Source organism: Microbacterium capsulatum, from assembly GCF_030865425.1.
GTDB classification, from domain to species: domain Bacteria; phylum Actinomycetota; class Actinomycetes; order Actinomycetales; family Microbacteriaceae; genus Microbacterium; species Microbacterium capsulatum.
The window spans coordinates 114,138-171,092 of record NZ_JAVFCB010000002.1; the positions used below are offsets into that span (position 1 = coordinate 114,138).

General features: G+C 70.5%; 55 protein-coding genes (2 of these 55 running past the window's edge). 44 read left to right on the plus strand and 11 right to left on the minus strand.

What is annotated here, in order from left to right; genetic code table 11:
• From murD to RBR11_RS03485, 12 genes are all read left to right on the plus strand, one after another.
• A protein-coding gene (murD, locus tag RBR11_RS03430) for a UDP-N-acetylmuramoyl-L-alanine--D-glutamate ligase (RefSeq protein ID WP_308487905.1) crosses the window boundary here: on the plus strand, positions 1–1,112 show its 3' portion. The gene continues 451 nt to the left of window position 1, outside the view; 1,112 of the gene's 1,563 nt are visible here — the last part of the coding sequence; its start codon lies beyond the left edge, outside the window; the stop codon is at positions 1,110–1,112.
• The gene (locus RBR11_RS03435; RefSeq protein ID WP_308487906.1) at positions 1,069–2,310 is read left to right on the plus strand and encodes an FtsW/RodA/SpoVE family cell cycle protein; all 1,242 of its coding nucleotides are present in this window, start codon (positions 1,069–1,071) and stop codon (positions 2,308–2,310) included. The genes murD and RBR11_RS03435 overlap by 44 nt, the downstream gene beginning before the upstream one ends.
• Entirely contained in the window at positions 2,307–3,380 is a 1,074-nt protein-coding gene (gene murG, locus RBR11_RS03440) for an undecaprenyldiphospho-muramoylpentapeptide beta-N-acetylglucosaminyltransferase (protein WP_308487907.1), read from the plus strand. Before RBR11_RS03435 ends, murG begins: the two co-directional genes overlap by 4 nt.
• Before the next feature lie 99 nt (positions 3,381–3,479).
• Positions 3,480–4,880: a UDP-N-acetylmuramate--L-alanine ligase gene (gene murC, locus RBR11_RS03445; protein WP_308487908.1), complete on the plus strand. Its 1,401-nt coding sequence runs from the start codon at positions 3,480–3,482 to the stop codon at positions 4,878–4,880.
• A gap of 2 nt (positions 4,881–4,882) precedes the next feature.
• Positions 4,883–5,875 (plus strand): cell division protein FtsQ/DivIB, encoded by a 993-nt coding sequence (locus RBR11_RS03450; RefSeq protein ID WP_308487909.1) that lies wholly within the window; start codon positions 4,883–4,885, stop codon positions 5,873–5,875.
• A gap of 210 nt (positions 5,876–6,085) precedes the next feature.
• A complete protein-coding gene (gene ftsZ, locus RBR11_RS03455) occupies positions 6,086–7,252 on the plus strand; it encodes a cell division protein FtsZ (RefSeq protein ID WP_308487910.1) in 1,167 nt (388 codons plus the stop codon).
• Positions 7,249–7,932, plus strand: a complete 684-nt coding sequence (locus tag RBR11_RS03460) for a YggS family pyridoxal phosphate-dependent enzyme (protein WP_308487911.1) — start codon at positions 7,249–7,251, stop codon at positions 7,930–7,932. Before ftsZ ends, RBR11_RS03460 begins: the two co-directional genes overlap by 4 nt.
• A gap of 41 nt (positions 7,933–7,973) precedes the next feature.
• Positions 7,974–8,468: a cell division protein SepF gene (locus tag RBR11_RS03465; protein WP_308488291.1), complete on the plus strand. Its 495-nt coding sequence runs from the start codon at positions 7,974–7,976 to the stop codon at positions 8,466–8,468.
• Positions 8,469–8,480: 12 nt separating this feature from the next.
• Entirely contained in the window at positions 8,481–8,777 is a 297-nt protein-coding gene (locus RBR11_RS03470; protein WP_308488292.1) for a YggT family protein, read from the plus strand.
• 135 nt (positions 8,778–8,912) lie between these two features.
• Positions 8,913–9,476: a DivIVA domain-containing protein gene (locus RBR11_RS03475; protein WP_308487912.1), complete on the plus strand. Its 564-nt coding sequence runs from the start codon at positions 8,913–8,915 to the stop codon at positions 9,474–9,476.
• A 9-nt stretch (positions 9,477–9,485) separates the two neighbouring features.
• Positions 9,486–10,076, plus strand: a complete 591-nt coding sequence (gene lspA, locus RBR11_RS03480; protein ID WP_308487913.1) for a signal peptidase II — start codon at positions 9,486–9,488, stop codon at positions 10,074–10,076.
• 2 nt (positions 10,077–10,078) lie between these two features.
• Positions 10,079–11,002 (plus strand): RluA family pseudouridine synthase, encoded by a 924-nt coding sequence (locus RBR11_RS03485; RefSeq protein WP_308487914.1) that lies wholly within the window; start codon positions 10,079–10,081, stop codon positions 11,000–11,002.
• Between the two features lie 13 nt (positions 11,003–11,015).
• Here the strand turns inward: RBR11_RS03485 and RBR11_RS03490 are convergent, their stop codons facing one another.
• Positions 11,016–11,615, minus strand: a complete 600-nt coding sequence (locus RBR11_RS03490; RefSeq protein ID WP_308487915.1) for a TetR/AcrR family transcriptional regulator — start codon at positions 11,613–11,615, stop codon at positions 11,016–11,018.
• Positions 11,616–11,736: 121 nt separating this feature from the next.
• Between RBR11_RS03490 and RBR11_RS03495 the strand changes: the two genes are divergently transcribed.
• From RBR11_RS03495 to RBR11_RS03505, 3 genes are read left to right on the plus strand one after another with little or no spacing between them, the layout of a single operon-like run.
• Positions 11,737–12,351 carry a DUF6230 family protein gene (locus RBR11_RS03495; protein ID WP_308487916.1) on the plus strand — a complete coding sequence of 205 codons (615 nt, stop codon included), beginning with the start codon at positions 11,737–11,739 and terminating at the stop codon, positions 12,349–12,351.
• Entirely contained in the window at positions 12,342–12,890 is a 549-nt protein-coding gene (locus RBR11_RS03500) for a DUF6114 domain-containing protein (RefSeq protein ID WP_308487917.1), read from the plus strand. Before RBR11_RS03495 ends, RBR11_RS03500 begins: the two co-directional genes overlap by 10 nt.
• Positions 12,887–13,594 carry a hypothetical protein gene (locus tag RBR11_RS03505; protein WP_308487918.1) on the plus strand — a complete coding sequence of 236 codons (708 nt, stop codon included), beginning with the start codon at positions 12,887–12,889 and terminating at the stop codon, positions 13,592–13,594. The genes RBR11_RS03500 and RBR11_RS03505 overlap by 4 nt, the downstream gene beginning before the upstream one ends.
• 77 nt (positions 13,595–13,671) lie before the next feature.
• Here RBR11_RS03505 and RBR11_RS03510 read toward each other — a convergent pair whose 3' ends face one another.
• Positions 13,672–14,157: an NUDIX hydrolase gene (locus tag RBR11_RS03510; protein ID WP_308487919.1), complete on the minus strand. Its 486-nt coding sequence runs from the start codon at positions 14,155–14,157 to the stop codon at positions 13,672–13,674.
• A 90-nt stretch (positions 14,158–14,247) separates the two neighbouring features.
• Between RBR11_RS03510 and dnaE the strand changes: the two genes are divergently transcribed.
• The 5 genes from dnaE to RBR11_RS03535 all read left to right on the plus strand — a co-directional run bounded on the left by dnaE (position 14,248) and on the right by RBR11_RS03535 (position 22,171).
• Positions 14,248–17,766 (plus strand): DNA polymerase III subunit alpha, encoded by a 3,519-nt coding sequence (gene dnaE / locus RBR11_RS03515; RefSeq protein ID WP_308487920.1) that lies wholly within the window; start codon positions 14,248–14,250, stop codon positions 17,764–17,766.
• A gap of 135 nt (positions 17,767–17,901) precedes the next feature.
• The gene (locus tag RBR11_RS03520; RefSeq protein ID WP_308487921.1) at positions 17,902–19,290 is read left to right on the plus strand and encodes a hypothetical protein; all 1,389 of its coding nucleotides are present in this window, start codon (positions 17,902–17,904) and stop codon (positions 19,288–19,290) included.
• A gap of 6 nt (positions 19,291–19,296) precedes the next feature.
• Positions 19,297–20,631 (plus strand): histidinol dehydrogenase, encoded by a 1,335-nt coding sequence (hisD, locus tag RBR11_RS03525; RefSeq protein ID WP_308487922.1) that lies wholly within the window; start codon positions 19,297–19,299, stop codon positions 20,629–20,631.
• A 9-nt stretch (positions 20,632–20,640) separates the two neighbouring features.
• Positions 20,641–21,138 carry a transcriptional regulator NrdR gene (gene nrdR, locus RBR11_RS03530; protein WP_308487923.1) on the plus strand — a complete coding sequence of 166 codons (498 nt, stop codon included), beginning with the start codon at positions 20,641–20,643 and terminating at the stop codon, positions 21,136–21,138.
• Positions 21,139–21,148: 10 nt separating this feature from the next.
• Positions 21,149–22,171 carry a quinone-dependent dihydroorotate dehydrogenase gene (locus RBR11_RS03535; RefSeq protein WP_308487924.1) on the plus strand — a complete coding sequence of 341 codons (1,023 nt, stop codon included), beginning with the start codon at positions 21,149–21,151 and terminating at the stop codon, positions 22,169–22,171.
• An 84-nt stretch (positions 22,172–22,255) separates the two neighbouring features.
• On the opposite strand, the gene RBR11_RS03540 is transcribed toward RBR11_RS03535, so the two are convergent.
• Positions 22,256–22,819 carry a DUF3043 domain-containing protein gene (locus tag RBR11_RS03540; RefSeq protein ID WP_308487925.1) on the minus strand — a complete coding sequence of 188 codons (564 nt, stop codon included), beginning with the start codon at positions 22,817–22,819 and terminating at the stop codon, positions 22,256–22,258.
• A 55-nt stretch (positions 22,820–22,874) separates the two neighbouring features.
• Here RBR11_RS03540 and RBR11_RS03545 point away from each other — a divergent pair, with 55 nt between their 5' ends.
• The 5 genes from RBR11_RS03545 to RBR11_RS03565 all read left to right on the plus strand — a co-directional run bounded on the left by RBR11_RS03545 (position 22,875) and on the right by RBR11_RS03565 (position 27,986).
• Entirely contained in the window at positions 22,875–24,290 is a 1,416-nt protein-coding gene (locus RBR11_RS03545; RefSeq protein ID WP_308487926.1) for a dipeptidase, read from the plus strand.
• Between the two features lie 131 nt (positions 24,291–24,421).
• A complete protein-coding gene (gene erpA, locus RBR11_RS03550) occupies positions 24,422–24,784 on the plus strand; it encodes an iron-sulfur cluster insertion protein ErpA (protein ID WP_308487927.1) in 363 nt (120 codons plus the stop codon).
• 122 nt (positions 24,785–24,906) lie between these two features.
• The gene (ctaC, locus tag RBR11_RS03555) at positions 24,907–25,815 is read left to right on the plus strand and encodes an aa3-type cytochrome oxidase subunit II (protein ID WP_308487928.1); all 909 of its coding nucleotides are present in this window, start codon (positions 24,907–24,909) and stop codon (positions 25,813–25,815) included.
• Positions 25,816–25,820: 5 nt separating this feature from the next.
• Entirely contained in the window at positions 25,821–27,548 is a 1,728-nt protein-coding gene (gene ctaD, locus RBR11_RS03560; protein ID WP_308487929.1) for an aa3-type cytochrome oxidase subunit I, read from the plus strand.
• Between the two features lie 3 nt (positions 27,549–27,551).
• Entirely contained in the window at positions 27,552–27,986 is a 435-nt protein-coding gene (locus RBR11_RS03565; protein ID WP_308487930.1) for a cytochrome c oxidase subunit 4, read from the plus strand.
• Positions 27,987–28,036: 50 nt separating this feature from the next.
• Here the strand turns inward: RBR11_RS03565 and RBR11_RS03570 are convergent, their stop codons facing one another.
• The 6 genes from RBR11_RS03570 to ctaE all read right to left on the minus strand — a co-directional run bounded on the left by RBR11_RS03570 (position 28,037) and on the right by ctaE (position 34,574).
• Positions 28,037–29,545: an outer membrane protein assembly factor BamB family protein gene (locus RBR11_RS03570; RefSeq protein ID WP_308487931.1), complete on the minus strand. Its 1,509-nt coding sequence runs from the start codon at positions 29,543–29,545 to the stop codon at positions 28,037–28,039.
• Between the two features lie 165 nt (positions 29,546–29,710).
• A complete protein-coding gene (locus RBR11_RS03575; RefSeq protein WP_308487932.1) occupies positions 29,711–30,130 on the minus strand; it encodes a rhodanese-like domain-containing protein in 420 nt (139 codons plus the stop codon).
• Between the two features lie 83 nt (positions 30,131–30,213).
• Entirely contained in the window at positions 30,214–32,016 is a 1,803-nt protein-coding gene (qcrB, locus tag RBR11_RS03580) for a cytochrome bc1 complex cytochrome b subunit (RefSeq protein ID WP_308487933.1), read from the minus strand.
• Entirely contained in the window at positions 32,013–33,086 is a 1,074-nt protein-coding gene (qcrA, locus tag RBR11_RS03585; protein ID WP_308487934.1) for a cytochrome bc1 complex Rieske iron-sulfur subunit, read from the minus strand. The genes qcrB and qcrA overlap by 4 nt, the downstream gene beginning before the upstream one ends.
• A 33-nt stretch (positions 33,087–33,119) precedes the next feature.
• A complete protein-coding gene (gene qcrC / locus RBR11_RS03590) occupies positions 33,120–33,917 on the minus strand; it encodes a cytochrome bc1 complex diheme cytochrome c subunit (protein WP_308487935.1) in 798 nt (265 codons plus the stop codon).
• Positions 33,918–33,938: 21 nt separating this feature from the next.
• Positions 33,939–34,574: an aa3-type cytochrome oxidase subunit III gene (ctaE, locus tag RBR11_RS03595; protein WP_308487936.1), complete on the minus strand. Its 636-nt coding sequence runs from the start codon at positions 34,572–34,574 to the stop codon at positions 33,939–33,941.
• A gap of 169 nt (positions 34,575–34,743) precedes the next feature.
• Here ctaE and trpD point away from each other — a divergent pair, with 169 nt between their 5' ends.
• Entirely contained in the window at positions 34,744–35,808 is a 1,065-nt protein-coding gene (trpD, locus tag RBR11_RS03600) for an anthranilate phosphoribosyltransferase (protein ID WP_308487937.1), read from the plus strand.
• 3 nt (positions 35,809–35,811) lie between these two features.
• Positions 35,812–36,798 carry a PHP domain-containing protein gene (locus tag RBR11_RS03605; RefSeq protein ID WP_308487938.1) on the plus strand — a complete coding sequence of 329 codons (987 nt, stop codon included), beginning with the start codon at positions 35,812–35,814 and terminating at the stop codon, positions 36,796–36,798.
• A gap of 5 nt (positions 36,799–36,803) precedes the next feature.
• Here the strand turns inward: RBR11_RS03605 and RBR11_RS03610 are convergent, their stop codons facing one another.
• Positions 36,804–37,739, minus strand: coding sequence for a 5'-3' exonuclease (locus tag RBR11_RS03610; RefSeq protein WP_308487939.1), 936 nt, complete (start codon positions 37,737–37,739; stop codon positions 36,804–36,806).
• Positions 37,740–37,992: 253 nt separating this feature from the next.
• Here RBR11_RS03610 and rpsA point away from each other — a divergent pair, with 253 nt between their 5' ends.
• The 6 genes from rpsA to RBR11_RS03640 all read left to right on the plus strand — a co-directional run bounded on the left by rpsA (position 37,993) and on the right by RBR11_RS03640 (position 44,705).
• Positions 37,993–39,450, plus strand: coding sequence for a 30S ribosomal protein S1 (gene rpsA, locus RBR11_RS03615; protein ID WP_308487940.1), 1,458 nt, complete (start codon positions 37,993–37,995; stop codon positions 39,448–39,450).
• Positions 39,451–39,583: 133 nt separating this feature from the next.
• The gene (locus RBR11_RS03620; RefSeq protein ID WP_308487941.1) at positions 39,584–40,843 is read left to right on the plus strand and encodes an MFS transporter; all 1,260 of its coding nucleotides are present in this window, start codon (positions 39,584–39,586) and stop codon (positions 40,841–40,843) included.
• A 4-nt stretch (positions 40,844–40,847) separates the two neighbouring features.
• Positions 40,848–41,450 carry a dephospho-CoA kinase gene (gene coaE, locus RBR11_RS03625; protein WP_308487942.1) on the plus strand — a complete coding sequence of 201 codons (603 nt, stop codon included), beginning with the start codon at positions 40,848–40,850 and terminating at the stop codon, positions 41,448–41,450.
• Positions 41,447–42,232 carry a GNAT family N-acetyltransferase gene (locus RBR11_RS03630; protein ID WP_308487943.1) on the plus strand — a complete coding sequence of 262 codons (786 nt, stop codon included), beginning with the start codon at positions 41,447–41,449 and terminating at the stop codon, positions 42,230–42,232. The genes coaE and RBR11_RS03630 overlap by 4 nt, the downstream gene beginning before the upstream one ends.
• Positions 42,233–42,273: 41 nt before the next feature.
• Positions 42,274–44,343, plus strand: coding sequence for an excinuclease ABC subunit UvrB (gene uvrB, locus RBR11_RS03635; protein ID WP_308487944.1), 2,070 nt, complete (start codon positions 42,274–42,276; stop codon positions 44,341–44,343).
• A 29-nt stretch (positions 44,344–44,372) separates the two neighbouring features.
• The gene (locus RBR11_RS03640) at positions 44,373–44,705 is read left to right on the plus strand and encodes a TfoX/Sxy family protein (RefSeq protein ID WP_308487945.1); all 333 of its coding nucleotides are present in this window, start codon (positions 44,373–44,375) and stop codon (positions 44,703–44,705) included.
• Positions 44,706–44,738: 33 nt separating this feature from the next.
• On the opposite strand, the gene RBR11_RS03645 is transcribed toward RBR11_RS03640, so the two are convergent.
• Positions 44,739–44,990, minus strand: coding sequence for a hypothetical protein (locus RBR11_RS03645; protein ID WP_308487946.1), 252 nt, complete (start codon positions 44,988–44,990; stop codon positions 44,739–44,741).
• 45 nt (positions 44,991–45,035) lie between these two features.
• Here RBR11_RS03645 and RBR11_RS03650 point away from each other — a divergent pair, with 45 nt between their 5' ends.
• The 11 genes from RBR11_RS03650 to RBR11_RS03700 form a co-directional block, all read left to right on the plus strand.
• Complete coding sequence (locus RBR11_RS03650) at positions 45,036–45,479, plus strand: MarR family winged helix-turn-helix transcriptional regulator (protein ID WP_308487947.1); 444 nt, start codon at positions 45,036–45,038, stop codon at positions 45,477–45,479.
• 63 nt (positions 45,480–45,542) lie between these two features.
• Positions 45,543–46,259, plus strand: coding sequence for a DUF4129 domain-containing protein (locus RBR11_RS03655; RefSeq protein WP_308487948.1), 717 nt, complete (start codon positions 45,543–45,545; stop codon positions 46,257–46,259).
• Positions 46,250–46,768: a hypothetical protein gene (locus RBR11_RS03660; RefSeq protein WP_308487949.1), complete on the plus strand. Its 519-nt coding sequence runs from the start codon at positions 46,250–46,252 to the stop codon at positions 46,766–46,768. The genes RBR11_RS03655 and RBR11_RS03660 overlap by 10 nt, the downstream gene beginning before the upstream one ends.
• A complete protein-coding gene (locus RBR11_RS03665; protein ID WP_308487950.1) occupies positions 46,765–47,760 on the plus strand; it encodes an AAA family ATPase in 996 nt (331 codons plus the stop codon). Before RBR11_RS03660 ends, RBR11_RS03665 begins: the two co-directional genes overlap by 4 nt.
• Before the next feature lie 12 nt (positions 47,761–47,772).
• Positions 47,773–49,080: a DUF58 domain-containing protein gene (locus tag RBR11_RS03670; protein WP_308487951.1), complete on the plus strand. Its 1,308-nt coding sequence runs from the start codon at positions 47,773–47,775 to the stop codon at positions 49,078–49,080.
• Entirely contained in the window at positions 49,077–49,586 is a 510-nt protein-coding gene (locus tag RBR11_RS03675; RefSeq protein WP_308487952.1) for a hypothetical protein, read from the plus strand. Before RBR11_RS03670 ends, RBR11_RS03675 begins: the two co-directional genes overlap by 4 nt.
• A 46-nt stretch (positions 49,587–49,632) precedes the next feature.
• Positions 49,633–52,551 carry an excinuclease ABC subunit UvrA gene (uvrA, locus tag RBR11_RS03680; RefSeq protein WP_308487953.1) on the plus strand — a complete coding sequence of 973 codons (2,919 nt, stop codon included), beginning with the start codon at positions 49,633–49,635 and terminating at the stop codon, positions 52,549–52,551.
• On the plus strand, positions 52,551–54,572 hold the full coding sequence (gene uvrC, locus RBR11_RS03685) for an excinuclease ABC subunit UvrC (protein ID WP_308487954.1): 2,022 nt from the start codon (positions 52,551–52,553) through the stop codon (positions 54,570–54,572). Before uvrA ends, uvrC begins: the two co-directional genes overlap by 1 nt.
• 27 nt (positions 54,573–54,599) lie before the next feature.
• On the plus strand, positions 54,600–55,469 hold the full coding sequence (rapZ, locus tag RBR11_RS03690; protein WP_308487955.1) for an RNase adapter RapZ: 870 nt from the start codon (positions 54,600–54,602) through the stop codon (positions 55,467–55,469).
• A gap of 89 nt (positions 55,470–55,558) precedes the next feature.
• Positions 55,559–56,536 (plus strand): DNA-binding protein WhiA, encoded by a 978-nt coding sequence (gene whiA / locus RBR11_RS03695; protein WP_308487956.1) that lies wholly within the window; start codon positions 55,559–55,561, stop codon positions 56,534–56,536.
• Between the two features lie 188 nt (positions 56,537–56,724).
• Positions 56,725–56,955, plus strand: the 5' end (the start) of a protein-coding gene (locus tag RBR11_RS03700; RefSeq protein WP_308487957.1) for a superoxide dismutase. 396 nt of this gene lie beyond the right edge of the window; only the first 231 of its 627 coding nucleotides appear in the window; it begins with the start codon at positions 56,725–56,727; its stop codon lies beyond the right edge, outside the window.

Consider the following 56,955-nt stretch of genomic DNA (forward strand, 5'->3'; position numbering starts at 1 on the left):
CGCAGCTCACCGCGACGATGCTCCTCGAAGGCGGTCTGCGTGCCGCCCCGTGCGGCAACATCGGCGTGCCGGTTCTCGACGCCGTGCGCGATCCCGAGGGCTTCGACGTGCTCGTCGTCGAGCTGTCCAGCCACCAGCTCTGGTACCTCGGCCTCACGGATCCGGTCGCGCAGCCGGTGCCGTACGCGACGACCTGCCTCAACCTCGCCGACGACCACCTCGTCTGGCACGGCAGCGCCGCGGCGTACCGCGACGCGAAGGCGCTCGTCTACCGGAACACCCGGGTCGCGTGCGTGTACAACAAGGCCGACGCCGCGACCCTGCACATGGTCGAGGTGGCGGACGTCGTGGAGGGGGCGAGGGCGATCGGCTTCGGACTCGGGATCCCCGGTCCCAGCGACCTCGGCGTCGTGGAGGGGATCCTCGCGGATCGGGCCTTCCTCGACGACCGCCGCAACAGCGCGCTCGAACTGACCACGGTCGAGGCGCTCGCGGAGCACGGGCTGAGCGCCCCGCACATCGTGCAGAACATCCTCGCCGCGGCGGCGCTGTCGCGCTCGCTCGGCGTCGAGCCCACCGCGATCCGCGCCGCGCTCGAGGGCTTCCGCCTCGACCCGCACCGGATCGAGGTCGTCGCCCGCGCCGCCGGGGTCACCTGGGTCGACGACTCCAAGGCGACGAACCCGCACGCGGCGCAGTCGTCCCTGCGCGCGTTCCCCGGCGCGATCTGGATCGTCGGCGGCGATCTGAAGGGCGTCGACCTGTCCGATCTCGTCGCCGGAGCGGGCGCCACGGTCCGCGCCGCGCTCGTGATCGGCGTCGAGCGCGATGAGGTGCTGGGGGCGTTCGCACGACACGCGCCGGCGGTGCCGGTGATCGAGGTCGTCCCCGGCGACACTGAAGAGGTCATGACCCGCGTCGTCGAACTGGCGGCGGGCATCGCCCGGGATGGGGACACCGTGCTCCTCGCCCCTGCGGCGGCGTCCTTCGACCAGTTCCGCAGCTACGCGGATCGTGGGGACCGCTTCGCCGAGGCGGTGCGCGGGTGGATCGAAGCGGGGAACGCCGGTGACGCAGGTGGCAGGACGCCCGACGGAGGCCTCCACGGCTGAGCGCGGATCCGGGCTCGCCGCGCGGGTGCGACTCGGCAGCGTCTTCCAGCCGGTGCCGAACGAGTTCGTCCTGATCGCGTCGACCGCGCTGCTGCTGACGATCTTCGGTCTCGTCATGGTGCTCTCCGCGTCCAGCGCGAACGCGGTGAACCAGGGCGACGGCCCATATGCGATCGTGCTGAAGCAGGCCCTCATCGCCGTGATCGGGGTGCCGCTGATGTTCCTGATGAGCAGGCTCCCGATCGGCTTCTACAAGAAGATGGCCTGGCCGGTGATCATCGTCGCGATCGTCGTGCAGATGCTCGTCTTCACCCCGCTGGGCGTGGAGAACGACGGCAACACGAACTGGCTCCTCGTCGGAGGGCAGCTGCTGCAGCCCTCCGAGTTCATCAAGCTCGCGCTCGCCCTCTGGGCGGCGTTCATCCTGTGGCGCAAGGAGGAGCTGCTCGGGCGCTGGAAGCACGTCTACATCCCGCTGCTCCCGGTCGGCTTCCTCGCGATCGGCACGGTGTACGGCGGCGGCGACCTGGGCACCTCGATGGTCCTGTTCCTGCTGCTGCTCGGCACGATGTTCTTCTCCGGCGTCCGGCTGCGGATCTTCATCCTGCCGATGCTCGCGATCCTCGCCGCCGTGCTCGTGTTCGCCCTGACGAACGAGCGGCGCCGGAAGCTGATCTTCAGCATGTTCAGCTCGGAGAGCGACGCCAGCTGCTACCTCACCGGCTGCTACCAGCAGGTGCACGCGATCTGGGGCATGGCGAACGGCGGCATCTTCGGGCTCGGCCTCGGCAACTCGCACGAGAAGTACGGCTGGCTGCCCGCCGCGTCGAACGACTACATCTTCGCGATCGTCGGCGAGGAACTCGGCCTGATCGGCTGCGCGGTCGTGCTCGCTCTGTTCGTACTGTTCGCGATCGGCGTGTTCCACATCATCCGCCGCACCGACGACCTGTTCGTGCGCATCGCGGCCGGCGGCATCGTCGTCTGGATCCTGTCCCAGGCGCTCATCAACATCGGCGTCGTGCTGCGGATCTTCCCGGTGCTGGGCGTGCCGCTGCCGTTCATGTCGCAGGGCGGCACGTCGCTGCTTTCGGTGCTGCTCGCGTGCGGCGTGCTGCTGTCGTTCGCGCGGACCCTCCCGGCCGACGGCGCGAAGAGGACGACCGGCCCGGCACGGTCCGGTAAAGTCACCCGGTGACCACCTACCTTCTGGCCGGCGGCGGCACCGCGGGCCATGTCAACCCGCTGCTCGCGGTCGCGGACGCCCTCCGCGCGCGCGATCCCCAGTGCGGCGTGCTCGTGCTCGGCACCAGGGAGGGTCTGGAGGCGCGGCTCGTACCGCAGCGCGGCTACGAGCTGCTCACCGTGGACAAGGTGCCGTTCCCGCGCCGGCCGAACGGCGCGGCCCTGGCCTTCCCCGTGCGGTTCCTGCGCGCGGTGCGGCAGGTCCGCGAGCACATCCGCCGGAACCATGTGGACGTCGTCGTCGGCTTCGGGGGGTACGCCTCGGCCCCGGCCTACGTCGCCGCCCGCCGGGAGCGGATCCCCTTCGTGGTGCACGAGGCGAACGCCCGCCCGGGGCTCGCGAACGTGCTCGGCGCCCGCAGCGCCGCCGCCGTCGGGGTCGCGTTCCCCGGAACGCCGCTGCGCGGCGGGACCGTGGTCGGCATGCCGCTGCGCCGTGAGATCGTCGAGCTCGACCGGGCCGCCCTGCGCGCGGAGGCCGCGGCCGAGTTCGGTCTGGACCCGGAGCGCCCCGTGCTGCTCGTCTTCGGCGGATCGCTCGGCGCGCAGCGTCTGAACGACGCGATCGCCGGATCCCGGCAGAGCATCCTGGACGCCGGGTGGCAGGTGCTGCACGCGACCGGCGACCGCTCGGACCTCGCCGACCCGGGCGTCGAGGGGTACGCGCTGCGCCGCTACCTCGACCGGATGGACCTCGCGTTCGCGCTCGCCGACCTGATCCTGTCGCGGTCCGGCTCCGCGACCGTCAGCGAGATCAGCGCCCTCGGCATCCCCGCGATCTACGTGCCGTACGCCGTCGGCAACGGCGAGCAGAGGCTGAACGCCGCCGCGGCGATCGACGCGGGAGCCGCGATCCTCATCGAGGACGCCGCCCTGGACCCGGACCGGATCCGCACCGAGATCGTCCCGCTGCTCGGCGACGACGACCGGCGCCGCGCGATGGCCGCAGCCGCCGCGACCGTGGGCTCCCGCACCGGCACCGAGGACCTCATCGCCCTCGTCGACCGCGCCCTCGCCCACTGAGCGCCGGCCGCCGCAGCGGCGCCCGACCCCTCGCCGACCGGCTCCCGTGCGGCGAGCCAGGGCCGCGTCCCCAGGCACCCGACTTAGGATGAATCCGTCATGATCAGACCCGACCTCTCCCTGCCGATCCCGGACCACATCACCGCTGCGCACTTCATCGGCATCGGCGGATCCGGGATGTCGGGCCTCGCCCGGATGTTCCTCGACGCGGGGATCCGCGTCTCCGGCAGCGACCGCGCCGACAGCGCGAACCTGCATGCCCTCGCCGTGCTCGGCGCCGACGTCCACGTCGGGCACGACGCCGCGAACCTGGGCGACGCCGACACCGTCGTGCACACCGGGGCGATCTGGCCGGAGAACCCGGAGTTCGTGCTCGCGAAGGAGCGCGGCCTGCACGTCATCCACCGCTCCCAGGCGCTGCACTGGCTGATCGGCGGCCGCCGCCTCGTCTCCGTCGCCGGCGCGCACGGCAAGACGACCTCGACCGGCATGATCGTGACCGCCCTGCTCGAGCTCGGCGCCGACCCGAACTTCGTCAATGGCGGGGTCATCGAGCAGCTCGGCGCCTCCAGCTCCTCCGGGAAGGACGAGCTGTTCGTCATCGAGGCCGACGAGTCCGACGGCACGTTCCTGCTGTACGACACCTCCGTCGCGCTCATCACGAACGTCGACCCCGACCACCTGGACCACTACGGATCCGACGAGGCGTTCCACGACGCGTTCGTGACGTTCGCGAACGAGGCCCGTGAGGCGGTCGTCATCTCGAGCGACGATCCGGGCGCGCTGCGGGTGCGGGCCGGCATCACGCACCCGAACGTCATCTCGTTCGGACTGGCGGAGGACGCCGACCTGCGGATCACCGACGTCGCGACCGACGGCCCGGTCGCCGCCACCCTGACGTTCCGCGGCGAGAGCGCGCGGATGCAGCTCGCCGTCCCCGGCGTGCACAATGCGATCAACGCCGCCGGCGCGGTCGCCGTGCTCGGCACCCTCGGCCACGGCCTCGCCGCGTCCGTGCGCGCCGTCGAGGGCTTCGCCGGGACCGTCCGCCGGCTGGAGCTGCACGGCGCGGAGCGCGGCGTCAGCGTCTACGACGACTACTCGCACCACCCGACCGAGGTGCGCGCCGCGCTCGAGGCCATGCGCACGATCTCCGGCACGGGGCGGATCATCGCGATCCAGCAGCCGCACACCTACTCGCGCACGCAGCACATGTACCGCGAGTTCGCGGACGTGCTCGAGCACTTCGCCGACCACACCGTGATGCTGGACGTCTACGGCGCCCGTGAGGATCCGGTCCCGGGCGTGACCGGAGAGCTGGTCAGCGGCGCGTTCGCCGACCCCCGCAACGTGCACTACGTGGCGGACTGGCAGCAGGCCGCGGACTACACGGCGACCGTCGCACGCGACGGCGACGTCGTGATCACCCTCGGCTGCGGCAACGTCTACCAGATCATCCCGCAGGTGCTCGAGGCGCTGCGCACGACCGCCGAGGGCTGAGCATGCGGCGGCCGTCCCCGATCCCGCAGCAGGCGCCGCCGGTCGAACCGGCGGAGTCCGCCCGCCCGGCGACGACGGTCGCCGGGCGGATCCCGGTCTCCGGGGAGTCCGTGGGCGGGGCCGGACGCGGCGTCCAGGGCGAGAGGACTGGCTTCGCCGTCCCGATCCGACTCGACGAGCGGATCCCGGCCGGGACTGCGCATGAGCGCGCGATCGACGGGGGCGGAGGGTCCGACGGCCCCCTCACGGCGCGGGACCTGTGGCAGGCCGCGAAAGCGCGCCGAAAAGTCCTCCGGGCGGAGATCCGCCGGTTCACGCAGCGCTCGCGCCGGCGCCGGATCGGCTGGCTCGTCGGCGTGCTGGCCGCGCTGGTCGTCGTCGGAGGGAGCGTGGCCGCCGCGTACAGTCCGCTCTTCGCGGTGCAGACCATCACCGTGCAGGGCACGAGCGCGCTGCGGGCCGCGGACGTGCAGAAGGCACTGGAGGGCGAGATCGGCACGCCCCTGGCGCTCGTCGACTCGAACGCCGTGAAGGCGGCGCTGGTCCGGTTCCCGCTCATCGAGACCTATCAGCTCGAGGCGCACCCGCCGCACGACCTCGTGGTGCGGATCGTCGAGCGCACGCCCGTCGGCGTCGTGCACTCGGAGGGCGGGTTCACCGTGGTCGACGCGGCGGGCGTCGCGCTGTCCACGACCCCGCAGCGCCCGGCCGGGTACGCGCTGATCGACATCAAGGGCGGCACGAACGCGGCGGCCTTCGCCGCCGCCGGCACGGTGCTGCGCACGCTCCCCGCGGAGCTGCGCAAGCAGGTCGACGGCGTCACGGCCGCGACGCCGGACGACGTCGCGCTGCAGCTGACCGGTGGCGCGAAGGTCGTGTGGGGGAGCGCGGACCAGTCCGCGCTGAAGACCCTGACGCTGCAGCGGCTGATAGCCGCGAAGCCGGATCAGTCGCTCTACGACGTCTCCTCGCCGGGCGTCGGCGTCGTCGGCTGACCGCGCTCGAGCGCGTCCCGCCGACGGAAGAGGTCGGTGGGGCACGAATCTCGCGATGGATCCCGGACACGCGCGTGTCGCTTGGCCCCGGCATGCCCCGCGCCGCTTACCTTCGATCCAGAGAAAGCAATACCGGGAAATACTTTAACCTTCTGGCTGAGGTTTAAGGTTTACCCCCGGCTCAAGGCTCGGAATACATCGGAGGACGGGATGAGCCAGAACCAGAACTACCTCGCCGTGATCAAGGTCGTCGGTGTCGGCGGTGGTGGCGTCAACGCTGTCAACCGCATGATCGAGCTCGGCCTGCGTGGCGTCGAGTTCATCGCCATCAACACCGATGCGCAGGCGCTGCTCATGAGCGATGCCGACGTCAAGCTCGACGTCGGCCGCGACCTCACCCGCGGCCTCGGCGCGGGCGCCGACCCCGAGGTGGGTCGCCGTGCCGCCGAGGATCACGCCGAGGAGATCGAACAGGCGCTGACCGGCGCCGACATGGTCTTCGTGACCGCGGGCGAGGGCGGTGGCACCGGCACGGGCGGCGCCCCGATCGTCGCGCGCATCGCGAAGTCGATCGGCGCCCTCACCATCGGCGTCGTCACCAAGCCGTTCTCGTTCGAGGGCCGCCGCCGCCAGTCCCAGGCCGACGCCGGTGTCGCCAAGCTGAAGGAAGAGGTCGACACCCTCATCGTGGTGCCGAACGACCGCCTCCTGGAGATCAGCGACCGCGGCATCTCGATGATCGAGGCTTTCGCCACGGCCGACCAGGTGCTCCTCGCGGGTGTGCAGGGCATCACCGACCTGATCACGACCCCCGGTCTCATCAACCTCGACTTCAACGACGTCAAGTCGGTCATGCAGGGCGCCGGTTCCGCGCTCATGGGCATCGGCTCCGCGCGCGGCGCGGACCGTGCGATCAAGGCCGCCGAGCTCGCCGTGGAATCCCCGCTGCTCGAGGCGTCGATCGAGGGCGCGCACGGAGTGCTGCTGTCGATCCAGGGCGGATCGAACCTCGGTATCTTCGAGATCCACGACGCCGCCGACCTCGTCAAGGAGGCCGCGCACCCCGAGGCGAACATCATCTTCGGAACCGTGATCGACGACACTCTCGGCGACGAGGTGCGTGTCACGGTGATCGCCGCGGGCTTCGACAGCGGCGAGCCGAAGATGCGCCTCGACCCGCAGATCTTCTCCCGCACGACCCCGGTCGCCGCCGAGAAGCCCGCCGTCACGATCGAGGAGCCCGTCGCCGAGGAAGAGAGCGCAGAGGAGCCGCGCACGGCCGTGCCCGTCGGCGCCTCCGTGATCGCCCCCGTGCACACGAGCATCGAGCCCGCCTTCGACGAGAGCGACCTCGACATCCCCGAGTTCCTGAAGTGACCTCGCTGGCCGAGCGGCTGTCCGCGATCGACGCAGGGATCGCGGACGCCGCACGGCGGGCAGGGCGGGACGCGGGCGGGATCACCCGGATCGTGGTGACGAAGTTCCACCCCGCCTCGCTGGTGCGGGAACTGCACGGGCTCGGCGTCCGCGAGGTCGGCGAGAACCGGCAGCAGGAGCTGTCCGCGAAGGCCGGAGAGCTGGCCGATCTGGACGACCTGCGCTGGCACTTCATCGGCCAGGCGCAGACGAAGAAGGCGGGTGCGATCCGCCGGGCCGCGGCCGCCGTGCACTCGGTCGACCGCGACCGCCTCGCCGACGCGCTCGACCGCGCGGCCGTGGATGACACCCGGCTGGATGTCCTGCTGCAGATCAACCTGACCGAGGATCCGGGTCGCGGGGGAGTCGCCCCCGCCGATCTGGAGCGCCTCGCGGAGTACGTCCTGGCGCTGCCGACCCTGAAGCTGCGCGGCGTGATGGCCGTGGCGCCGCTGGACGAGGATCCGGCCGCCGCGTTCGCGCGCGTGCACGACTTCTCGCTGCGGCTGAGGGCCGTCGCCCCCGACGCGGACTGGATCTCCGCGGGGATGACCGGCGACTACGCCGAGGCGATCGCCGCGGGTGCGACACACCTTCGGATCGGCTCCGCAATCACGGGGCCGCGCCCCGCACAGGGTTAACCTCGACCACAGAACCGCACCCCTAACTTTCGGAGGACATGATGGGGAACCCGCTGAAGAAGACCATGGTGTACCTCGGCCTCGCCGATGAGGAAGAGGTCTACGAGCAAGAGGCCCCCGCGGCCGCAGCGGCGCCCATCCGTCGCGAGGAATCCCACCGCCGGGAGGAGTCGCACCGTCGCGAGGAGTCGAAGCCGGCTGCTCCGATCACGCCTCTCCGTCGTCCGACCGCCGTGCGTCAGCCGGCCGCCGGTGCGGTCAACGAGATCCTCACGGTGCACCCCAAGCAGTACCGCGACGCCCAGGTGATCGCGGAGAGCTTCCGCGAGGGCATCCCGGTCATCATCAACCTCTCGCAGATGAGCGACGCCGACGCGCGCCGGCTGATCGACTTCGCGAGCGGCCTCTCCCTCGGCCTCTACGGGCGCATCGAGCGGGTCACCAGCAAGGTCTTCCTGCTGTCGCCCGAGAGCATCGCGGTGTCGGGCCAGGGCGGGATCGCCGGGGGCGACGAGCCCGCGCTCGCACACTCCTGACGGGTGATCTCACTGTCCGTGATCTCGGTGATCGCAGGAGTGCTCAACGTGCTGCTGCTGCTGTACCTGCTCACGCTGTTCGTGCGTCTGGTCCTCGATTACATCCCCATCTTCAATCGTGGATGGCGACCCAGCGGTGCAGGGCTGATCGCCGCGGAAGTCGTCTACACGATCACGGATCCTCCGATCAAGCTGTTCCGGCGCCTCATTCCTCCGCTGAGGCTCGGACCGGTCTCGCTCGACCTCGGGTTCACGCTCACGATGCTCGTCGTGCTGATCCTGATGGCGATCACCCGGTCATTCATCTGACCCCGCCCGCCCGGGCCGGGTGTCGCCTTTCGCGGCACTCGGATCGGGCGGCTATGCTTTTCTGAAGGTGCGCGCCCAGGGGCAAGCGCCATTGTCCCCCCGGCCACCGAGAACTCATCGAAAGAGGAGCCACCCATGGCACTGACCCCGGATGACGTCGTCACCAAGCAGTTCCAGCACGTCCGTTTCAAGGACGGCTTCGACCCGGACGAGGTCGACGACTTCCTCGACGAGGTGGTTCTCGAGTGGCGCAAGGCGCTGGATGAGAACACTGAGCTGAAGGCCAAGCTCGCCGCCTACGAGTCCGGCGAGAAGGCTCCCGCGGCTCCGGCCGCCCCCGCGCCCGTCGCGGCCGCTCCGGCTGTCGGGGGTGCCCCGTCCAACGCGACCGCCGGCATCATCGAGCTGGCGCAGCGCCTGCACGACGAGCACGTCGCCGAGGGCAAGTCGCAGCGCGACCAGCTCATCGCCGACGCGAAGGCTCAGGCCGCGAAGATCCTCGCCGACGCCGAGCAGAAGCAGCGCGAGGAGACCGCCCGTCTCGAGCGCGAGCGCAACGTGCTCGAGGGCAAGATCACCGAGCTGCACGACTTCGAGCGCTCCTACCGCACCCAGCTCCGCGGCTACATCGAGGGCCAGCTCCGCGACCTCGATGAGAAGGGCGGCCCCTCGGTGGAGTCCGCCGCAGCGGCTCACTAAGGAGGCCTGTTGGCCCGGCGTCAACCGCTTCGCGGCTCGGCGGCCGGCGCGATCATCGCGATTCTCGCGGTGATCGTGCTGGCCGCCGACCAGTTTGTGAAGTACCTCACGATCACCCACCTGCCGCTGCAGAAGCCGGTGCCGGTGCTCGGCGAGTTCCTCCAGTTGTTCTACGTGCGCAACGCCGGAGCGGCGTTCTCGCTCGGCGAGAGCGTCACCTGGATCTTCACTATCGCGCTGGCCGTGGTGGCCGTCGTGATCGTGTGGAAGGCGTTCTCGGTGCGCGCCCGCCTGTGGGCGGTGGTGCTCGGCGCGCTGCTCGGCGGTGTGCTCGGCAACCTGACCGATCGCATGTTCCGCGCCCCCGGCTTCCCGGTCGGCCACGTCGTCGACATGATCTCGATGCCGTGGATGATCCCCGCGATCTTCAACGTCGCCGACATGTTCATCGTCACCGGCATGATCTCGATCGCGCTCCTGGTGATCTCCGGTCTCCGCCTCGACGGCACGCGCGATCGCGACGCCAAGGCCGAGCCGGTCGCGGACGCGCCCTCCGGATCCGGATCCGCCGAGCAGGGCTCTGCGGGGACCGAGGCCTGAGCGTGGAGTCCCGCACCCTGCCCGTCCCGGACGGACTGGACGGCGTCCGCGTCGACGCCGCTCTCGCGAAGATGCTGGGGTTCTCCCGCACCTTCGCGGCCGAAGTGGCCGAGGCCGGGGGAGTGTCCCTCGACGGCGTCACGCTCGGCAAGTCCGATCGGCTGCGTGGCGGGGGCTGGCTCGAGGTGGAGTGGCGTCCCAGACAGGAGCCGCGGATCGAGCCGATCCCGGTGCCCGACCTCGGGATCGTCTACGACGACGACGACATCGTGGTGGTCGACAAGCCGTCCGGCGTGGCGGCGCACCCGTCCCTGGGCTGGGAGGGACCGACGGTGGTCGGCGCCCTCGCCGCCGCGGGGTTCCGGATCGCCACGAGCGGCGCGCCCGAGCGGCAGGGCGTCGTGCACCGTCTGGACGTGGGCACGAGCGGCCTGATGGTGGTCGCGAAGACCGAGACCGCCTACTCCGTGCTCAAGCGCGCCTTCAAGGAGCGCACGGTCGAGAAGATCTATCACGCCGTCGTCCAGGGCCACCCGGATCCGCTCGCCGGCACGATCGACGCCCCGATCGGGCGGCACCCGAACCACTCCTGGAAGTTCGCGGTCATCCCCGACGGCAAGCCCTCGGTCACGCACTACGAGACCCTCGAGGCCTTCCCCGGTGCCTCGCTGCTGGAGATCCACCTGGAGACCGGCCGCACGCATCAGATCCGCGTGCACATGGCCGCGCACCGGCACCCCTGCGTCGGTGACCCGCTCTACGGCGCGGACCCGACCCTGTCCGCCCGGCTGGGGCTCACCCGGCAGTGGCTGCACGCGCACCGCCTCGAGTTCGCGCACCCCGCGACCGGTCAGTGGGTGCGGACGGAGTCGCCGTACCCCGCCGATTTTCAGCACGCGCTGGACGTGCTCCGCGGCGAGGCCTGAGCGCCGAACGCGGTCAGAGCGCCAGCGCGTCCGTGGCGGCGATCGCCCCGTCGAGGCTCGCCTCGAGGTAGCGGACGACGGTCTCGGGTGCGACATCCCGGTCGATCACGAGACTGATCAGGGTCTCCTCGGTGAAGGACACCCACGCGCGCAGGGCCACGCGCAGTGCGGGAGTGTCCGGCCTGCCGAGCTCGGTGAACGCCTCGAGGAGCCGATCCGCGTTCAGATCCCGGGACTCGTCGACGACCCGGCGGACGGCGGGATCCCCGCTCGCGATCCCGCGCACGAGCGAGTGGAACGTGCGCGGGTGCTGCTGCACGAACTCGGTGATGCGCAGCAGGGTATCCCTGATGCGCTCGTGGGGCGCGAGCTCGGGCCGCGGTTCCGAGGCGACCAGCAGGCTGTCCCGCGCCATCGTCACGACCGCCAGGTGCATGCCCTGCCGGGTGTCGAAGTAGTGGAACAGCAGCGGGCGGGAGACGCCGGCCCGCTGCGCGAGAACGTCCATCGTCAGCTCGTCGAGACTGTGGTCGGCGAGGAAGTTGACGCCGGTGGCCACCAGCTGGGCGCGGCGCTCCGCGGGGCTGAGGCGGGCGCGGCGCGGGTCGGGCATGCCACGAGCCTAGCGGCGGATCCGCGGCCCGGCGGGCGCGATATTGACTGTGAGTCAATTAGCAATATACTCTGAGGGTCGGGCGTCGCCACCGCAGTCGGCGCCCCAGTCTGGAGGATCGATGAAGTTCTCGAAGTCCGAGCGTCTGCGCAAGATCGGCTCGTCCCACGCCGGGCGCATCGCGCTCGTCGCCGTTCCCGCCGGTGTCGTCGCCGCCGTCCTGATGGGGGGCGTCGCGCAGGGAGCCGTCCCCGTCTCGTTCGCCGTGTCGGGGAGCCAGTTCCAGATCAGCGCCTCTCAGCTCGAGGGCACCGGGTTCTCGCAGTACGCCGGCGTCACGAAGGACACCCAGGGCAAGGAGCACACGGTCGCCATCGCCAACATCAAGAGCGCGACCCTGGCCGACCTCTGCCAGTCCGTCGTCAGCGACACGCCGCTCGGCAAGGTCGGCGTGCTCATCAAGGCCGGCGGCAACGGCGCCCCGGCGTCCGCGACCGACCTGCAGATCGGCATGACCGGCCTCAAGGGCGACGCGTCGTTCGGTCAGATCCGCATCGGCGTCGACGCGTCGACGGTCAACACCGACGCGAAGGGGAGCGCCGGCGACTTCGCCCAGGACTCCGGCACGATCTCGATCAAGAACCTGCAGCAGACGGCGTGGAGCACCCAGGCCTCGGTGTTCACCCTCACGGGGATGACGCTGACGCTGACGGACGGATCCCAGGGATGCTTCTGACCGGTGGTGCTGCGATGACCGACGAGGAGACCACCCAGGACGCGCAACGGCGCGATCGCCGCGGCGCCGAGGATCCTTCCCTCCGCGCGATCCGCGCCGAGGGGGCGGACGCTGCGGCGCCCGACGGGGTGGAGGTCGCCGAGGCGGGGCCGGTCGAGGAGCCGGCGCCGGAGCACCGCTTCCGCAGCTGGCGCCGCCAGAGGCCGTTCGTCGGCGGGCTCCTCGTCGCGCTCGGCGGGATCGAGATGTTCTTCTCGGGTCAGCTCGACATCGGGCATCTGCACATCCAGCTCGGGATCGAGGGCTTGCAGGCCACGATCATCCCGGTCGCGCTGCTGCTGCTCGGACTCCTCGCGATCACGATGCCCGCGCACCACGTCTTCTACGGGATCCTCGCCGTCGTCGTCGCGATCTACTCGCTGATCGGGGTGAACCTCGGCGGTTTCCTGGTCGGCATGCTGCTCGCCGGCACGGGCGGCGTGCTCGTGGTGGCGTGGATGGGCGGCTCGCGGGCGAAGCGCGAGGAGAAGACCTCGTGACGTCGCGGCGCCGGGTCGGCGCGATCCTGGCCGGGCTGGCGCTCCTCGCTCCGATGGTCATCGGCGCGGCCGCGGCGCCCACGTCCCGGCCGGCCGCGCTCTGCTGGTCGCTCATCTTCACCTGTCCGTCGCCGACGCCCACGCCGAAGGCGTCGCCGACGACACCCGGGCTCCCGGGAGTCCCCGCGCTGCCAGGCGCCACGACGCCGGGGGCCCACCCGGCGGATCCCGCCGCGCCGGCGCCCGCACCCTCGCCGAGTCCGGTCCCGGCGACGACGGATGCGGATGCGCCGGTCTTCACGAAGATCCCGGCCTCCATGGGCTCGCAGGGACTGTCGTTCACCGGGCTTCGCGGCATCGCGATCGTGAACGTCCCCACGATCGACGGCGGCACCGTCCGGGTACTGAAGATCAGCGCCGACTCGATCACGATCACCGGGTTCTCGCTCACCGTCCGTCCGCCGGACGGCCCGGGTCTCGTGACCACGGCGGACACGATGACGCTCACGGGGCACGTCAGCGTGTACCTCGGCTCGGTCACCGCCACGACGCAGGACGGCCGGAGCCTCACGCTCGGCACGGACACGCCGCCACCGCTCGACGACGTGTCGCCGGGGTTGCTGCGCGTCACGATGGGCCTCGTCGGCACCATCGCCGACTCGATCCACTACACGAACACCGATCAGCGCATCGTCCAGCCGTGACGTCAGCCGGTCTGCCGTGCGGGTGTTCACCTGCGCGGCAGGCCGATATCAGGACGGGCGAGCCGGTGGGCCGGGCGTCAGCCCCGGGGCGGCCGCCCGCCCCGGAAGTGCGCAGGATCGTCCTCCGCGACAGCGAGGGCGATCTTGCGCACATGCGCGTCGTCGACGTCCCCCATCGCGGCCAGGTCGTAGAAGCCGACCTCGGTGAGCTCGCCGTCGACCGGGTGGGGCTCGCCCGAGACCCAGGTGCAGCGGAACACCAGATCCAGGTAATCGACCTGGTCGCCGTTGGCGTGCGTCACGCGGGGGAGCTGCTGCACGAGCGCGAGGCGCTCGACCTTCACGACGACGCCGGCCTCCTCGAGGCACTCGCGCGCGGCGGCGTCCGCGGGCTCCTCGCCCGGATCCACGATCCCGGAGATCGCCTGCCAGGCGCCGTTGTCGGCGCGCTTGCCGAGCAGCACCTTCTCGTCGCGGAACACGATCGCGGTGACCCCGACGAGGTTCAGCGGGGCGTGGCCGATGTGCTCGCGGAGCACGCGCACGAAGTCCGGGGTCGTCATGGATCCAGGCTATCCTCGCGCCGGCACGGAACCGCGATCGCGGAGCGCCGGCCGACTTCGGATGTCGGACCCCGAAAGTAGACTCGACGCATGGCATCAGACTCCTTCGTCCACCTCCACGTGCACAGCGAGTACTCGATGCTGGACGGGGCCGCGCGCATCGGTCCGCTCGTGCAGGAGGCGGTCAACCAGGGCATGCCGGCCGTCGCAGTCACCGACCACGGCAACACGTTCGCGGCCTTCGAGTTCTACAAGGCGGCGCAGGCCGTCGGCGTCAAGCCGATCATCGGGATCGAGGCCTACGTCACCCCGGGTACGCACCGCAGCGACAAGTCGCGTGTGCAGTGGGGCTCGCCGGAGCAGCGCGGCGACGACGTGTCCGGATCCGGTGCGTACACGCACATGACGCTGCTCTCGGAGACCACCGAGGGCATGCACAACCTCTTCCGGCTGTCGTCGACCTCGAGCCTCGAGGGCTATTACTTCAAGCCCCGCATGGACCGCGAGATCCTGCAGAAGTACTCCAAGGGCCTGATCGCCACGACGGGGTGCCCCTCCGGCGAGATCCAGACCCGCCTGCGTCTCGGCCAGTACGACGCGGCGCGCGCGGCCGCCGCCGAGTTCCAGGACATCTTCGGCAAGGAGAACTACTTCGCCGAGATCATGGACCACGGCCTCGAGATCGAGCGCCGCGTCACCGGCGATCTGCTGAAGATCGCGAAGGACCTCGGGATCCCGCTCGTCGGCACCAACGACCTGCACTACACGCACCAGCACGACTCGACGAGCCACGCGGCCCTGCTCTGCGTGCAGTCCGGATCGACGCTCGACGATCCGAACCGGTTCAAGTTCGACGGCGACGGCTACTACGTGAAGTCCGCCGCGGAGATGCGGCAGATCTTCCGGGACAACCCCGAGGCGTGCGACAACACGCTGCTCATCGCGGAGCGCTGCGACGTCTCGTTCAACACGAGCGCGAACTTCATGCCGCGCTTCCCGGTCCCGCAGGGCGAGACCGAGGAGAGCTGGTTCATCAAGGAGGTCGAGAAGGGCCTGCACATCCGCTACCCGGGTGGGATTCCGGACGCGGTGCGCAAGCAGGCCGACTACGAGGTCGAGGTCATCAGCTCGATGGGCTTCCCGGGCTACTTCCTCGTCGTCGCCGACTTCATCAACTGGGCGAAGGACAACGGCGTGCGCGTCGGCCCCGGCCGCGGTTCCGGCGCCGGATCCATGGCTGCCTACGCGATGAAGATCACCGACCTCGATCCGCTCGAGCACGGCCTCATCTTCGAGCGCTTCCTCAACCCCGACCGCGTCTCGATGCCCGACTTCGACGTCGACTTCGACGACCGTCGTCGCGGCGAGGTCATCCAGTACGTCACCGAGAAGTACGGTGACGAGCGCGTCGCGCAGATCGTCACCTACGGCACCATCAAGGCCAAGCAGGCGCTCAAGGACGCGGGGCGCGTGCTCGGCTTCCCGTTCAGCATGGGGGAGAAGCTCACCAAGGCGATGCCCCCCGCGGTGATGGGCAAGGACATGCCGCTCGACGGCATGTTCGACCCGCAGCACCCGCGGTACAAGGAGGCCAGCGAGTTCCGCGTCGTGATCGAGTCGGATCCCGAGGCGAAGACCGTGTTCGACACGGCCCTGGGCCTGGAGAACCTGAAGCGCCAGTGGGGCGTGCACGCGGCCGGCGTGATCATGTCGTCGCACCCGCTGATCGACATCATCCCGATCATGAAGCGCGAGCAGGACGGCCAGATCGTCACGCAGTTCGACTACCCGTCCTGCGAGTCGCTCGGCCTCATCAAGATGGACTTCCTGGGGCTGCGCAACCTCACGATCATCTCCGACGCGCTCGCGAACATCCGGATGAACCGGGGCGAGGAGCTCGTCCTCGAGGACCTCGCGCTGGACGACCGCCCCTCGTACGATCTGCTCACCCGCGGCGACTCGCTCGGCGTGTTCCAGCTCGACGGCGGGCCGATGCGCGCGCTCATGCGCCTGATGAAGCCGGACAACTTCGGCGACATCTCGGCCCTCATCGCGCTGTACCGCCCGGGTCCGATGGGCGCCAACTCGCACACGAACTACGCCCTCCGCAAGAACGGGCTGCAGGAGATCACGCCGATCCACCCCGAGTTCGCGGATTCGCTCAAGGACATCCTGGAGGAGAGCTACGGCCTCATCATCTACCAGGAGCAGGTGATGGCGATCGCGCAGCGGGTGGCGGGCTTCTCCCTCGGCCAGGCCGACATCCTCCGCCGCGCGATGGGCAAGAAGAAGAAGTCCGAGCTGGACAAGCAGTTCGAGGGCTTCCAGGCCGGCATGCACGCGAACGGCTACTCCGACGGTGCGGTCAACGCCCTGTGGGAGATCCTGCTGCCGTTCTCCGACTACGCCTTCAACAAAGCGCACTCCGCCGCGTATGGTGTGATCTCGTACTGGACCGCGTTCCTGAAGGCGCATTATCCCGCCGAGTACATGGCCGCGCTGCTCACCAGCGTCGGCGACTCCAAGGACAAGATGGCGCTGTACCTGAACGAGTGCCGCCGCATGGGCATCAAGGTGCTTCCGCCGGACGTCCGAGAGTCGATCAACTACTTCGCGGCCGTCGGCGAGGACATCCGCTTCGGCCTCGGCGCGGTGCGCAACGTCGGATCCAACGTCGTCGACGGGATCGTGCAGGGCCGGCAGGAGGAGAACTTCACCTCCTTCCACGACTTCCTGAAGAAGGTGCCGCTGCACGTCGCGAACAAGCGCACCGTGGAGTCCCTGATCAAGGCCGGGGCCTTCGACTCGATGGGGGACACCCGGCGCGCGCTCGTGGAGATCCACGAGGACGCGGTGGAGGCCTCCGTCGACCAGAAGCGCAACGAGGCCCAGGGCGCCATCGGCTTCGACTTCGACAGCCTCTACGACGAGGTCGAGGAGGTCGCGCCGCCCAAGGTCCCGATCCGCCCCGAGTGGACGAAGAAGGACAAGCTCGCGTTCGAGCGCGAGATGCTCGGCCTGTACGTCTCCGACCATCCGCTGGCCGGTCTCGAGGTGCCGCTGGCCAAGCACGCGTCGATCGCGATCAACAACCTGCTCGAGTCCGAGGACCTGCAGGACGGCGACCAGGTCACCGTCGCCGGCCTGGTCACGAGCGTGCAGCACCGCGTCGCCAAGGCGAGCGGGAACCCGTACGGCATGATCACCGTCGAGGACTTCCACGGCGAGATCACGATCATGTTCATGGGCAAGACCTACCTCGAGTTCCAGAGCATGCTGCAGCAGGACGCGATCCTCGCGGTGCGGGGTCGCGTCTCCCGCCGCGACGACGGCATGAACCTGCACGCGCAGTCCGCGTTCACCCCGGACGTCGGCGCGTTCGACGCCGCGGGACCGCTGTCGCTGATCGTGCCGGAGCAGCGCGCCACGGAGCGTGTGATCGAGGATCTCGCCGACGTGCTGCGGCGCCATGCGGGGGAGACCGAGGTCATGCTGAAGATGCACCGCGGCGGTCGCGCCAAGGTGTTCGAGGTGCCCATGCCGGTCTCCGTGACGGCGGATCTGTTCGGCGATCTGAAGTCGCTGCTCGGCCCGCAGTGCCTCGGCTGAGCGGTTGTGCGCGCGGGGCGACGGCCCGTCCGCGCCTCGGATCCGACGCTCAGGACCTCTCCACCACGGGCAGGTAGTATCGGGTCCCGTTCGACGGCCTGTCCCCAGACGGCCGCACGACGAAAGGATTCACCGATGACCCGCGACGTGCCCCTCGCCGACGCCGAGCAGGGCTCGGAGCCTCAGGAGCGAGGCCCCGAGCAGACCCCCGACGACGCCGCGGAGGCGCACTTCCCCACCGTGTCACCGCAGCAGGGCCACTTCGGCTTCACCGTCCGCGAGCTGATCATCATCGGCGCCTGGGTGGTGGCCTTCGTGCTGTCGTTCGTCCCCGGCCCTGGCAGCATCCTGGACCTCTCGTCCACCGTGTGGACGATGAACGGCGCCTGGGTGCTCACGATCGGCGTTCCCACCGCGGCGGCCTTCCTCATCGCGCTGCGCCGGCTCTCTCCGGAGGGGATCCGCCGGGTCGGATCGCTCGGCATCGACCAGTTCGCCTCCGTCGCGTTCTCGGTCGCCGCGGTGAGCTGGGCCGTGCTGCTCTGGCAGCAGGTCGTGCTCGTCGCCGCGACCCGCCGATCCGTCGTCGTCACCTGGGCGGGCTGGATCGAGCTCGTCGTGATGCTCGGGCTCGTCGCGGTCACCGTGTTCGCCGGCCTCATCCCCGGACTCCGCGAGGACTTCGAGGGTCGCCTCGAGACACTCGCGCACCGCAACGCCGACCCCGTCCGCCCCGTCTTCATGCGGCCGCGTCCGGTCCGCGCCCGCGGCAGCATCTCCGACCCGAACCCCTCGGAGGACGACGTCGAGCCGGGGCTGGACCACGACGGCGAACTCGGCGCGAACGGACACGTCGCCGCCGGAACCGCTGGCACACCGGCGCTCGGCGCCGACGGCTACATCCCCGAGCAGCACCGCGAGTCGTTCCTGATCTCCGAGGGCTCCGCCGCCGGTGCCGCACCGGTCGCGCTCGCCCCGGCGCCGCCCGCGCAGATGGCCGACGCCCCCACCGAGGCGATCCTCGACACGGTCCTGCCGGAAGGCGGCCGGGCCGAGACGACGGTGAGCGAGCCCGAGACGACGGTGAGCGAGCCCGAGACGACGATGCTCGAAACCGCGGTGTCCACGGTGGACGAGGAGTCCCCGGCGGCCGAGGAGTCCCCGGCGGCCGAGCCCGCCCACTCCGACACCATGACCGACGTCCTCGGCGAGCTGCTCGAGCCGTCGTCCCCGGAGGACACCGCCACGCATGCCGTCGACGTCGTGCCGACGCGTCGCGGGGCTGCGGAGGACGCGCGCACCGAGGCGCACCCTGTCGTCTCCGGCGCGGAGCAGTCCCAGCCGTTCTGGGCGCTCGCGCCCGACGTCCGCCCGGTTCATGACGCCCGGGGAGACGAGATTTTCCAGATCGGCCCCGATGCGTGGATCCTGGTACTCGAGGACCGCGGCGGCGCGTTCGTGGTGCGCCACGACGACGGCCGCGTCGGATACCTCCACGACACCGAGAACATGACCCGAGGCTGAGGACGCATGCAGACGATCGACCTGAGGGGCCGTTCCCTCTCCACCGCCGAGATGCTGGCCGCCGTCCCGCGTGCCACTGCGGCCCGCGCGGAGGCCCTCGCGACGGCCACCGCGATCGTGGATGACGTCCGCGTGCGCGGCGAGGAGGCCCTGCGCGAGCAGGCGGAGCGGTTCGACCGGGTCAGCGGTCACGCGATCCGGGTGCCCCGGGAGCAGATCGACGAGGCCGTCGCCGCGCTCGATCCCGTGGTCCGCGAGGCGATCGAGGAGGCCATCGTGCGCGTGCGCCGCGCATCCGAGGCGCAGGTGCCCGCGGCGGCGACCACCGTCCTCGGCCCCGGCGCCCGGATCCGCCAGCGCTGGCAGCCGGTGACCCGCGCCGGCGTCTACATCCCGGGCGGCAAGGCCGTCTACCCGTCCAGCGTGATCATGAACGTGGTGCCGGCTCAGGTCGCCGGCGTCGGCAGCATCGCGCTCGCCTCCCCGCCGCAGGAGCACGAGGGCGGGCGCGTCCATCCGACGATCCTCGCCGCTGCCGCCCTTCTCGGCGTCGACGAGGTGTACGCGATCGGCGGCGCAGGGGCGATCGGCGCCCTCGCCTACGGCGTCGACGGCATCGGCCTCGATCCGGTCGACGTCATCTCCGGCCCCGGCAACAACTACGTCGCCTCCGCGAAGCGCGCGGTCGCGGGCGTGGTCGGCACCGACTCGGAGGCCGGCGCGACCGAGATCCTCATCGTCGCCGACGCCGGCGCGGACGCCGACCTCGTCGCCGCGGATCTGATCAGCCAGGCCGAGCACGACGAGCAGGCGTCCGCCGTGCTGGTGACCGACTCTGTCGAACTCGCCGACGCCGTGGTCGCCCGGATCGTCGAGCGCGCCACGGCCACGCGGCACGCCGAACGGGTGAACGCCGCCCTGACCGGCCCGCAGTCCGCGATCGTCCTCGTCGACGACCGCGCCGCCGCGGTCGCGTTCAGCAACGCCTACGCCCCCGAGCACCTCGAGCTGCACCTGAACGACGCGGCCAAGGCGGCCGCCGACTTCACGAGCGCCGGCGCGGTGTTCGTGGGGGAGAACAGCCCGGTCAGCCTCGGCGACTACCTCGCCGGCAGCAACCACGTGCTGCCCACCGGAGGCCAGGCCCGGTACGCCCCCGGCCTCGGCGCCTACACGTTCCTGCGTCCGCAGCAGGTCATCGAGTACGACCGCGGCGCCCTCGCCGAGGTGCGCCGCAGCATCGTCGCGCTGGCCGAGTCCGAGGCGCTTCCCGCGCACGGCGAGGCCATCGAGGCGCGCTTCGTCACCGCGTCGGAGCCCGCACCCACGACCGGGGCGTAGGCTTCACGGATGCACTGCCCGTTCTGCCGCCACCCGGACTCCCGCGTGATCGATTCGCGCACGAGCGACGACGGGCTGTCCATCCGTCGGCGCCGCCAGTGCCCGGAGTGCGGCGGGCGCTTTTCGACCACCGAGACCGCGAGCCTGAACGTGATCAAGAGAAGCGGCGTGATGGAGCCGTTCAGCCGGGAGAAGGTGATCGCCGGCGTCCGCAAGGCGTGCCAGGGGCGCCCGGTGACCGAGGCCGACCTCGCGATCCTCGCCCAGCGGGTGGAGGAGGCCGTGCGGCAGACCGGCGTCTCGCAGCTGGACACGAACGAGATCGGGCTCGCCATCCTCGGGCCGCTCCGCGATCTCGACGAGGTGGCCTACCTGCGGTTCGCGAGCGTCTACCAGGCGTTCGACTCCCTGGAGGACTTCGAGGCGTCGATCGCTGAGCTGCGCGCGGACCACGTCGGTGCGGCGTCGGTATCCTCCGGGTCGGGATCCGAGCCCGCCGACCGGTAGCCTGGCAGGGATGTATGCCCTGCTCTTCCGCCTCGTCCTCGCCCGCTTCGACCCCGAGTTCGCGCACCACGCCGGGATGGTCGTCGTGCGGATCCTCGGCGTGCCGCCGTTCTCCTGGATCGCGCGAGCGCTGACGCGTCCCGATCCGGCCGAGAAGGTCGAGGCGCTCGGGCTGACGTTCCCGACGCCCTTCGGCATCGCCGCGGGCTTCGACAAGAACGCCGTCGGCGTCCGCGGACTCGCCGCGCTCGGCTTCGGCCACGTCGAGGTGGGCACGATCACCGCGATCCCGCAGCCGGGCAACCCCAAGCCCCGTCTGTTCCGGCTGGTCCCCGACCGCGCCGTCGTGAACCGGATGGGCTTCAACAACGCCGGTGCCGAGGCCGCCGAGCAGCGCCTCTGGAAGCTGCGCCGGCGCCGTCCCGACGCCGTGATCGGCGTGAACATCGGCAAGAGCCGCGTGGTGGCCGTGGAGGACGCGACCGCCGACTACGTCGCCTCCGCCGTCCGGCTCGCCCCGCTCGCCGACTATCTGGCGATCAACGTCTCCTCGCCCAACACCCCCGGCCTACGCGGGCTGCAGGCGGTCGAGACCCTCGCACCGCTGCTGCGCGCGGTGAAGGAGGCCGCCGGCGACACGCCGCTGCTCGTGAAGATCGCCCCCGACCTGCCGGACGACGAGGTCGCCGCGATCGCACGCCTCGCCGTCGCCGAGGGGCTGTCCGGCCTCATCGCGACGAACACGACGGTTTCCCGCGAGGGCCTGGCCACGGATCCGGCGAAGGTCGTGGCGGCCGGTGACGGCGGGCTCTCCGGTGCCCCGCTCAAGGAGCGCTCCCTCGCCGTCCTGCGCATCGTCCGCGAGGCCGTGCCCGCCGACTTCTGCGTCATCTCCGTCGGCGGCGTGGAGACCGGCGCCGAGGTGCGCGAGCGGCTCGAGGCCGGTGCGACCCTCGTGCAGGGCTACACCGCGTTCCTGTACCGCGGCCCGCTCTGGGCTCGGCAGATCCGCGCGGGACTGCGTCGCCGCTGACCGACGGGCGAAGGCGACCCCCGCACGAAGAAGATCCCGGGCGCATCGCGCACCGGGATCTTCTCGTTCGTCAGCGGATCCGGATCAGATCGGGTACTGCCCGCGCTTGACCTGCGGCTTCGGCAGTCGCATGAACCGCATCTGCAGCGACCGCATGCCGGCGTACCAGGCGAGGCCGCGCTCGCGGTGCTCCCGGCCGAACTTGTCGGCGATCTTCCGGTTCACCCGGACGCCCAGCCACACCATGTCGAGCACTGCGAGCGCGATGTAGGCCCAGAGGCCGACGAACGCCCAATAGGCGACCGCGGTGCTCGGGATGAGGGACACGACGATCACGACGACCATGAGCGCCATGACCCACTCGCTGAGGTGCCAGCCGGCGTCGACGTAGTCGCGCACCCAGCGGCGCTGCGGACCCTTGTCGCGGGCCGGAAGGTACTTCTCCTCGCCGTTGGCCATGCCGATGCGCTGGCGGTCCTGGCGCTGGCGGAGCTCGGCCCGGGCCTGCGCCTTGGCCTCCTTCGTGTCGGGGACGAGAGGGCGGCGGCGGGCGGCCTCCTGCTCGGCACGCGTCGGCGTGCGGCGTCCCTTGCCGGACGCCGTCTCGGAGGACTCGTCGTTGGTCGAGGGGGAGGGGGTCGTGGGCACGAAGGCTCCTGTGGTCGTGAGAGGAGGAAACGGGGTGTTCTCTAAGATTACTCGCATGACTTCTCCCTCCTCCTCGGTCACCGCAGCCGGTGACGTCGAAGCAGCCGTCGCGGAAGCCGTGTCGACCGGGATCCCCGCCGCGCTGTCCGACCTCGGCGCGCTCGTGCGGGTCCCCGGGATCGCCTGGCCCGCGTTCGACCAGACCCAGCTCGAGCGCAGCGCCGCGGCCGTCGCCGAGCTCGCCGAGGGCACAGGGGTGTTCGACAGCGTGCGCGTGCTGCGCGCCGCGATCCCGGGCACGTCCGAGACGGGCCAGCCGGCGGTGCTCGCGACGCGTGCGGCCCGCAACGGCCGGCCGACGATCCTGCTCTACGCGCACCACGACGTGCAGCCTCCCGGGGCCGACGAGCTGTGGGAGACCCCGCCGTTCGAGCCCACCGTCCGCGACGGCCGCCTCTACGGCCGCGGCGCCGCCGACGACAAGGCGGGGGTCATGGCGCACATCGCCTCGATCCGCGCCGTCGCGGAGACGCTCGGCGACGACCTCGACCTCGGCATCGCGATGTTCATCGAGGGGGAGGAGGAGTACGGCTCCCGCTCCTTCGCACAGTTCCTCAAGGACAACGAGGACGCGCTGCGCGCCGACGCGATCGTCGTCGCGGACTCCGGCAACTGGGACGCCGAGACGCCCGGCCTCACCGTCTCCCTGCGCGGTGCCGTGCGCTTCACGCTGAAGATCCGCACGCTCGATCACGCCTCGCACTCCGGCATGTTCGGCGGCGCGGTGCCCGACTCGATGCTCGCCACGATCCGTCTGCTCGACTCGCTCTGGGACGAGAACGGATCCGTCGCGGTCGCCGGCATGGCGGTCCGCGAGGCGGAGACGCCGGAGTACTCGGAGGCGACCCTGCGTGACGAGGCCGGACTGCTGCCGGGCGTCTCGCCGATCGGCGACGGCACGATCCTCAGCCGCGTCTGGAACAAGCCCACCGTGACCGTGATCGGCATCGACGCGACGTCGGTCGCCGCCGCGTCGAACACGCTGTCGCCGGAGACCACCGTGGTCCTCAGCTGCCGTGTCGCGCCCGGGCAGAGCGCGGAGGACGCGTACGCGGCTCTGGAGGCGCACCTGCGCGCGCACGCGCCGTTCGGCGCCGAGCTGACCTTCTCCGACCTGGACCTGGGCAACCCGTTCCTCGTCGACACGAGCGGCTGGGCGGTCGGGCTCACCCGCGGTGCCATGACGGACGGCTACGGCAAGGCGCCGGTCGACCTGGGCGTCGGCGGTTCCATCCCGTTCATCGCCGACCTCGTGGAGACCTTCCCTGGTGCGCAGATCCTGGTCACCGGGGTCGAGGATCCGCACTCCCGCGCGCACAGCCCGAACGAGTCGCTGCACCTGGACACGTTCCGGCACGCGGTCGCCACCGAGGCGCTGCTGCTGACCCGGATGAACGAGATCTCGCTCTAGTCGAGTCCCGCGACGAGATCGTTCGTAACGAGTTCGTGCTGGGACCCCCGCCGCGCGTCGCCCGTCCGACGCGCGGCGGTAGACTCGAAGCACGGAATCCGTGCCCGTCCACGGCCGATCCAAGGAGCGATATGAGCGACATCACACTCACCCCCGAGACCAGCACCGCGCACGGTGTGAAGCTCACCGACGCCGCCGCGGCGAAGGTGAAGAGCCTGCTGGAGCAGGAGGGCCGCGACGACCTGCGTCTGCGCGTCGCCGTGCAGCCCGGCGGCTGCTCGGGCCTGATCTACCAGCTGTACTTCGACGAGCGCTACCTCGACGGCGACCAGACGGTCGACTTCGACGGGGTCGAGGTCATCGTCGACAACATGAGCGTGCCCTATCTGGACGGCGCTTCGATCGACTTCAAGGACACGATCTCGGAGCAGGGGTTCACGATCGACAACCCCAATGCGCAGGGCTCCTGCGCCTGCGGCGACAGCTTCCACTGAGCCTCGGAAACACCCTCTCCAACCACTGCGCCATCCACGCCGAACCTGCGTGGATGGCGTGAATCGGGTGTGAGGTTGCCCTAGACTGGGTTTGCCCATGTCCGCGATCTGAAAGGTGCATCGTGCCCTCGAAACGCCGCCTTCGTTGGGCCGCTCTCCCCCTGGGAGTCGCGGCAGCCGTGGCCCTCGCAGGATGCTCTCCCACAGAGCTCCACGGATTCCTTCCGGGCTTCGTTGCAGACGGCACACCGGCCACGAACCAGACCGACCGCGTCGCGGCGCTCTGGGTCAACTCGTGGATCGTCCTGCTGATCGTCGGCCTCATCACGTGGGGTCTGATGGGCTGGGCGGCGATCGCCTACCGCCGGCGCAAGGGGCAGACCGGCCTGCCGGTGCAGCTGCGCTACAACATGCCGATCGAGATCCTCTACACGCTCGTGCCGCTCATCCTGATCTTCGGGATGTTCGCCTTCACGGCGCGCGACCAGACGATCATCGAGACCCAGTACGGCCCGGACAACAAGCCGGACGTGTCGATCACGGCCATCGGCAAGCAGTGGGCCTGGGACTTCCAGTACGACGGCACCCAGAAGGACAACTCCGACGCGGTGTGGACCATGGGCGTCCAGGCTCAGCCGGACAAGGCGGGCAACGTCGACCAGAACGCCCTGCCGACGCTGTACCTGCCGGTGAACAAGAAGGTGCACGTCACGCTGCAGTCGCGCGACGTGATCCACTCCTTCTGGATCATCGACTTCCTGTACAAGAAGGACATGTTCATCGGCAAGGACAACTCGTGGTCCTTCACGCCGACCCGCGAGGGCACCTACCAGGGCAAGTGCGCGGAGCTCTGCGGCGAGTACCACTCGATGATGCTCTTCAACGTCAAGGTCGTCAGCGACTCGGAGTACCAGGCGTACCTCACGAAGCTGCACGACGAGGGCAACACCGGTGACATCACCAATGCCTACGATCGCCTCAACAACTACCCGGGCACCGGGAAGAGCACCACCGATGAGGGAGCGAAGTAACCATCATGACGAGCACTCTTCCCGGCACTTCTGAGGCCGGCGCGCGTCCCACCACGATCCCGCCTCGGCAGGCCGCCCTGCTCAGCTCGACCCGCGTCGAGCAGAAGGGCAACATCGTCGTCAAGTGGATCACCTCCACCGACCACAAGACCATCGGGTACATGTACCTGATCGCCTCGGTGCTGTTCTTCCTCCTCGGCGGCGTGATGGCCCTCATCATCCGCGCCGAGCTGTTCTCGCCGGGCATGCAGATCGTGCCGACGAAGGAGCAGTACAACCAGCTGTTCACGATGCACGGCACGATCATGCTGCTGATGTTCGCGACGCCCCTCTTCGCCGGCTTCGCGAACGCGGTCCTCCCGCTGCAGATCGGCGCCCCCGACGTCGCGTTCCCGCGTCTGAACGCCTTCGCGTTCTGGATGTTCCTGTTCGGCTCGACCATCGCGGTCGCCGGCTTCCTCACCCCGCAGGGCGCGGCCTCGTTCGGCTGGTTCGCGTATCAGCCGCTGGCCAGCGCCTCGTTCACGCCCGGCGCCGGAGGAAACCTCTGGATGCTGGGCCTCGGCATCTCGGGCTTCGGAACGATCCTCGGTGCGGTGAACTTCATCACCACGATCATCACGATGCGCGCCCCCGGCATGACGATGTGGCGCATGCCGATCTTCTCGTGGAACACGCTGATCACCAGCCTCCTCGTGCTGATGGCCTTCCCGGTCCTCGCCGCGGCCCTGCTGGCGGCCGCCGCGGACCGCGTCCTCGGCGCGCACATCTACGACCCGGCCAACGGCGGCGTGCTGCTCTGGGAGCACCTGTTCTGGTTCTTCGGCCACCCCGAGGTGTACATCATCGCGCTGCCGTTCTTCGGCATCGTCTCCGAGATCTTCCCGGTGTTCAGCCGCAAGCCGATCTTCGGATACAAGACCCTCGTCTACGCGACCATCTCGATCGCCGCGCTGTCCGTCGCGGTGTGGGCGCACCACATGTACGTCACCGGCTCCGTGCTGCTGCCGTTCTTCGCCCTCATGACGATGCTCATCGCGGTCCCGACCGGTGTGAAGATCTTCAACTGGATCGGCACGCTGTGGCGAGGATCCGTGACCTTCGAGACCCCGATGGTGTTCGCCCTCGGCTTCCTGGTGTCGTTCGTCTTCGGCGGTCTGACCGGTGTCATCCTGGCGTCGCCGCCGCTGGACTTCTTCCTCTCCGACTCGTACTTCGTCGTCGCGCACTTCCACTACGTGGTGTTCGGCACGGTCGTGTTCGCGATGTTCGCCGGCTTCTACTTCTGGTGGCCGAAATGGACCGGCCGGATGCTCAACGAGCGCCTCGGTTACATCCACTTCTGGATGCTGTTCATCGGCTTCCACATGACCTTCCTCATCCAGCACTGGCTGGGCGTCGATGGCATGCCGCGTCGTTACGCCGACTACTCGGCCTACGACAACTGGACGTGGGAGAACCAGGTCTCGACGATCGGTGCGATCATCCTGGGCGCCTCGATGCTGCCGTTCTTCCTGAACGTCTGGCTCACCGCCCGCAAGGCGCCGAAGGTCACCGTGAACGACCCGTGGGGCTACGGCGCGTCGCTCGAGTGGGCTACCTCGTGCCCGCCGCCGCGGCACAACTTCACGTCGATCCCGCGTATCCGCAGCGAGCGTCCGGCGTTCGACCTCAACCACCCGGAGGCCGCGGAGCACCCCGTCGCGGCTGAGGCCGGCGGAAAGGGCCACTGACCCATGCGCGACAATATCGTTCTCTGGTGGATCCTGACCGGGTTCTTCGGCCTCATGGGCATCGTCTACACCGGGTGGAACATCCTCGCCCACCCGGACCGCCCGATCGTCACCGCGATCGAGTGGGTCGGCACGGTGGCGCTGTTCTTCACGTGCTTCATGGGCGCGATGATCGCGTTCTATCTGCACAAGACCCACCAGGCGCAGAACGGCGAGCTGCCCGAGGACATCCTCACCAGCGACATCGACGACGGCGACCCTGAGCTCGGCGAGTTCAGCCCGTGGTCGTGGTGGCCGATTGTTCTGGCCGGCTCCGCCGCCGTCGGCGCGATCGCCCTCGCCGTCGGGGAGTTCCTCTTCCCGGTCGCGCTCGGCATCTTCGTCGTCGCGATCGTCGGCTGGGTCTACGAGTACTACCGCGGACACTTCGCCCGCTGATTCTTCGCGTGAGAGACCCCTGGAGCTGATGCTCCGGGGGTCTCTTGTCGTCACCCGGCAGAGGTCGGCGGGGGTGTGCCCGGCGTCGTCGTGGCCGGTCGTGCCGGTGCCGGGCGGCGGAAGTATGCGAGCCTTCCGTTGAAGACCAAGGCGACGTCGTCGTGGATGTCCAGCCCGGCCAGCGCCAACGCGGCCGGAGACGGAGCCGTGCCCGACTTCACCGGTCCCTGCTCGTTGCAGAGCGCCATGTTCTGCGACGCGGCGTAGCGGACGTTTTTCCAGACGCTGTCGAGCACGACCTGCGTGTCGTGCGGTCGGCAGGGCGTGAGGACGTCGCGGGCGAGTTCTCGGCGGGAACCGTCGCGCACATCGAGGAGCGTCCGTCGCCCGTTCGCCGTCACGATCACGTGCTCTTCGGAGTCCGACCACGGCGCCTTCGGCTGCTCCTGGTATGCGTAGTTGCGCGGTTCGTCGCCGAGTCGGACGGTCCACACCACTTCACCCGACGCGGCGTCCACGCCGATGACATCGAGATCCACATCCTTGTAGACGAGCTGTGGCGGGGCACCCTCCTCTTCGAAATGGCGTTGGAGCGATCCGGACCGGTAACGGCACAGCACCATGATCCCTTCGGCGCGAGGCGCGACACCCCGGCCACTGAAGGTACAGCTCCTTGTGCTCTTCTGGGACCACAGGGTCCGCCCGGTCTTGCGATCGAGAGCGACCGTGGTCCCGGCAGTGAGGTCGCGGACATCGCTTGCGGGGTATGAGGTGACTTTCGGCGCGGCCTGCCCGCCCCAGCCGATGACCGGAAGCTTCTCATCCTCGTCATGCCATGCCCAGCCGCCCGTGTAGTCCGTGCCCTGGCCGAAGATGTCCTCGTAGCTCCGCCACCACGCATACTCACCGTTGGTGCCGTACCGGACCGTGGTCACCTCGTCGTGGCTGAGCGAGACGTGGCTTGCGACGAGGAAGCCGTTGGTGCTGAACCCTGCGTCGGGATCCGTGTCGGGCACGATCCCGCCGTCGGCGAGGACGAGCTCGCGGTCTGTGTGCTCGTCCCCCTCGCGGAAGCCCTCGAGACAGAACGTGGACGAGTCCTTGCACGCTTCCGGACGACGTGTCCAGATCGGGGCGTCTTGCAGTTGGGGGAGCAGGTCCTTGCCGGAGCGCGCATCCGCGACGACAAGACGCATCCACGCGTTGACAGGATCGCCCACCGCACGCGGAGCCAGGTACGCGACCTGCCAGGAACCGTCCTTCTCGATCACGGCGACGAACTGGTCCACGCCGGGGGCGGTGCGGGCCGGCAGTGCGTGAGATCGCCAGAGCTCCTTGCCGTTCGCGCGATTCCATGCCACGATCGCCTCTGAGTCCGGCGACACATGCACGTAAGCCAGCACACTGTCATCGGCGATCACCGGCTGACTCATCAGGGTGGCGTTGACTGTCCACTCGGGCGTGAGACGTGTGTTCCAATCATCTTCGGGTGCGGGGGAGCAACCGGTGAGTACCAGTGCCGTGACGATAATGGCGGCGGCTGCGACGGGGAACGGCAAGCGCAAGACGATCTCCTCTCGAGTGGGACATCTCGAGGCTAGGATGGGTGCGCTGTACTCCGTTCGGGGCTGTGGATAATTCCGGGGCGTTGCGCTGAAGGGCGCAGGGACGTGATGGTCTCGCGCGGCGCACTGCCCGCGTTCATGCTTTCCGCAGGCGCGCCCTCAGGCCCGGGTGCGGATGCGGGGGACGCCGACGAGGGGGTCGATCGGGCGGCGGTGCACGCCGTCCGCGTTCTCGACCGGATAGCCCTCCCGAGACCAGTACTCGAATCCGCCGATCATGATGCGGACCTCGTAGCCGAGCTTCGCGAACTCCAGGGCGCCCTTGTCCGCGGCGTTGCACCCGGGGCTCCAGCAGTAGACGACGACAGGCGTGTCCGGGGAGATCTCCTGAGGGGCGCGGGCGGCGATCTCGCTGTAGTGCATGTGGATCGCGTCGGAGACGCGCCCCTGCGCCCAGGCCTCGTCGGAGCGGACGTCGACCACTGCGATCCGCTGGCCGGCCTTCCGCGCGGCGTGCACGTCGCTCCCGTCCGTCTCGTAGGCGAGCTTGGCGGCGAAGTGCTCCTGGGCTGAGGTCATGACGAAAGGCTACTCCGACCGGGGCGGCGAGACGACGAAGGCCCCGTCGTGTGACGGGGCCTTCGTGAGGTGGGGGAGCGGGGTTACTCGCCGCCCCCGGCGTTCCTCGGCAGCGACTCGGGGTCGAGGGCCGAGCTCGGCGTGTTCGGCGTCTCGCCGACGTGCGAGGTGTCGACCGGGGCGATCTCTTCCTCGGTGACGCCGGCACGCAGGTGCGAGGCGACCATCTCGTCGTGCGCGGCCTCGTCCGTGTCGTGCAGCACGTGATGCTGGTGGGCGTCGGACGCCACGAGCTCGGCCTGGGTCAGCGGGGAGAGACGGTCCTCGAAGAACCAGCGGGACAGCGAGGAGCGCAGGTTCTGCGTCCACGGGATGCGACCCTTGGCGTTCGGGCGGACCACGAGCGGCTCGTAGGTCTCCATGTCGATGAGCTTCCAGCGGTCGTACGCGTTGACCGGCTTGTGCACCTCGATGTACTCGCCGCCGGGGAGGCGCACGATGCGGCCGGACTCGTAGCCGTGCAGGACGATCTCGCGGTCCTTCTTCTGCAGCGCGATGCAGATCCGCTTGGTCATGAAGTAGCCGACCACCGGGCCGATGAACAGCAGCGCCTGGAGCGTGTGGATCACGCCCTCCATCGTCAGCGAGAAATGCGTCGCGATGAGGTCGGACGAAGCCGCCGCCCACAGGACCGCATAGAAGATCACGCCGGCCACGCCGATCGCGGTGCGGGTCGCAGAGGTGCGCGGCCGCTGAGCGATGTGGTGCTCGCGCTTGTCGCCGGTGATCCACGCCTCGATGAAGGGGTAGATCGCGACGAGCACGATGAACAGTCCGAGCACGACGACGGGGGTGATGATCCCGAACGACCAGGTGTGGTCGAGGAACACCACGTCGAGGTCCGACGGGGCCAGACGCAGCGCACCGTCCGCGAATCCGATGTACCAGTCCGGCTGGGTTCCGGCGGAGACCGGGGACGGGTCGTACGGGCCGTAGTTCCAGATCGGGTTGATCTGGAACAGCGAGGCCATGAGCACGATCGCGCCGAACGTGATGAACAGGAAGCCACCCATCTTGGACATGTAGATCGGCATCATCGGGTAGCCGACGACGTTGTCCTCGGCGCGCGCCGGGCCCGCGAACTGCGTGTGCTTGTTGATGACCATCAGCATCAGGTGCAGCAGGACGAGTCCGATCACCAGCAGCGGCAGGATCAGGATGTGCAGCGTGTACAGACGGCCGACGATCTGGTCGCCCGGGAACTCGCCGCCGAACAGCATGAACGAGGTCCAGGTGCCGATCAGGGGGAGACCCTTGATCATGCCGTCGATGATGCGCAGGCCGTTGCCCGAGAGCAGGTCGTCGGGGAGCGAGTAGCCGGTGAAGCCCTCGGCCATGGCGAGGATGAACAGCACGAAGCCGATCACCCAGTTCAGCTCACGCGGCTTGCGGAACGCGCCGGTGAAGAACACGCGGAGCATGTGCACGCCGATGCCGGCCACGAACGTCAGCGCCGCCCAGTGGTGGATCTGACGGACCAGCAGGCCACCGCGGAGGTCGAACGAGATCCGCAGGGTCGACTCCAGGGCCGCGGACATCTCGACGCCGCGCATCGGGGGGTAGGCGCCGGAGTAGTGCGTGGGCACCATCGAGGCCTGGAAGAAGAACGTCAGGAACGTGCCGGACAGCAGCACGACGACGAAGCTCCACAGCGCGATCTCGCCGAGCATGAACGACCAGTGGTCGGGGAAGATCTTCCGGCCCAGTTCCTTGACGAAGCCGGACAGGCTGGTGCGCTCGTCGATGTAGTTCGCCGTGGCGCCGAGGAAGCGGCCGCCGAGCGGCTTCTCCGAGGTCTTCGGCTCGGTAACAGTTGCGGTGCTCAATGACGCTCCCAGAAGCTCGGGCCGACGGGTTCGTGGAAATCGCTCTGCGCGATGAGGTAGCCCTCGTCGTCGACCGCGATGGGCAGCTGCGGCAGCGGACGCGCGGCGGGGCCGAAGATGACCTTCGCGGCCTCGGTCACGTCGAACTGCGACTGGTGGCACGGGCAGAGCAGGTGGTGGGTCTGCTGCTCGTACAGCGCGACGGGGCAGCCGACGTGGGTGCAGACCTTGGAGTAGGCGACGATGCCGTTGTACGACCAGGCCTTGCGCTCCGCGGACTCCTTGAGCTGCTCGGGGAGCAGACGGATCAGCAGGACGATCGCCTTCGCCTTCTCCTCGAGGTAGCCGTCCTCGTGTCCGAGCTTCGACAGCGGCTCCGGGATGACGTGCACGGCCGAGCCGAGGACGACGTCGGCGGCACGGATCGGGGTGCCGTCGGGGTCGCGGGTCAGGCGCATGCCCTTGTCCCACATCGTGTGCTTGAGCAGCTGCACCGGGTCGCCCGCGATCGGGTTCGCCGCAGTGCTGTGCGGAGCCAGGCCGCGGAACAGGGCGAGGCCGGGGACGACCGATGCGATGACCGCGGCGATCAGCGAGTTCCGGATCATCTTGCGACGGCCGAACCCGGACTCCTCGTTCGCGGCGGCGAAGGCCTGGATGGACGCCTCGCGCACCGAGTCACGGCCACGGGTGGGGTGGCGGTACTCGATGTGCTCCTTGTCCGACATGATCGCCTTCGACCAGTGGATCGCGCCGACGCCGAGAGCGAGCAGGGCGAGGGCGATGCCGAGGCCGATGAAGAGGTTGTTGTAGCGCACGTCGACGAGCGAGCCGCTCTCGATCGGGAACAGCATGTAGGCGGCGACCGCCCAGATGCTGCCCGCGAGCGAGAGGTAGAAGAGCGTGTAGACCGTGCGGGCGGCGGTCTCCATCGCCTTCGGGTCCTCGTCCGTGATGCGTTCGCGGTGCGGCGGCAGTCCCGGGTTCTGCGCGGGGTCGCTGACGTCGACGCTCAGCCCGGCCGGTGCCTGATAGGACCGGTCAAGAGCGTGCGGGTCGTCGTGTGCCATGGTTCTCCTCGTACGTTCTTCGATATGCCGGCGTCAGTTGGACTTCGCCGTGATCCACACGGTGATGGCGACGAGTGCGCCGATGCCGAAGATCCAGATGAACAGACCCTCCGAGACGGGGCCGAGGGATCCGAGATCCATGCCGCCGACCTGGGTCGCCTTCTGCTGGAACAGCAGTGCCGAGATGATGTCGCGCTTGTCCTGGGGGGACAGGTTCATGTCGCCGAACACGGGCATGTTCTGCGGACCGGTGACCATCGCCGCGTACATGTGCAGCGCGCTGGTCTTGGTCAGCGGCGGCGCGAACTTGCCCTCGGTGAGGGCGCCGCCCGCGGCCGCCACGTTGTGGCACATCGCGCAGTTGATCCGGAACAGTTCGGCTCCGTGGGCGACATCGCCCTTTCCGTCGATGATCTTCTCGTCCGGATACGTCGGGCCGGGGGCCACCGACTGGACCCAGGCGGCGACGTTCTTGATGTCGGACTCGGTGAACTGCGGCTTCTTCTGCTGGGCCTGCGGGCCCTGCATCTGCAGCGGCATGCGTCCGGTCGACAGCTGGAACTCGACCGCCAGCTCGCCGACGCCGTAGAGGCTCGGGCCGGTGGACGTGCCCTGCAGGTTCATGCCGTGGCAGGTGGCGCAGTTCGCCTGGAAGAGCTTCTGCCCCTCCTCGGTGGAGACCGCGGTGGTCGCCGTGGCCGGGGCGGTCGAGGCCATCGCGGCGCTCGCGCCGGCGTAGATCCCACCGGTGATCATCAGGCCCGCGCCGATCAGGGCTGCGGCGGCCAGGGGGCTGCGACGGCCGGTGCGGCGCTTCTTCTCTCGTGCCATGTCGGGAATCCGCTCCGCTTCTTACTTCAGGAAATAGATGACGAGGAACAGGGCGATCCAGACGACGTCGACGAAGTGCCAGTAGTAGGACACCACGATCGCGGTGGTCGCCTCCTTGTGCGTGAAGTTCTTCACGGCGAAGGCGCGACCGAGCGTCAGCAGGAAGGCCACCAGGCCGCCGGTGACGTGCAGCGCGTGGAAGCCGGTCGTGAGGTAGAACGCGGAGGCGTACGAGTCGGCCGAGATCGGCATGCCCTCCGCGACCAGCTGCGAGTACTCCCACACCTGGCCGGACACGAAGACCGCGCCCATCGCGAACGTGAGCCAGAACCAGGGGACCATGCCCCAGCGCTTGCGGCCCTTGTCGCTCACCGAGGTGTACGGCTGCATGCGCTCCGCCGCGAAGACGCCCATCTGGCAGGTGACCGAGGACAGCACCAGGACGATCGTGTTCACGAACGCGTAGGGCACGTTCAGCTCGCTCGTCCGATGAGCCCAGAGCTCCGGAGAGGTGCTGCGCAGGGTGAAGTAGATCGCGAAGAGTCCCGCGAAGAACATCACCTCACTGCCGAGCCAGACAATGGTTCCCACAGCCACCGGGTTGGGGCGCTTGATCGTTCTCGCCGCCGCCGGGGCATACGTCGCTGAGGTCGTCACCCGTCCATTATGGCCGATCCGAGCGGACGATTGTCGCACCCGTGACGGCGGTTCAGCCCGTGCGCGACTCGACGGCGGCTCGGAACTGGCCGGGAATCCGCTGGGTACCGCGGAAGCCGGCCGTCACACGAGACGATCACGACTCGATCACATCGCTAGGATCGCTGGCATGGCGGAAGTTCTCACCTGGCCCGACGTCCTCTCCACCCTCCTCGCGGGGCGCGACCTGAGCGTGTACGAGTCGACGTGGGCGATGCGCCAGGTCATGCGGGGTCAGGCGACCCAGGCGCAGCTCGCCGGCTTCCTCATCGGCCTGCGCGCCAAGGGCGAGACGATCGACGAGATCGTGGGCTTCCGCGACGCGATCCTCGAGGCCGCGGTTCCGCTGCCGGTCTCCTCCGACGTGCTCGACATCGTCGGCACGGGCGGCGACAGGGTCGGCACCGTCAACGTCTCCACGACCGCCGCGATCATCATCGGCGCGACCGGGATCCCCGTCGTGAAGCACGGCAACAGGGCCGCGAGCTCCGCGTCCGGATCCTCCGACGTGCTCAGCGCGCTCGGTCTGCAGCTCACGCTCGATCCGGAGTCCGTCGCCGAGATCCTGCACCGCACGGGCATCACCTTCGCCTGGGCGGGCGCGTTCCATCCCGGGTTCAAGAACGCCGGCGCCGTCCGCGCCGAGCTCGGCGTGCCGACGGTCTTCAACATGCTCGGCCCGCTGTGCAACCCCGCCCGCGCCGAGGCGAACGCCGTGGGCGTCGCACAGCTCGACCGGGTACCGCTGATCACCGGCGTCTTCCGCACCCGTGGCGCCACGGCCCTGGTGTTCCGCGGCGACGACGGGCTCGACGAACTGACCACGACCGGGCACAGCCGGATCTGGGAGGTCACCCGCGGCGACATCCACGAGCACGACCTGGACCCGCGCGACCTCGGCATCCCGGTCGCCGAGCTCGCCGACCTCATCGGCGGGTCCCCGGAGCACAACGCCGAGGTGCTGCGCCGCACCCTCGCCGGCGAGGAGGGCGCGGTGCGCGACATCGTGCTGCTCAACGCCGCCGCGGGCATCGTCGCCTACGAGCTGTCGCACGACGCCTCGCAGGCGCAGATCCCGATCGTGGAGCGGCTGCGCGAGGGCCTGCGCCGGGCCGGGGACGCCGTCGACGACGGCCGCGCCGCCGCGAAGCTCGAGCAGTGGGTGTCGGCGTCGCAGGAGCTCGCGGCGGGCTGACGGATGGATCCGCAGGACGCGCTGCTCGAGATCGCCCGGCTCCTCGAGCGGGAACGCGCCTCGCGGTACCGGGCCAAGGCGTTCCGCTCGGCGGCGGCGATCTACGAGGGTCTGCCCACGGACGCGCGCACGGATCTCAACCGGATCCGGGAGACGAAGGGGATCGGCGACTCGACCTTCGAGGTGATCCGGCAGGCGCTCGCGGGCCAGACCCCGACGTATCTCGTGGAGCTGCGCGGCGAGGTCGAGCCGGAGATCGTCTCCGCCCTGCGCGGCCGGCTGCGCGGCGACCTGCACGCGCACACGGAGTGGTCGGACGGCACCACGCCGATCCCGGCCATGGCGGACGCGGCCCGGGCGCTCGGGCACGAGTACCTCGCGATCACGGACCACTCGCCGCGGCTGCGCGTCGCGCGGGGGCTCACCGCGGAGCGGCTGCGCACGCAGCTGCCGCAGGTGCGGGCGGAGAGCCGTGACGGGCTCACGATGCTCACCGGCATCGAGGTGGACATCCTCGACGACGGCCGCCTCGACCAGGAGGACGGTCTGCTCGGCGAACTCGACGTGGTCGTCGCCTCGGTGCACTCGAAGCTGAGCATGGATCCCGGACCGATGACGCGGCGGATCGTCACGGCCGTGTCGAACCCTCGGGTGAGCGTGCTCGGGCACGTGACCGGACAGCTCGTGCAGGGGGACCGCGGGACGCGCCCGCCGTCGCGCTTCGACGCACGCGCCGTGTTCGAGGCCTGCGCGGAGCACGGGGTCGCCGTCGAGATCAACTCGCGTCCGGAGCGGCACGATCCTCCGGACGAACTGCTCGCACTGGCCCTCGAGATCGGCTGCCTGTTCTCGATCGACTCCGATGCGCACGCGCCGGGGCAGTTGTCGCTGCTGGATCACGGCGCCCAGCGCGCCGAGCGCGCGGGCGTTCCGGCGGAGCGGATCGTGACGACGTGGGGTCTGGACCGGCTGCTGCGCTGGGCGGGCTGAGCGGCTCAGGCCGTCTGCCGGAGCGCCTCGAGCGCGCGGGCCATCGACGTGCCGAGGTTCCAGCGCTCGGCGACCGAGACGGCCGCCGCGGTCTCGTCCGCGTCGAGCGGGCGCAGCGCCTCGGCCGGGACCGCGATCGGCAGTGCCGTCGCCACGCGCACCACGGTCGGCGCGACGTCGAGGTAGTCCGCCGCGGCGAGCACCTTCTTCGCGACGCCCGCGGACATGCCGTCGGCGGTCTCCGCGGCGCTGCGGATCGCGTCGAGGTCTCCGTGCGCGGCGAGCAGGGTGGCGGCGGTCTTCTCGCCGACGCCGGTGACGCCGGGCAGGCCGTCCGAGGCATCGCCGCGCATCGTCGCGAAGTCCGCGTACTGGCCGGGCAGGACGCCGTACTTCTTCACCACGACCTCGTCGGTGACGTCCTCGAGGTTGCTCATGCCGCGCGCCGTGTAGATCACGCGCACGCCACGGGCGTCGTCGACGAGCTGGAACAGGTCGCGATCCCCGGTGATGATGTCGACGGGCATCTCCGCGATCGTCGCGAGCGTTCCGATCACATCGTCGGCCTCGTGCTCGGCGACCCCGATGATCGGGATCCGCAGGGCGCCGAGCGCCTCGCGGATGACCGGGATCTGCGCCTCGAGAGGATCCGGCACCTCCTCGACGTCCGTGCCGCCGGGCACGACCTCGACGACGCGGTGCGCCTTGTAGCTCGGGATGAGGTCGACCCGCCACTGCGGGCGCCAGTCGTCGTCCCAGCAGGCGACGAGGTGCGTCGGCCGATAGGCCGTGACGAGCTTGGCGATCATGTCGAGCAGCCCGCGGGCCGCGTTGACCGAGGTGCCGTCGGGCGCCTTGACCGCGTCCGGCACCCCGTAGAAGGCCCGGAAGTAGAGGCTGGCGGTGTCCAGGAGCATGAGCTTCGGCGCGGCGTCGGTCATGCGGACAGTCTGCCAGGCCGGCTTCCGGATCCTGGTGCGTCGTCGCACCCCGGGGAGTGCGGACGGACGGGCGTCCGGCGGCTTTTCCCGGCCCGATCTGTCTGATAGCCTGAAGTGTCACCCGTGGAGGGTTGCTTCTGCGTGCGTGACGAAACGCTTCACCATCACATCCAGCCGCTTCGGCGCGATCCTTCGCTCTGCCTCAGAGCGTGCGCCGCAGCCCGAGTATCCATCTACAAGGACAACCCACTACATGACTACCGCAACGACCGCCCCGGCCACCAAGCAGGTCGCGATCAACGACATCGGATCTGCCGAGGACTTCCTGGCCGCGGTCGAGAAGACCCTGAAGTTCTTCAACGACGGCGACATCATCGAGGGCACGATCGTCAAGATCGACCGCGACGAGGTCCTGCTCGACGTCGGCTACAAGACCGAGGGCGTCATCCCCTCGCGCGAGCTCTCCATCAAGCACGACGTCGACCCGAACGAGGTCGTCTCCGTCGGCGACCAGGTCGAGGCCCTCGTTCTCCAGAAGGAGGACAAGGAAGGCCGTCTGATCCTGTCCAAGAAGCGCGCCCAGTACGAGCGCGCCTGGGGCGACGTCGAGAAGATCAAGGAGAACGACGGCGTCGTCACCGGTCAGGTCATCGAGGTCGTCAAGGGTGGCCTCATCGTCGACATCGGCCTTCGCGGCTTCCTGCCGGCCTCGCTCATCGAGCTGCGCCGCGTCCGCGACCTCACGCCGTACCTCGGCCAGGAGCTCGAGGCCAAGATCCTCGAGCTGGACAAGAACCGCAACAACGTGGTCCTGAGCCGCCGCGCCCTGCTCGAGCAGACGCAGTCCGAGTCGCGCACCACGTTCCTCAACAACCTGCACAAGGGTCAGGTCCGCAAGGGCGTCGTCTCGTCGATCGTCAACTTCGGTGCGTTCGTCGACCTGGGCGGCGTGGACGGCCTCGTGCACGTCTCCGAGCTGTCCTGGAAGCACATCGAGCACGCCTCCGAGGTCGTCGAGGTGGGCCAGGAGGTCACCGTCGAGATCCTCGAGGTCGACCTCGACCGCGAGCGCGTCTCCCTGTCGCTGAAGGCGACGCAGGAGGACCCGTGGCAGGTCTTCGCCCGCACCCACGCCATCGGCCAGGTCACCCCGGGCAAGGTCACCAAGCTCGTCCCGTTCGGCGCGTTCGTGCGCGTCGCGGACGGCATCGAGGGCCTCGTGCACATCTCCGAGCTCTCCAGCAAGCACGTCGAGCTGGCCGAGCAGGTCGTCTCGGTGGGCGAAGAGGTCTTCGTCAAAGTCATCGACATCGACCTCGAGCGTCGCCGCATCTCGCTGTCCCTCAAGCAGGCCAACGAGTCGGTCGACCCCTACGGCACCGAGTTCGACCCGGCCCTGTACGGCATGCTGGCCGAGTACGACGAGAACGGCGAGTACAAGTACCCGGAGGGCTTCGACGCCGAGACCGGCGCCTGGAAGGACGGCTTCGACGCTCAGCGCGAGGCATGGGAGCAGGAGTACGCCGCCGCCCAGACTCGCTGGGAGGCGCACAAGGCCCAGGTCCTCAAGGCCGCCGAGGCCGAGGCCGCCGCAGGCGAGGACTTCGGGGGCGCGCAGTCGTTCTCGAGCGACTCCGCCGGCGCGGGCACGCTGGCCGACGACGAGGCTCTCGCGGCTCTCCGCGAGAAGCTCTCGGGCGGCAACGCGTAACAACGCTCTGACAGAACGGGCCGTCACCTCCGGGTGGCGGCCCGTTCCGCGTTCCCGGGGCGTGCGAGGATGGATCCATGCCTTTCGCCGTGCCCTCCGTCGGAGCCGGCATGCCCGCCGGGCTGCGGATCCGATGAGCTTCAGCGGCCACGCGCGCGGATCCTCCTCCTACCGGCGCCTGCTGATCGGCCTGTTCTTCGCCGGCATCGCCACGTTCGCGCAGCTGTACTCGCCGCAGGCCGTGCTGCCGCAGCTCGCGGAGGATCTGGTGATCGCGCCGGCGACGGCCGCGCTGAGCGTCTCCGCGGCCACGCTCGGACTCGCCGCCGCCGTGATCGCGTGGTCCCAGGTGGCCGACCGGATCGGCCGGGTCCCGGCGATGGCGATCGGCGTGATCGCGGCGACCGCGCTGGGGCTCGTCGCGCCGCTCAGCGACGGGATCGGGATCCTGCTCGCGCTCCGCTGCGCGGAGGGGATCGCGCTGGGCGCCGTCCCGGCCGTCGCGCTCGCCTACCTCGCGGAGGAGGTCGATCCGCGGCATGCGGCGGCGTCGGCGGGCAGCTACATCGCCGGCACCACGGTCGGCGGGCTTCTCGGCCGCATCGTCTCGGGCATCGTCGGGGAGGCCGCCGGCTGGCGCGCCGGGGTGTGGGCCGCCGCGCTGCTCTGCGCGCTCTGCGCGGTGCTCTTCCTCTGGCTCACCCCGCGGGCGCGCGGATTCGTGCCGCTGCGCCTGCGCGCCGAGCCCGGCGCCGGCATCGTCCCGCGGCTCCTCGCGCTGCTGCGCTCCCCGAGTCAGCTCGCGCTCTACGCGCAGGGCTTCCTGCTGATGGGCGCGTTCGTCGCGGTGTACAACTACCTGGGCTTCCATCTCACGGATCCGCCGTTCCGGCTGCCCGGATGGCTCGTCACCCTTCTGTTCCTCGCGTATCTCGCCGGCACCGTGTCGTCGCCGTGGGCGGGGACGCTGGCGTCCCGGGTCGGGCGGCACCCGGTCCTGCTCGGCGCGACCGGCGTCATGCTGCTCGGCGCGCTGCTGATGCTCACGCCGTCCACGGCCGTCGTGCTTCTCGGGCTGCTGCTGTTCACCGCCGGCTTCTTCGGCGCGCACGCGGTGGCTTCCGGATGGGCGCCGGTGGCGGCCGGACCGGAGAGCCGGGCTCAGGCCTCCTCCCTCTACTACTTCGGGTACTACGCCGGGTCGAGCCTGTTCGGCTGGGCGCTCGGGCTCGTCTTCGGGCAGCGCGGCTGGACCTGGTTCCTCGCCGCCGTGGTGGCGATGTGTGCGGCGGCGGCTCTGGCGGCCGTCGGTGCGCTGAGCCGGGCTCCGAGCGCGCACGTCCCGGCCGGTCCCCGCGCCGACGGGACCGCGGGCGGGCGTGTGCGAGACTGACCGCATGCCCCTCATCGCGCTCACCGGCGGCATAGCGTCGGGGAAGTCCACCATCGCGGCTCGGCTCGTCGAGCACGGCGCCGTCGTCATCGACGCGGACCGGATCGTGCGCGACGTGCAGCTTCCCGGATCCCCGGTGCTGACGCGGATCGCGGAGGAGTTCGGCGACGAGATGATCCTGCCCGACGGCGCGCTGGACCGCGCCAGGCTCGGCGGCCGTGTGTTCGGCGATCCGGACGCGCTGGCCCGGCTGAACGGGATCGTGCACCCGGCCGTGAAGGCCGAGTCGCAGCGCCGCTTCCGGGAGGCGCTCGCGGCGGATCCCGCGCAGGTCGTCGTGTACGACGTGCCGCTGCTCCTCGAGGCGCGGGTGGACGACCCGTGGGATCTGATCGTCGTCGCGGACGCCCCCGCTGGATTGCGGGAGGACCGCCTCGTGCAGAACCGCGGGATGGCGCGCGAGGACGCACGGGCAAGGATCGCGTCGCAGGCGCCGGACGAGAAGCGCCGCGCGATCGCGGATGTCCTGATCGACACGTCGGGGGAGATGGCCGAGACCATCCGGCAGACCGACGAGCTCTGGGCGCGCCTGCGGAGCGCCGCGTGAGCGCGCTGCTGGCCGCCTACGACGCGCAGCTGCGCGGCGAGCGCGAACTGCGGGGTGCGCAGGACGTGCGGTGGATCGGCCCGGTCGTTGTCGGCGTGTTCCCGGGTGGGAGCGGGTTCGCCGGCTACCGCGATCTCGGCGGCGCCGACGAGCCGCGCATCCGCTCGCTCGTGCAGGACGTCCGCGCGCACTTCGAGGCGCTGCCGCATGTGCGCGACGCGGAGTGGAAGACGCGGGGCCACGACGTCGCACCGGGTCTCGCGGCGGCGCTGCGCGATGCCGGCTTCGAGCCCGATGAGGAGGAGTCGGTGATGCTCGGGGACGCCGCCGCGCTCTCCGCCGACGTCCCGCTCCCGGACGGCGTGCGGCTGCGCGAGATCCGCTCCGAGTCCGACATCCGGGCGATGGCCTCGCTGCAGGGCGCCGTGTTCGACGACCCGGACTGGCGGATCCGCGCGCAGCGGATCGTGACGCGTCTGGCCGCGGGGGAGGACGTCGTCCTGTGGATCGCCGAGGCCGATGGCCGGGTGATCGGCACCGGACGGCTCGAGCCCGTGGCGGGCACCGAGTTCGCCGGGATCTGGGGCGGTGCGACGCTGCCGGAGTGGCGCGGGCGCGGCGTGTACCGCGCACTGACGGCGAAGCGCGCACAGGCGGCCCTCGCGCGCGGCCACCGCTATCTGCACTCCGACTCGACGGAGTTCTCCCGGCCGATCCTGGAGCGCTCCGGGATGCGCAAGGCCACCACGACCATCCCGTACGTCTGGAGCCGGGAGGGCTGAGACCGGGCCGCAGTGTCCGAGGTCCCTCGTACAGTGGAGGGATGCAACCCACACGTTCGGTCCGGCCGTTCGAAGTCGTCTCCGAGTACGCGCCCGCGGGCGATCAGCCGCAGGCGATCGCCGAGCTCGCGGCGCGGATCAACGCCGGCGAGACCGACGTCGTGCTGCTCGGCGCCACGGGCACCGGGAAGTCCGCGACCACGGCGTGGCTCATCGAGCAGGTGCAGCGGCCGACCCTCGTGCTGGCGCACAACAAGACCCTCGCCGCGCAGCTGGCGAACGAGTTCCGCGAGCTCATGCCGCACAACGCGGTGGAGTACTTCGTCTCGTACTACGACTACTACCAGCCCGAGGCGTACGTGCCGCAGACGGACACCTTCATCGAGAAGGACTCGTCGGTCAACGCCGAGGTCGAGCGCCTCCGGCACTCCACCACGAACTCGCTGCTCAGCCGGCGGGACGTCGTCGTTGTCTCCACGGTGTCGTGCATCTACGGCCTCGGTGCGCCCGAGGAGTACTTGCGGGCGATGGTCGCACTGCAGGTGGGCGAACGCTACGACCGCGACGCGCTCATCCGGCAGTTCATCGCGATGCAGTACAACCGCAACGACGTCGACTTCTCCCGCGGCAATTTCCGGGTGCGCGGCGACACGATCGAGATCATCCCGGTCTACGAGGAGCACGCGATCCGGATCGAGCTGTTCGGCGACGAGATCGAGGCGCTGTACTCGCTGCATCCGCTCACCGGCGAGGTCATCGCCAAGCTCGACTCGGTGCCGATCTTCCCGGCCTCGCACTACGTCGCCGGCAGCGACGTCGTGCAGCGCGCGATCGGCACGATCGAGGAGGAGCTCGCCGGTCGTCTCACGGAGCTGGAGCGGCAGAGCAAGCTGCTCGAGGCGCAGCGGCTGCGGATGCGCACGACGTTCGACCTGGAGATGCTGCAGCAGCTCGGGTTCTGCTCCGGCATCGAGAATTACTCGCGGCACATGGACGGCCGCGAGGCGGGGGAGCCGCCGCACACGCTCCTGGACTTCTTCCCCGACGACTTCCTGCTCGTGATCGACGAGTCGCATGTCACGGTCCCGCAGATCGGCGCGATGTACGAGGGCGACGCCTCCCGCAAGCGCACCCTGGTGGATCACGGGTTCCGCCTGCCCAGCGCCCTGGACAACCGGCCGCTGCGCTGGGACGAGTTCAAGAACCGGATCGGCCAGACCGTCTACCTGTCGGCGACCCCCGGCAAGTACGAGATGGGGATCGCGGACGGCGTGGTCGAGCAGATCATCCGCCCGACGGGTCTGGTGGACCCGGAGATCGTGGTGAAGCCCTCGAAGGGGCAGATCGACGACCTGCTCGAGGAGATCCGGCTGCGCGTCGAGCGTGACGAGCGCGTGCTCGTCACGACGCTCACGAAGAAGATGGCGGAGGAGCTCACCGACTTCCTCGGCGAGCACGGGGTCCGGGTGCGCTACCTGCACTCGGACGTCGACACGCTGCGCCGCGTCGAGCTGCTCACCGAACTGCGCGCCGGCGTCTACGACGTGCTCGTCGGCATCAACCTGCTCCGCGAGGGCCTCGACCTGCCGGAGGTGTCGCTGGTCGCGATCCTCGACGCGGACAAGGAGGGGTTCCTGCGTTCCGGCACCTCGCTGATCCAGACGATCGGGCGCGCGGCGCGCAACGTGTCCGGCCAGGTGCACATGTACGCCGACAACATGACCGACTCGATGGCCAAGGCGATCGAGGAGACCGAGCGGCGCCGCGAGAAGCAGATCGCCTACAACACGGCGAACGGCATCGACCCGCAGCCGCTGCGCAAGCGGATCGCGGACATCACCGACGTGCTCGCCCGTGAGGGCGCGGACACGGCCGAGATGCTCGCCAAGCGCGCCAGGTCCGGCCGGGGCAAGTCGCCGACACCGAACCTGCGCCGGACCGGGATCGCCGCCGAGGGCGCGGAGCAGCTCGAGGAGACGATCGCCGATCTCTCCGCGCAGATGCTCGCGGCCGCCGGCGAGCTCAAGTTCGAGCTGGCCGCGCGGCTGCGCGACGAGGTGCAGGACCTGAAGAAGGAGCTGCGCGCGATGGAGCGGGCCGGCCACGCCTGATCGGCCGGCCGGGGAACCGCGGGGCGAGCATGGATGCATCTGTCACGGAACTGGCGGATCGGATCCGCGCGCTGCTGGGCGGCGATGGCGACGTCGAGGAGCGGGCGATGTTCGGCAGCCGCGCGTTCCTGGTGGACGGGAAGATCCTCGTCGGGGCGCGCACGGGCGGCCGGCTGCTCGTCCGTGTCGGTGCGGAGCACGGCGACCAGCTGCAGGCGGAGCCCGGCGTCTCCCGCACGGTCATGGGCTCACGGACGATGAGCGCGAACTGGCTGGACGTCGCGGCCGAGGCCGTCGCCGGGGACGACGCGCTCATGGCGTGGATCGACATCGCCCGGGAGGACGCCGCCGGGGCGGAATGACCGGGGTCGCGCGTGGGTGCAAGGCCTGGAAGGTCAGGGGCAGTGCATGAGCGGCTTCGGGCCGGTCCGGTCGATCTCGTGCGCGGTCATCGGGGCGCCGCACAGCGGGCAGGCGCGCTGCGCGCGCTCGGCGGCCGACGGCGGCGGGGTGCTCTCGTACGGGCCGACCGAGGCCGGGCCGGCGAAGCGGATGAGATTCGTGTTGACCCAGGCGTAGAGGCCACCGGCCTCGCGGATCCGGTCCCGGAGCGGAAGGCGGTCGGAGGGCTCGGGTGCTGCTGTCATGATCATTAGTGTACTAACTATTAGGGCAGAGAGTAACATCGGACCGTGACCGCACCGACGACCGACGACCTGCTCCGGCTGGACAACCAGCTGTGCTTCGCGCTCGTGACCGCGGCGCGGAACGTGGTCGCGATCTACCGCCCGATCCTCGAGCCGCTCGGGCTGACGCATCCCCAGTACCTCGTCATGCTCGCCCTCTGGGAGGAGTCGCCGCGGTCGCTGCGCGCGCTCGCCGAGGCGCTCGCGATGGATCCGGCGACCGCCTCCCCGCTGGTGAAGCGGCTCGAGGCCGACGGGCTGATCGAACGTCGCCGGAGCGAGCAGGACGAACGCCGTCTCGACATCGCGCTGACCTCGAAGGGCGTCGCCCTCCGCGCCCGTGCGGTCGACGTGCCGCGCCGGGTGATGGCCCGGCTCGGGCTCACGATCCCCGAGCTCGAGGCCGTTCGCGACGCGCTCGTGCGCTTCGCGGGAGCCGTCGAGCTCTGACCGCTCAGGGCCGTGACCGCACGCCTCACCCGGCGGGAACCGCCCTGTCCTAAGGTGAGGGACATGCGCCGCGACGTCACGCGATCCCGCACGCTCCCGCTCCCGGGGGCGATCGCGGCCGTCGTGCTGGCCACCGTGGTGCTGATGGCGATCGCCTCGCTGCAGGGCGTGCCGCAGTTCCACGACATCGGCTTCCCGCGGCCGCAGCTGACCCGCCTGCCGCCGTCGGCTCCGCCGCAGACGCCCGGTGCCCTGCCCGGATGGCTGGAGTTCCTGGAAAGCCCCGTGCTCCAGATGATCGCCGGGATCATCGGCACGCTGATCGTCGTGATCGCGGTGCTGCTCGGGCTCTGGACGCTCTGGCGCTGGACCCGCCGATTCTGGGATCTGCGCCCGATGCGGCGTCAGGCGGGCGCCGCCGCCCGCGTCGTCGCGCAGGCCGCTGCGACCGAGGAGGCCGTCGACGAGGTCCGGATCCGCACCGGTGCCGCGGCTGCGCAGGAGGCGATCGATGCGCACGCCGACCCGACCGAGGCGATCGTGGCGGCCTGGGTGCGCCTCGAGGACGCCGCCGAACGGGCGGGGAGCCCCCGGGCGGCCGTCGAGACGCCCGGCGAGTTCACGGCGCGGATCCTTCGCCGTCGCGCCGGGTTCGACCGCGAGACCGAGACCCTGCTCGAGCTGTACGAGAGCGTGCGGTTCGGCGGCCGGATCGCCGACGAGGAAGAACGCGCGACCGCACGCCGGTGCCTCGCCGCGATAGAGGAGGGATGGCGGTGATCCGCCGGATCGTCCTCGTCGGCCTGTCGGTGCTCCTCGCCGTTCCGGTGGCGCTGCTGCTGATGTTCCTCGGCGTGCCGCTGCCGTTCGCGATCTCGTGGATCCTCGTCGCGGCGGCGGCCGTCCTCGTGCTGCGGCAGAGCCTCATCGACGACGCGGGCGAATGGCCGCCGCCGCTGCCGGAGCGGGTCGAGCACGGCTCGGACGTGTCGCGGCTCGCCTGGGCGATCGATCCCCGCACGGGCGTCGTGGGGTTCGCGTTCCGCCGGCGGGTCACCGCGCTGATGCACCGCCGGCTGAACGAGAGCGGGGTCGATCCCGACACCGCGGACGCCGAGACCGTGGACGCGGTCCTCGGCCCCGGCGCGCACGCCGCGCTCGCCGCCAGGGACCTGCACCGCAAGGAAGTGGAGCGGATCCTCGACGCGCTCGAGAACCCGCCCGGCGCCCGGGCCGACCGCCCGATGGCCCCGCCCACGACATTCCACCCGACCGAGGAGACGACATGAGCACCGACGACACCCGTGCCGACGACATCGCGGCGGTCAGCGGCACCGCGGCCCTGGTGCTCGAGCGTGTCCGCACCGTGGTCGTGGGCATGGACGAGCCCCTCGTGCTCGCCCTCGCGACGATCCTCGCCGGCGGGCACGTGCTGTTCGAGGACGTGCCGGGGCTCGGCAAGACCCTCGCCGCGCGCAGCCTCGCCGCCGCGCTCGGGCTGGAGTTCCGCCGGCTGCAGTGCACGCCCGACATGCTCCCCGGCGACGTCACGGGCTCGTTCGTCTACGCGCCCGACACCGGCGACTTCCGGTTCCGGCCCGGGCCGATCTTCACCGGACTGCTGCTCGCCGACGAGATCAACCGCACCACCCCGAAGACGCAGTCGGCGATGCTCGAGGCGATGGCGGAGCGCCAGGTCACGGTGGAGGGGCGTCGGTACCCGCTGCCGGAGCCGTTCCACGTGATCGCCACCGCGAACCCGATCGAGTACGAGGGCACCTACGCGCTGCCGGAGGCGCAGCTGGACCGGTTCATGGTGCGGCTGTCGGTCGGCTATCCGACGTCCGAGCACGAGTCGGGCATCGTCGAGGAGCGGCTCCGCCGGCAGCGGGAACACGCCGACGTCGACGCGGTCATCGACGCAGAGGAGCTGCAGCGGATCCAAGCAGCCGTCGAGCGCATCCACGTCGACCCCGATGTGATCCGGTACGCCGTGGCGCTCACCCGCGCCACCCGCACGGCGTCCGACGTCTCGGTCGGCGCCTCGCCGCGCGGATCCCAGGCCCTCGTCCTGCTCGCCCGCGCGGTCGCGGCGCTGGAGGGCCGGGGCTTCGTCCGCCCCGACGACATCAAGCGCATCGCCGTGCCCGTGCTCGCGCACCGGCTCACTCTCACCCCGCAGGCCTGGGCGCAGGGTGTGGATCCCGCGGCGATCGTCCGCGCGGCGGTGAACGCGACGCCGGTGCCGCCGACCGTCGCCGTGGGCGCGATCCGGGACTGAACCGGAGCGCCGATGATCCAGGCCCGCGAGACGATGAGTGCGCCGCTGCGCTGGCGGCGCACGCCCGTGCTCGCCCTCGCGCTCGCCGGCGCGGTGCTCTCCGCCGGGCTCGGGCTGCTCTTCGGCCGACCGGACGTGATCGCGCTCGGGCTCCCGCTCGCACTGGCCGCCGTGTGGGCGCTGCTGCGTCCGCCGGTCGCGCCGTCCGTGGACCTCGCCCTGACCCTCGAGGCCGACGCGAGCGAGGACTCCTCGGTCGCCGGCACGATCGAGGCGGCCACCGCGGCGGAGTGGATCCAGCTCGCGGTGGATCAGGGCGGGGAGCGGACGGGGGAGGCGGAGACCGGTCCCGCCGACCCGATCCGGACGCGCACCCGTCTCCTGCACTCGGGCCCCGGCGAGGCGCTCGCCGTGACCGCCCGCGCCATGCACCACGACGGCCTGTGGATGAGCGAGCCGACCCCGCGCCTGCGGGCGATGTGGAACGCGGCGCCGGTCGTGCGGCGGATCGCCGGGCTCCCCGTCTCCCCGCGGCTGAGCGGGCTGCACGGGGCCCATGAGGGCGTCCGGCCGGGATCGGGCGGCGACTTCCGCGACATCCACCCGTTCGCGCCCGGCGACGAGCTGCGCCGTGTGGACTGGCGGGCCACCGCCCGGCTGGCCCGGCGCCCCGGCGACCTGCTCGTGCGGCGGACGAACGCGCTCAGCGAGAGCTCGGCGGTGATCGTGCTGGACACCGCGGACGATCTCGGCGAGGTCGCCGCGACCTGGGGCCAGGGGGCGAGCGCGCGCAGCGGCGTCACGTCGCTGGACCTCGGCCGCGAGGCCGCGCTGTCGCTCGCCGCGGCCGCCGTCGACGGCGGCGACCGGGTCGCCTTCCACGCGCTCGCCCCGGGCGGGCGCTCGGTCCGGGGCGGATCCGGATCCCGGCATCTCGAGCGGCTGCGCGGCGTGATCGCCTCGACCGGGGTGAGCGGCGACGGCTCGCGCTACCGGCGCACCCCGCCGATGCCGCCCGGGTCGATCGTGTTCGTGCTCTCCACGTTCTTCGACGGGGCCGCCGCCGACCTGGCGCTGCGGTGGCGGGCGAGCGGCCACGCCGTCGTCGCGATCGACGTGCTGCCGGTGCCGCGTGCGGATCGGCTCACCGCCGCACAGGGGCTCGCGATGCGCACACTGCTGCTGGAGCGCGCGGGGATGTTCGCGGATCTGCGCGGCGCCGGCATCGACGTCGTCGCCTGGTCGGCGGACGCGGGCATCCAGCTGCGGATCGCCGCGCGCCGCGCGCTGCGCGACAGGGGCAGGGGAGGACGGCGATGACCCGGCGGAACCAGCTGCTGGTCTCCGGGTCCGTGCCGGTGCCCCTGCTGCGACTGGTGTCCGCGGCCGTGATCATCGGCGCAGCGCTGGCGCTGAACCCGTCTCCGGTGTGGCGGAGCCTGGCGGTCGCCGCCGCGCTCGTCTCCGTGATCGTCCCGCGGTCCCTGATCGCGTGGGCGGGCATCGCGTGCCTGCCGCTCGGGATCGTCCTGACCCCGGCCTCGGCGGGCCGCACGGTGCTGGCGATCCTGGTGATCCACGTCGCCCACGTGCTCGCCGCCTGGGCGTGGGCGGCGCCCTGGCGCTCCCGGATCCGATTCGCACTGATGCTGCCGTCGCTGCGCCGGCTGCTGCTGATCCAGGTCGCCGCGCAGGCCGTCGCAGCCGTGATGACGCTGCTCGTCCCGCCCCTGGGCGGGCCGGGGCTCGACTGGCTGGCGCCCCTCGGCGCCGTCCTGCTGCTGGGCGCAGCGGCCCTCGTGCTCCGGGTGTCTCCGGCGCCCTGACCGGGGGTCCGGAGCCGATGTCGGAGGCCGCTCCTAGACTTGACGGGTGCCGATCGTACCCGTAACCACCCCCGGAAGACTCAGCGTCCGCGGAGCCCGCGTCCACAACCTCCGCAACGTCGACCTCGAGATCCCGCGTGACTCGCTCGTCGTGTTCACCGGCCTGTCCGGATCCGGGAAGTCCAGCCTCGCCTTCGACACGATCTTCGCCGAGGGCCAGCGCCGCTACGTGGAGTCGCTGAGCGCGTACGCCCGGCAGTTCCTCGGTCAGGTCGACCGCCCCGACGTCGACTTCATCGAGGGGCTGAGCCCCGCCGTGTCGATCGACCAGAAGTCGACCAACCGCAACCCGCGCTCGACCGTCGGCACGATCACCGAGATCTACGACTACATGCGCCTGCTCTGGGCGCGCATCGGCGTTCCGCACTGCCCGCAGTGCGGCGAGCGGATCCAGCGGCAGACCGTGCAGCAGATCGCCGACCAGCTCATGGAGCTGCCCGAGCGCACCCGGTACCAGATCGTCGCGCCGGTCGTCAGCCAGAAGAAGGGCGAGTTCGTCGACCTGTTCCGCGAGCTCGGCGCGAAGGGCTACGCGCGCGCCATCGTGGACGGCGAGATGATCCAGCTCGCCGAGCCGCCCGTGCTGAAGAAGAGCTACAAGCACGACATCGGCGTGGTCGTCGACCGCCTCGTCGCCGCCCCCGACATCCTCGGGCGCGTCACCGACTCCGTCGAGACCGCGCTGGGCCTCGCCGGCGGCGTGGTGCAGGTCAACTTCGTGGACGAGGAGGGCGACGACGCCTGGCAGTCGTTCTCCGAGAAGCTCGCCTGCCCGAACGGGCACCCGATCACCCTCACCGAGATCGAGCCGCGCACGTTCTCGTTCAACGCGCCGTTCGGCGCCTGCCCCGCCTGCTCCGGCCTCGGCACCCGGATGTCGGTGGACGTCGACCTCATGCTCGGCGACGAGGGCCTGTCGATCCGCGAGGGCGCGATCCTGCCGTGGACCACGCAGGGCAAGGGACTGTTCCAGTACTACGAGCGGCTGCTCGAGGGGCTCGCCGCCGACCTCGACTTCTCGCTCGACACGCCCTGGCACCAGCTGCACTCCGACGTGAAGCAGGCCGTGCTGCACGGAGAGAACTACAAGGTCACCGTGAAGTGGAAGAACCGGTACGGCCGCGAGATGCGGTACTCGTCCGGCTTCGAGGGCGTCGTGCCCTACATCGAGCGGCAGTACCAGCAGGCGGAGAGCGACACCCAGCGCAGCCGCTGGGGCGAGTACCTCCGCGAGGTGCCGTGCCCGGTCTGCGACGGCGACCGGCTCAAGCCCGAGGTGCTCGCCGTGCGCGTGCACGGGCACTCGATCGCCGCGGTCTCGCACAAGAGCCTCGCCGAGGCGCAGGAGTTCATGGCGCGCCTCGAGCTCACCCCGCGCGAGGCGAAGATCGCAGCTCAAGTGCTCCGCGAGATCCGGCTCCGGCTCGACTTCCTGCTGCAGGTGGGCCTGTCGTACCTGAACCTCAGCCGCTCGGCGGGATCCCTCTCCGGCGGCGAGGCGCAGCGCATCCGCCTCGCGACGCAGATCGGATCCGGTCTCACCGGTGTGCTCTACGTGCTCGACGAGCCGTCGATCGGCCTGCACCAGCGCGACAACCGGCGCCTCATCGAGACGCTGCTCACCCTGCGCGACCTCGGCAACACCCTGATCGTCGTCGAGCACGACGAGGAGACCATCGAGGCCGCGGACTGGGTCGTCGACATCGGCCCGGGCGCGGGCGTCGGCGGCGGCGTCGTGGTGCACTCGGGCCCGTACGAGGCGCTGCTGCACGACCGGAACTCGATGACCGGCGACTACCTCGCCGGGCGGCGCGAGATCGCCACGCCCGCCAAGCGCCGCAAGATCGACCGCAAGCGCGTGCTCAGCGTGGTCGGCGCGAAGGAGAACAATCTCCAGAACGTCACGGCGGAGTTCCCGCTCGGCGTGCTCACCGCGGTCACCGGCGTGAGCGGATCCGGCAAGTCCTCCCTCGTGAACGACATCCTGTACCGGGTGCTCGCCGCGCGACTGAACGGTGCCCGCACGGTCCCCGGCAAGCACACCAGGGTCACGGGCCTGGACAACCTGGACAAGGTCGTGCACGTCGACCAGGCGCCGATCGGCCGCACCCCGCGGTCGAACCCGGCCACCTACACGGGCGTGTTCGACCGGATCCGCACGCTGTTCAGCGAGACGCCCGAGGCGAAGGTCCGCGGCTACCAGCCCGGCCGGTTCAGCTTCAACGTCAAGGGCGGCCGCTGCGAGGCGTGCTCGGGCGACGGCACGATCAAGATCGAGATGAACTTCCTGCCCGACGTGTACGTCGACTGCGAGGTCTGCCACGGCAAGCGGTACAACCGCGACACCCTCGCCGTGCACTACAAGGGCAAGAACATCGCCGAGGTGCTGGAGATGCCGATCGAGGAGGCGGCGGAGTTCTTCGAGCCGATCCAGGCGATCCACCGGTACATGAAGACCCTCGTCGACGTCGGCCTCGGCTACGTGCGTCTCGGCCAGTCGGCGACCACCCTCTCCGGCGGCGAGGCGCAGCGCGTCAAGCTCGCGACCGAGCTCCAGCGCCGCTCGAACGGCCGCAGCATCTACGTGCTCGACGAGCCGACCACCGGACTGCATTTCGAGGACGTGCGCAAGCTCCTCGAGGTGCTGAACAGCCTCGTCGACAAGGGCAACACCGTCATCGTGATCGAGCACAACCTCGACGTGATCAAGTCGGCGGACTGGGTGATCGACCTCGGGCCCGAAGGCGGATCCGGCGGCGGGCAGATCATCGCCACGGGGACGCCCGAGCAGGTCGCCCGCAATGAGGACAGCCACACGGGCGCGTTCCTCGCGGAGATCCTGCACGGCGCCGCGGCCGCGGGGCGGCCGGGCGCGCGGCGGGTGCTCGAGCGCAAGGCGGGCTGATGGCGACAGAGCTCCCGTACAAGCCGCAGCCGGGGGAGATCCCGACCGACCCCGGCGTGTACCGGTTCCGCGACGCCCAGGGCCGGGTGCTGTACGTCGGCAAGGCGAAGAACCTGCGCCAGCGGCTGTCGAACTACTTCGCCCCGCTGCGCACCCTGCACGAGCGCACCCGGCGCATGGTCACCACCGCGGCGTCCGTGGAGTGGACCGTCGTACCCACCGACGTGGACTCGCTTCAGCTCGAGTACATGTGGATCAAGGAGTTCGATCCGCCGTTCAACGTGCGCTACAAGGACGACAAGTCCTACCCGTTCATGGCGATCACGCTGGCGGACGAGGCGCCGCGTGTGATCGTGACCCGCAACCGCCGGATCCCGGGAGCGAAGTACTTCGGCCCGTACCCGAAGGTGTGGGCGGTGCACGACACGATCGACCTGATGATCAAGGTCTTCCCGATCCGCACCTGCAGCGACGCGAGCTACCGCAAGGCGATGCAGACCGGGCGGCCGTGCTTCCCCGGGCAGATCGGCAAGTGCGGCGGGCCGTGCTCGATGACCGTCACGATCGCCGAGCACCGGGCCATGGTCGACGACTTCATCGCGTTCATGGAGGGCGGCGACGAGCGGTTCACCCGCGATCTGACCCGACGGATGCACGAGGCGTCGGCGGCGATGGACTACGAGAGCGCCGCGAAGTACCGCGACCAGCTCGCCTCGATCGAGGCGGTGCTCGGCCGCAGCGCCCTCGTGCTCCCGCAGGACGAGGACGCGGACCTGTTCGGCATCGCCGAGGACGAGCTGTCCGCCGCGATCCAGCACTTCGTGATCCGCGGTGGACGTGTCCGAGGCGTGCGCGCGTCGACCCTCGACAAGGAGATCGACATCACCGGCGCCGAGCTCGTCGACCAGATCCTGCAGCGCGTCTACGGCGAGGCGAGCGGGGAGCAGGTGCCGCGCCGGGTGCTCGTGCCGGCCCTGCCCGACGACACCGCCGAACTCGAGGAGTGGCTGCGGGAGCGCCGCGGCAGGAAGGTCGAGATCGCCGTCGCCCAGCGCGGGCAGCGCGCCGAGCTCATGCGCACCGCGACCCTGAACGCCCAGCAGGCCCTGATCCGGCACAAGACGCGGCGTTCGAGCGACTACACGACGCGCACCCAGGCGCTCACCGACCTGCAGGAGGCCCTCGGCCTCGACGAGGCGCCGCTGCGGATCGAGTGCTTCGACATCTCCCACCTCGGCGGCACGAACGTCGTCGCGTCGATGGTGGTGTTCGAGGACGGCCTGCCCCGCAAGGACCAGTACCGCTCGTTCAACATCGCCGAGACCACCGATGACACCGACTCGATGTACCAGGTGCTGCGCCGGCGGCTCGCGCACATCGACGCGCCCGAGGAGCCGGCGGAGCCGGGCGAGCCCGTGCGCCTCACCGAGGACGGAGAAGAGATCGTCGTCACCGAGCGCCGCAAGCCGCGCTTCGCCTATCCGCCGCAGCTGCTCATCGTCGACGGCGGCAAGCCGCAGGTCGAGGCGGCGGCGCGGGCCCTGCGCGACGCGGGGCGGACGGAGATCGGGCTGTGCGGCATCGCGAAGCGGCTCGAGGAGCTCTGGCTGCCGGGCGACGACTACCCGGTCATCCTGCCGCGCACGAGCGAAGCGCTGTATCTCGTGCAGCGCCTGCGCGACGAGGCGCACCGGTTCGCGATCACGCATCAGCGCAAGCGCCGCAAACGCGACATCGCCTCGATCCTCGGCGAGGTGCCGGGGCTCGGCGGCGCGCGGATCAAGGCGCTGCTGCGGCACTTCGGATCCGTCGCGGCGCTGCGCCGTGCCGGGGCCGACGAGATCCAGGAGGTCCCGGGCATCGGGCCGGCGCTCGCCGAGGCGATCCGGGTCCACCTTGCCGGCCCCGCCCGCGCCGGCGTCGCGCCCGGAGGACCCGCCGAAGACGACGGACCCGGCGACGACGGCCTGGACGAGGAGGCCGCCCGCATCGGTGACGCGGAGACCGCGGAGCGTCGCTAGGCTGTTCCCGAGCGAGGAGGACAGCACATGAGCGCCGACCAGGGTGAGTTCCTGATCGTCACCGGAATGTCGGGCGCGGGACGCTCGACCGTCGCGAACGTGCTGGAGGATCTCGGCTGGTACGTCGTGGACAACCTCCCGCCGCAGATGCTGCGGCCGCTGCTCGATCTCGCCAACCTCGGCGGGGCGGCGATCCCCAAGGTCGCGGCCGTCGTCGACGTGCGCGGCCGGGATCTGTTCGACGGCTTCCCCGGCGTGGCCAGGGCGCTGCGCGAGCACGGATCCGTGCAGGTCGTCTTCCTCGACGCCGCCGACGACGTGCTCGTGCGCCGCTTCGAGTCGGTGCGGCGCCCGCACCCATTGCAGGGCGACGGCACGCTGCTCGACGGCATCCGCACCGAGCGCACCCGCGTCGCCCCGTTGCGCGAGGCGGCCGACATCATCATCGACACGTCGAACTTCAACGTGCACCAGCTCGCGAACAAAGTCACCGAGGTCTTCACCGAGGAGGGGGTGGCGCGGCACAAGCTCACGATCATCAGCTTCGGTTTCAAGTACGGGCTGCCCTCCGACGCCGACCTCGTCGCCGACATGCGGTTCCTGCCGAACCCGTTCTGGATCGACGAGCTGCGCGGATCCACCGGGCTCGACTCCGAGGTCAGCGACTACGTGCTCACCCGCGACGGGGCGCAGGAGTTCCTCGACGCGTACTCGAGCGCCCTCCGGCCGGTCCTGGACGGCTACCAGCGCGAGAACAAGAGCCACTCCACGGTCGCGGTGGGGTGCACGGGCGGCAAGCACCGCTCCGTCGCGATGGCGGAGGAGCTGGCGCGGCGGCTCGCGCAGACGCCCGGGGTCGCCGTGACCGTGCGGCACCGGGATCTCGGACGCGAGTGAGCGGCCGCGCCCGGCCGTCATGAGAGCTTCCGGCCGGGTAAGCTGATCCCTTGCGTCGCGATCCGGCGCTGCCCGAGAGAAGGAGACCCGTGGCACTCACCACCGACGTCAAGGCAGAGCTCGTCAGCATCCGGAACGCACCGCCCACGGTGCGCGTCGCGGAGGTGACGGCCGTGCTGAGGTTCGCCGGCGGGCTGCACCAGATCGCCAACCGGATCGCCGTCGAGGCAGAGGTCGACGCCGAACTGCTCGCGCGCCGCGTGGCCCGCGACCTCGCCGAGCTCTTCGGCGTCCGCCCCGAGATCGCCCCGATCCAGGGCGCGTCCACGCACGACGGCGCGAAGTTCGCCGTCCGCGTGATCGGCGCGGGGGAGACCCTCGCGCGTCAGACCGGGCTCCTCGACCAGCGCCGCCGCCCCGTGCGCGGCCTGCCCAACCGTCTCACCACCGGCTCCCGCGACGAGCTCGCCGGTCTCTGGCGCGGCGCCTTCCTCGCCGCCGGTGCGCTCAGCGAGCCCGGCCGCTCGGCCGTGCTCGAAGTCGCCTGCCCCTCGTCGGAGGCCGCTATGGCGCTCGTCGGCGCCGCGCACCGGATCGGCATCGCCGCGAAGGCCCGCGAGGTCCGCGGCATGCCGCGCGTCGTGATCCGCGAGGCCGAGGGCATCCGTGCCCTGCTCGCGCTCATGGGCGCGAACAAGACCGCCGCCGCGTGGGAGGAGATGCGCCAGCGCCGCGAGGTGCGGGCCGGCGTCAACAGGCTCGTCAACTTCGACGACGCGAACCTGCGCCGCTCCGCGCAGGCCGCCGTCGCCGCGTGCGCCCGCGTCGAGCGCGCCCTGGAGATCCTCGGCGACGAGGTCCCCGACCACCTGCGCACCGCCGGCGAGCTGCGCCTCGCGCACCGTGACGCGAGCCTCGACGAGCTCGGCCACCACGCCGAGCCGCCGCTCACGAAGGACGCGGTCGCAGGCCGGATCCGGCGCCTGCTGGCGATGGCCGACAAGCGCGCGCAGACCGATGGGATCCCCGGGACCGAGGCTGCGGTCCCCGCCGGCATCGAGCTCTGATCCGCCGCCGGATTCCGGCCTGCGGAAAGGCCGTGCCGGCCGCCCGGATCCGTTCGTCATACCGGGAAGGATCCCCTCGTCGCGAGGGTTGCCGTCGATAGGATGGAGACGTCCGCCCCGCGGCGCACCAAGGCGCCACGGGGGACCGGCAAGCGCCGCGAGCGCGGCGCGGATTGGATGACATCGACATGGCGACTTACACGCTGCCCGACCTTCCGTACGACTTCGCGGCCCTCGAGCCGCACATCAGCGGCAAGATCATGGAACTGCACCATGACAAGCACCACGCCGCCTACGTCGCCGGTGCGAATGCGGCGCTCGACGGTCTCGCCGAGGCGCGCGAGACCGGCAACCTGGCGAACGTGAACCGCCTGGAGAAGGACCTGGCGTTCCACCTCGGCGGTCACGTCAACCACTCG

Bases quoted from the DNA above. Each gene is read 5' to 3' on its own strand.
- RBR11_RS03610 (WP_308487939.1), bottom strand. From the start codon at position 37,739: ATGACCGACGCCGCGCCGAAGCTCATGCTCCTGGACACCGCCAGCCTC.
- RBR11_RS03565 (WP_308487930.1), top strand. From the start codon at position 27,552: ATGCGCGACAATATCGTTCTCTGGTGGATCCTGACCGGGTTCTTCGGC.
- coaE (WP_308487942.1), top strand. From the start codon at position 40,848: ATGCCCCTCATCGCGCTCACCGGCGGCATAGCGTCGGGGAAGTCCACC.
- RBR11_RS03675 (WP_308487952.1), top strand. From the start codon at position 49,077: ATGACCCGGCGGAACCAGCTGCTGGTCTCCGGGTCCGTGCCGGTGCCC.
- RBR11_RS03495 (WP_308487916.1), top strand. From the start codon at position 11,737: ATGAAGTTCTCGAAGTCCGAGCGTCTGCGCAAGATCGGCTCGTCCCAC.
- uvrB (WP_308487944.1), top strand. From the start codon at position 42,274: ATGCAACCCACACGTTCGGTCCGGCCGTTCGAAGTCGTCTCCGAGTAC.
- RBR11_RS03605 (WP_308487938.1), top strand. From the start codon at position 35,812: ATGGATCCGCAGGACGCGCTGCTCGAGATCGCCCGGCTCCTCGAGCGG.
- RBR11_RS03655 (WP_308487948.1), top strand. From the start codon at position 45,543: ATGCGCCGCGACGTCACGCGATCCCGCACGCTCCCGCTCCCGGGGGCG.
- qcrA (WP_308487934.1), bottom strand. From the start codon at position 33,086: ATGGCACACGACGACCCGCACGCTCTTGACCGGTCCTATCAGGCACCG.
- qcrC (WP_308487935.1), bottom strand. From the start codon at position 33,917: ATGGCACGAGAGAAGAAGCGCCGCACCGGCCGTCGCAGCCCCCTGGCC.
- RBR11_RS03545 (WP_308487926.1), top strand. From the start codon at position 22,875: ATGACTTCTCCCTCCTCCTCGGTCACCGCAGCCGGTGACGTCGAAGCA.
- RBR11_RS03450 (WP_308487909.1), top strand. From the start codon at position 4,883: ATGCGGCGGCCGTCCCCGATCCCGCAGCAGGCGCCGCCGGTCGAACCG.
- RBR11_RS03645 (WP_308487946.1), bottom strand. From the start codon at position 44,990: ATGACAGCAGCACCCGAGCCCTCCGACCGCCTTCCGCTCCGGGACCGG.
- RBR11_RS03475 (WP_308487912.1), top strand. From the start codon at position 8,913: ATGGCACTGACCCCGGATGACGTCGTCACCAAGCAGTTCCAGCACGTC.
- uvrC (WP_308487954.1), top strand. From the start codon at position 52,551: ATGGCGACAGAGCTCCCGTACAAGCCGCAGCCGGGGGAGATCCCGACC.
- RBR11_RS03510 (WP_308487919.1), bottom strand. From the start codon at position 14,157: ATGACGACCCCGGACTTCGTGCGCGTGCTCCGCGAGCACATCGGCCAC.
- RBR11_RS03465 (WP_308488291.1), top strand. From the start codon at position 7,974: ATGGGGAACCCGCTGAAGAAGACCATGGTGTACCTCGGCCTCGCCGAT.
- RBR11_RS03640 (WP_308487945.1), top strand. From the start codon at position 44,373: ATGGATGCATCTGTCACGGAACTGGCGGATCGGATCCGCGCGCTGCTG.
- rpsA (WP_308487940.1), top strand. From the start codon at position 37,993: ATGACTACCGCAACGACCGCCCCGGCCACCAAGCAGGTCGCGATCAAC.
- hisD (WP_308487922.1), top strand. From the start codon at position 19,297: ATGCAGACGATCGACCTGAGGGGCCGTTCCCTCTCCACCGCCGAGATG.
- RBR11_RS03500 (WP_308487917.1), top strand. From the start codon at position 12,342: ATGCTTCTGACCGGTGGTGCTGCGATGACCGACGAGGAGACCACCCAG.
- RBR11_RS03665 (WP_308487950.1), top strand. From the start codon at position 46,765: ATGAGCACCGACGACACCCGTGCCGACGACATCGCGGCGGTCAGCGGC.
- nrdR (WP_308487923.1), top strand. From the start codon at position 20,641: ATGCACTGCCCGTTCTGCCGCCACCCGGACTCCCGCGTGATCGATTCG.
- erpA (WP_308487927.1), top strand. From the start codon at position 24,422: ATGAGCGACATCACACTCACCCCCGAGACCAGCACCGCGCACGGTGTG.
- murC (WP_308487908.1), top strand. From the start codon at position 3,480: ATGATCAGACCCGACCTCTCCCTGCCGATCCCGGACCACATCACCGCT.
- RBR11_RS03660 (WP_308487949.1), top strand. From the start codon at position 46,250: ATGGCGGTGATCCGCCGGATCGTCCTCGTCGGCCTGTCGGTGCTCCTC.
- RBR11_RS03520 (WP_308487921.1), top strand. From the start codon at position 17,902: ATGACCCGCGACGTGCCCCTCGCCGACGCCGAGCAGGGCTCGGAGCCT.
- RBR11_RS03535 (WP_308487924.1), top strand. From the start codon at position 21,149: ATGTATGCCCTGCTCTTCCGCCTCGTCCTCGCCCGCTTCGACCCCGAG.
- dnaE (WP_308487920.1), top strand. From the start codon at position 14,248: ATGGCATCAGACTCCTTCGTCCACCTCCACGTGCACAGCGAGTACTCG.
- rapZ (WP_308487955.1), top strand. From the start codon at position 54,600: ATGAGCGCCGACCAGGGTGAGTTCCTGATCGTCACCGGAATGTCGGGC.
- RBR11_RS03620 (WP_308487941.1), top strand. From the start codon at position 39,584: ATGAGCTTCAGCGGCCACGCGCGCGGATCCTCCTCCTACCGGCGCCTG.
- ftsZ (WP_308487910.1), top strand. From the start codon at position 6,086: ATGAGCCAGAACCAGAACTACCTCGCCGTGATCAAGGTCGTCGGTGTC.
- ctaD (WP_308487929.1), top strand. From the start codon at position 25,821: ATGACGAGCACTCTTCCCGGCACTTCTGAGGCCGGCGCGCGTCCCACC.
- RBR11_RS03490 (WP_308487915.1), bottom strand. From the start codon at position 11,615: ATGCCCGACCCGCGCCGCGCCCGCCTCAGCCCCGCGGAGCGCCGCGCC.
- trpD (WP_308487937.1), top strand. From the start codon at position 34,744: ATGGCGGAAGTTCTCACCTGGCCCGACGTCCTCTCCACCCTCCTCGCG.
- RBR11_RS03670 (WP_308487951.1), top strand. From the start codon at position 47,773: ATGATCCAGGCCCGCGAGACGATGAGTGCGCCGCTGCGCTGGCGGCGC.
- RBR11_RS03575 (WP_308487932.1), bottom strand. From the start codon at position 30,130: ATGACCTCAGCCCAGGAGCACTTCGCCGCCAAGCTCGCCTACGAGACG.